This is a genomic window from Crocosphaera sp. (assembly GCF_030064895.1).
In the GTDB taxonomy this organism is placed as follows: domain Bacteria; phylum Cyanobacteriota; class Cyanobacteriia; order Cyanobacteriales; family Microcystaceae; genus Crocosphaera.
The window spans coordinates 1-45,571 of sequence record NZ_JASJEB010000018.1; the positions used below are offsets into that span (position 1 = coordinate 1).

Here is a 45,571-nt window from a genome sequence, read left to right on the forward strand (position 1 = left end):
TATAATCTTAAATAGCCAATTATGAGCAATTTAAAAGCTAAATAATCTTATTTTTCAACTTTTTTCTCCCCTCCTGCCTCCTGCCCCCTGCCTTCTGCCTCTACTTATTAAGTATTCTTGTTCTAATGCAAGATGTGAGTTATATCCAACTCAGGTTATAAGAAATTTTAGCCTAATATCAAAAGATAATTTTTAACTTGTTCAGCGAGTAATAATCCAGATTCTTGATTAAACAAATTACCAAAAAAACCAGGAATAGTTGTAATTTCAATTTCTTCCTTAGTAACTTTCTGCCAACCCAGAGGAAAACCAAAGTGCCAGTCTAATGTTTGAACTTCTGCCCGAAAAAGTTTGACTTTCCCTGAATATTGTTGAGGGAAATATGAATTTGCAGCAATTTCATTGGCCGCTTGAGCAAGGGCATATCGATTTTCATAAGGTATCATTGGTTTAGTGGTTTGATCAACATTAGGGGAATTTTGCGGAATTTCAGGAACGATATTTTTCTCTGTCTCTTCATTATTAATGATTGGGAAAGATTGTGCTTGTTTTGCTAATTTTTGCCAAACTTTATTGGGTAAAAGTTTAATTTTATCCCAACCACCATGATAATAATAGTTTTTCCTGAACCAAAAGAGTCCCAGTTGCAGTTTGGTTTGAACTTCACTGAGAACATTGATAGAGAAAGAATTAGGACAATAAGCATCAATCAAAATCAGACTTGCAATGTCTTCTCCTTGAGATTGAAGTTGTTGAACGATCTCAAATGCAACTGCACCCCCAAAACAATGTCCTCCTATCAAGTAAGGTCCTTTGGGTTGTATCATTCGTATTTCCTTAACACAAGTTTCTGCCAGGGTTTCAACTGTATCGTTGCAAATCTCTCCACTATTGAGATCAGGACGTTGTAACGCATAAAAAGGTTGATCTGAACCTAACAAATTAGAAAATCTAGCCCATGTTAGAGCATCGGCTGAACCACCATGAAAAAAGAATGGTAATTTAGAGCCATTGACTTGAATGGGTACAACACTTGTCCAGGACGAAATCGGTTGCTCCTGATTAAGTAATTGAGCAAATTTGCGAACATTGGGTGCTTGAAATAAAGTAGCTAGAGGTAGTGTACAGTTAAGTTGTTGCTGCATTTGGTTAAATAACTGTACTGCCATTAGAGAATTTCCACCTAAGTCAAAAAAACTGGCTTCAACACTTAGGGGACTAACCCCTAAAATAGATTCCCATATTTGAGTGAGTTTAAGTTCTGTGGGATTTTCTGGAGCTAAAAAATTACCTTCTAGTTGTTCTCTACTAAGGTTTTGGTAAGGGGTGGAAGGGGATGTAATTTTTGAAGATTGGTTTTCTTTAATTACTAATTCAGGTAATGGCAAAATATCTGCGATCGCTTTTGACTGATTTTGAAGAATATTGGTTAAAATTTCTGCAAATTGCTTTAACAAAGTTTGAATAATTTGAGGAGTGAAATAGTTTACTTTGTAAGATAAAGTAACAGTAAGCTCATTTTTTTGTATCACTATTAAGGTTAAATTATAGGTGCTAATAATACCTGATTTAAAATTATCTACTTGTAAACTTTTGCTTGAGCCACCTATTTTCATGGGATAATTTTCAATGACTAATAGACTATCAAATAATGAACCCGATAGTTGAGTCCAAGTTTGAATCTGAATTAAAGAGGCATAGGCATATTTACTAGCTATAGTTTGTTTAGTTTGTAAATTTTCTAACCAAGAAATTATATTTTCTTCTGGCGTAATTTGTAAGCGAACAGGCAGAACATTGTTCAATAAACCAACAATATTTTCAATTCCCACTAAATCAGCTTGTCTCCCTGATACTGTTGCTCCAAATAACACATCAGTTTTGCCACTATAAAGATAGAGTAATAAAGCCCAGCTCCCTTGGACTAAAGTATTAACTGTTAGTTGATGCGATCGCAAAAATAGTTCTAGTTCTTGGGTGGTTTTTTCTGAAATAGTGATTGAGAGGTTTTCAGTTTCAGAGGGATTATTATTTTCTGTTTGAGAAATGGGTAGAGGGGTAGTATTTGTAAAACCTTCAAGGTTTTTCTGCCAGAAATTAGCGGCGGCGGTTTCGTCTTGTTCTTTGAGCCAACGAATATAAGTTTGATAAGTTTGTGGTTTTAAGATTGAAGGAGAGTCTCCCTTGAGTAATATTTCATAGCTATAAAATACTTGATTTAGTACCACTGCACTAGACCAACCATCTAACATCAAATGGTGACAACTCCAGAGCAATTTATAGTTTAAATCAGTCAGTTGAATTAGAGAAATACGACTTATAGGAGCTTGGGTAAAATCGAAACTTTTAGGACGATCTTCTAGAAGAAACTCTGCTAGAATCAAATCTTGATTTTCTTTTCCTTGCCAGTCCAGTTGAACCCAAGGTAATGTTATCTGACGACTAACAACTTGAAGCGGTTGTTTACTTGATTGCCAATGAACGGAAGTGCGTAATGCTGGATGAAGACTGAAGACAAATTCCCACGCTTGCTTTAACAAAAGTGGGTTTAGTTCTCCATAAATATCACAACTGACGTGCAGTAATCCTTCTTGAGAAGAAGTTTGCAGACTATGCCATAAAAATGCTTGTTGTAAAGAAGTTAGAGTATATATAGCTTCGATGTTTTGTTTATCCATATCAAATTTTATGTAATGTTATTAGACTGAGTTCGGTGTTAGGTGTTCGGAGTTGGGAGTTGAGGATTTTTAAAAGAAAAATAAGTGTTTTATACCTCTTATTTTGACAATTTATCTATAAATTTCCTTATATAGAACTCAGGTTATCGATAAATTCATCTAGTTCAGTTTGAGTAAGTTCCGCATCAGGAAAATCAGAGGGACTAAAACCAATTTCATCCCTAGTTAGACAATGTAAAATAATGGCTTTGAGTGTACTGAGATAGTTATTTGCTATTGTACTAATGGTATTTGATTGATATATGTGTTTATCATAGAGCCAATCAAGTTGAAGTTGTTTATCAGCAATCCAAGCATTAATTTCTAACAAGTAGCTACAACTATTATTTATATCTCTTAGCTGACCCAGAGAAATATCTTGAATGATTGGAATATGTGTGTGTTTATTTGTGGTATTTTGTTGACCTAAATAATTAAATAATACTTCTGATCTCGGTGCTTTAGCTAATCGTTGACTTATGGTTTTATCACCTAAATAACGTAAAATTCCATAGTCAATAGCACGATCGCCAATTTGTCGAATTTGTTCTTTCACAGATTTGATCATTATTCCATAGTCATCACTATGAGTGAATTCTAGCTTCAAGGGATAAACCATCGTAAACCAACCTACGGTTCTCGATAAATCGATGTCAGATACAATCTGTTCACGGCCATGGGTTTCGAGATCAATACGAATATTTCCTGCTTTTAGCGTACTCCATTGAAGCAATGTTTGTGCTAATGCACTCAACAATATATCGTTAATTTGTGTGTTGTAAATAGCTGGTACTGATTGCAGCAAAGCTTGAGTATCCTGGGAATTAAGATGAACATTAACTGTTTCTACAGTCCCCTCAGTTGATAGTGGTGTATCGGAATAATCTCGTGGTAAACGAATGAAGGGTGACTCAACTTGCTTAAACCAAAAATCAGCTTGAGACTGTCGCTGAGATGCTTGAGACGTAAGAATTTCAGCCCAAGTTTTAAAGGAAGTTGTTTTTGTTGGTAGTGATGTTGGGTAATTATTTTGGTTTAATAATTTCTCTAAATCGTTATGTAAAATTTGCCAAGAAACTGTATCTACAATTAAATGATGTAAGCTGATGAGAAACCAATTAGATAGATTTCCACCTCGGATAAAATGGGCAACTCCCATCAGTTTACCCTCAGCTAAATTCATGGCACTATGGATATCTGTACCGTATTGAGCAACTGCTTTGATTTGGTCTGTTTGACTCATACGGGAAATGTCTATTTCAACTAAGGATGGTGGGTTTCCTACATCTGTATTGGTTTGTTGCCAACCCGTTGAATGATAGCTAAAACTGAGTCTTAAAGCGTCATGATGAGTCCACAAGGTTGCGATCGCTTCTTGAATTTTAGATAAACTCACCCCAAGGGGAATTTCTAGTAACATGGCTTGATGCCAATGATTTGCTGCAATCATCTCCTGTTCAAAAAACCAGTGTTGAATAGGAGTGAGTGGTAGTGAACCGGTCACTGGTGTTTGAGTAGCAATCACTTCAGGAGTAACATTAACAACAGTCGCTAACTCAGCAATAGTCGGTTGCTCAAGAAGCTGGTTAGGAGAGAATCTTAGTCCGGCTTCTCTTGCTTTGGAGGTAATCTGAATACTGAGGATAGAATCCCCTCCTAGCTCAAAAAAGTTGTCATGAATACCAATTGTATCAAGTGCTAAAACTTCGCTCCAAATCTCAGCTAGTGTCTTTTCTATGGACGTTTCTGGGGGAGTTGATTGATGGGAGTTAAAATTTGCTGATTGCAGTTCGGGTAGTGCTTTCGCGTCAATCTTCCCATTAGCAGTACGGGGTAATGCTTCTAAGAATATAATTCCGGCTGGAACCATATAATTAGGTAGTTTTGTTTTCAGATAGTCCCGTAAGATCGAAGTATCTACATCAGTAACAGAAGGTTGAGGAACAACATAAGCTATTAATCTTTGATGAGATACTGATTGTGACTTTTGCGCTTTAAGCTGACGAATTTGCTGTAATAGCTCTAATCGCTGACTTGGGGAGAGAAGTTTAACTCTTTGATATAATTCTTTTTTTGGTAACATTATATAACGTTGTTTATTTTTAACTCCTAATAGATTTTAAATTATTTCTTAGTTTTCGTAAATTAACAATTAGAAATAGTCGCCAAGATTGCCATGTACTGAGTTTCTTAGTAATAGGTTGATATCCTTGTTTGCTCATTTCATTTCTAGTTAAATGTTCTACGACAGCAATTTGATAGGAGGATAATTTTTCCCGCCACTTTTCTAAGGCCATTTTATGGACGGGGGCTAAGACTTCTTGAACAGACGGATCGATATTATGGTTTAACCCAAAAATACTCGGAGATTTATGATTCTCTGAAATAATTAGGGGACTATACTGTTCTTGTAAAAAATAACAAATACGAGACATTTCTTGCTCAGGTTCTCGTACTAAGGATTCATATTTAACTAAGATAATATGCTCATCTTTTGACCATTTTTTTCTAAAATTTTCCACACTTTCACACCATTTACGAGCATGAACATCGATATAAGAACTCGCCCATTTTTTAGTTATTAAAGAAGAACTTACTGCTCGGGGATCTCGCAACATCCAAATGACCTGTGCATGAGGATACCATCTGAATAAAATATCTAGATATTGATAATGATCTGGTGTTTTTTCTCCCCATCTTAATTTTTCCATTTTCGTAGCATAAGATTCAAGGAGAACGGTTAAAACAGTTTTATGGTTTATATTTCCATCGACTAAAAGATTTGTCTGGATTTTTTCAGCATTTAATCCAAAAGATTCAAACATTTTACTACGACAAAGCGTTTGCCAAAAAGTCTCAAATTGTTCTGGTTGATTCAAATCTAAATGTTGATAGGGTTTGAACCAATTTTTACAAAAGTGAGTTTCTGGTGCGATGGCAATATTAGGATGTGCTGATAATAAAGAACGCATTAAAGTTGTGCCTGATCTTGGCATTCCTACAATAAAAATGGGATTTTGATTTTTACAACGTTTTTCCATATTTATCTGAATTTGATGTTGGCTTTAAAAGAAAGCAGAAGGTGAAAGGCAGGAGGCAGGAGGCAGGAGGCAGGGGGCAGGAGTTAGGTGTACCTCATGAGTCCGAGAAAAGGTATAGATGGGGATTTTAAATTAAATGAATGACTTTATTGGTCAACATTGAATTTTCATTTTTTTTACTTTTCCTATCTTTTATAATTATTTTTTTCCTATTATATAGATAGATTCTTTTCGATATATTTCTAAATCACTTTCTCCTAAAATATCTGAACCGAAATCAACTTGTTTTACCTCAGAAAAACCAACTTCTTCTAACAATATTTTCAATAAATCTGGAGCAAACATAAAACAATGACCCCATCCATAAATCAACTTATTTTTAGCTAAGATCGGATTGGTTGATTCTTGACATTGAGGTAAATCAAAGGAATTATTGTAAGCTTCTAGATAAGGAACAACAACCCGTATATACCCTCCTATTTTTAGATAATCAAAACAATTTTTCAAAGTAATTAGAGTATATTGAGGATGGATGTGTTCTAAAACATGAGAAAGAATAATAAAATCAGCAATTTCTAATAAATCAATATCTCGAACAGTTAAGTCCAAAAACAAATCATACTTAGTCTTATCCCTATTCCCAAATAAAAACCGTCTAATACTAGCAAAACCCCAATCACCGAAGACACGAAATACATCGGCGTTAATATATTCTTCTTTTTCATTTCCTGCACAGCCAATATTTAAAATAAGAGGTGAATTTTGAGAAAAATTTGCTATTTTACGGCGATTAAATCCAGTTTTGATCATTAATTGGGTAAAATGAAAGCTTAACCATAATCTAAAAATATTTTTGATATTATGCAAGCTGGTAACTGGATATCCCACAGATTTTGCAACTGTGCTAAATTCCTCTAAAAGAATTTCTTTTTCTTTTTGTTGATTGTTCATAATTTTGTTTAAAAATCTTCTAGTTTTCTAGACTAATATATAGCACTTCTCATACTTGTGAGGTACAGAGTTTTCTAGTTTTAGGAGTTCGGAGTTCGGAGTTCGGAGTTCGGAGTTCGGTATTAGGTGTACCTCATGAGTCCGAGAAAGGCTATATCTTTTTTCTACTTATGTTCATTTAATAAATCTTTCACGACTTGAACCGCAACACTCTTATGCTTATAGTGATCAAAACAATCACGCATACGATTAACTCGTATCCTATAGGACTGATTATTTAAAATATTATCAATATCTTGTCTAATTTTAGTAGGTTTATCTTGTTGAATATCACCAGTAATACCAAGGCCATGATAAGCGATGCGGGCTGCATTTCCATTTTGATCATAACGTCGCAGAGAATAAACTAACATAGGCACACCAAAGTAAAGACACTCATTTATACTATTAATCCCAGCATTAATAATCCCACAGTCTGCGTGTTTAAGTATTTGAATTTGAGGGGTCCAATTAAAAGCATATACATTAGAAGGAAGAGAACCTAATTGATTCAAGTCTAGCTGATTACCAACTCCTATTACTAAATCCCATTGTAAACAATTTGATACTGCTTCTATAAGTTTTTTTAAAAATCTTTGATTCCCTCTATTAAAGCTACTACAACCACAATAAATTAGTGAACTCCCAGTTAATTGACGTTTTTCAAAGAGTTGCTCTAGACTTTTATAAGTGCTGGGTTCAACGTTTGATTCATGACGATTTTCGTAAACCATTGGTCCAATATAGTGCATTGAAGGATGCGGAACGTGGGGATAATCTAACTCTAAAGCGTTGAAACAGAGAACAGGAATGGCCTTATGGGGATAAGGGACAAGAGACTGCTTAAACCCGAATCTTTCTCTGAAGGGATAGCCTATTTTCTTAGCATAACAACGCAAGACAGAAATTCGATCAACTCCCATCTTTTGCCAACGTTCGGACTGATATTCTCGCCATTTTGTCCAACCATAGCGGAACCAAGTCCATTCAATGCCAAACCATTGTCCTCGCAACCCTTTACCTGGAATAATATTAGTGTGAATAGGAGGTAAATGAGGTCGCTTCCAAATTGATAAAAACTGACATAAAAGTGCGACTGGTAGCTTGTTAGCAACCGCAGTCATAATATGGGGGTGCATTTCCATATCAATGAGCAGTAGATCGGGTTTTAATTCCTTAATTGTTTCTACAAAATTCTCGACACCCAATGCTTTTATTCCTTGATTTCTTCGTTCTCTGAGTTGCCGAAATTTTTGCCAGCGACTCAGAGGGGGTTCTTGCCAATCAAATATCCAAGGATCAAGTTGAACAAAGGGTATATTATATTGATTCGTTAGATCAGACCAGTCTTTAGGACTAGCGTAGGTAACATGATGACCTGCTTGTTCCAAGTGCTTAACCAATGCAATACTCGCGTTAAATATTCCTGTCAGTCCACCAGTGATGCAAACAATATGAGCCATTTTTAATCATTTTCCTCGATATTAATCAGCAATTGCTTTACTTGATCTTCATGCAATGTTAACAATTGTGTGACCAAACTCTCTACACTATCAGAGTCAGAAGACGGTTGAATGGACTGAGTTACTAATACTGCTTCTTGAACCGTTTCATGTTCTTTGAGTATATCTTCAATTTCCCCTAACTCAATCCGATAACCCCTAATTTTTACTTGGCGATCGACTCGTCCCAAAAATTCTATATTTCCGTCTGGAAGATAACGCGCAAGATCACCGGTTCGGTACAAATAATCTCCTTCCACTTGACTAAAGGGGTTAGGAATAAATTGCTGATTCGTTTTTTCTGGTTGATTTAAGTATCCTTGAACAACTCCTGAACCACCAATAAAGATTTCTCCTGGAACACCTATAGGAACTAACTGTTGAAGATTATTGAGTAAATAAATTTGTGTATTGGCAATGGGTTTACCAATGGGAATAGTTGAACTTTCCATAGTTTTTGGTACTTGATAGACACTACTCCAAACTGTTGCTTCTGTGGGACCATATTCGTTATATAAAGAGGTATCTGGAAGTTTTTCATGGTGTAGTGTAGCAAGCGATTGCCAACTCCCTTCTCCTGCAACAATGACGACTTTTAGAGATTCAAGTTCTGTATTTTTCGTATAGGTTAATAATAAGTTATAAAGAGATGGCAAACAGAGGGTATGAGTAATTTGCTCACGGGAAATTAGGGTTGCTAATGCTTGTATATCTTGTTCTAATTTTTGTTTTGGTAAAACGAGAGTTCCTCCTTGACATACTGTCCAAAAAATTCCGGCAACTGAACTATCAAAAGCAAAGGAAGAGAGTAACAAAAAGTTACCAACGGATTGATTATAATACTGAATTCGGGCTGTTGTAGAATGAACAAGATTACTGTGCGTTACTAAGACTCCTTTGGGTTTACCTGTAGAACCTGATGTATAAATGATGTAAGCAAGAGAGTCATTTGATTTTAGGTTAATTAGTGAAGATTTTAAATCCTCATTGTCTTCTATTTTTTGCCAATCTGTATCTAAACAAAAAGTGGGTATATTAAACCCCGTCGTTAAAGACGGGGTCTTGGGCAACAAATTGAGCAGTTTTTGCTGAGTTAAAATTATAGCAGTTTCAGTATCTTGCAAAATATAAATCAATCTTTCTTGAGGATAGTCTGGATCTAAAGGAACATAAGCACCACCAGCAATAAGAATACCAAGAATTGCTATCACCATTTCTAAAGAACGTTCTAAAAAAATGCCGACACAAACATCAGACCCAACACCTAAAGATTGTAAATAATGAGCTAGACAATTAGCTTTTTGGTTTAGTTCTTGATACGTTAGAGATTGATTCTCAAAGGTAACAGCAACAGCATGGGGATTTTGCTTGACTTGTTCTTTAAATAAATCATAAATATAAACATCTTTTCCTATTTTTGTTTGAGGTTTATTCCACTCTAAAAGGAGTTGATTTTTTTCTGCTTCGGTTAATATAGGTAAGTCAATAAGATTACTATTAGGATGTTCAAAAAATCCTTGTAATAAAGTTTCTAGAGAAGCTAACATTCGAGTTATTATCCCAGAATCAAAACGATTTCCATCATAGATTAAAATTAATTTTAATGATACTTTCGGAACTACCAGTAAAGCGAGAGGATAATTACTTTGTTCTCGGTAATTAATTTCATCTATTGTTAAGTCAATATCTTCTGTTTGAGGAGGTTCAGGATAGTTTTCAAAGACAACCAAACTATCAAATAAAGACTTTCCTTGGGGGACTTCACTCCATTGTTGAATATTGACCAAAGGAGTATATTCAAAATCACGAATTTTGAGCAGTTGTAACTGTATTTCTTGCAACCAAGGAATCAGTTGTTGTTGAGGAGAAATATTGACTCTGACGGGCAAACTATTGATAAAAATTCCTACCATTTCTTCAACTCCTGAGAAGGTTGTAGGACGACCAGAAACTGTTGTTCCATAAACAATTTCTTGTTCACCACTATATCGACTCAAAAGCAAAGACCAAGCACCATTAATAACTGTATTTAGGGTAAGTCTATTCTGTTTCGCCCAAGTATTTAAAGATTCTGAGAGTTTAGGATTTAATGAAATTTGTTTTTGTTGATAGTTAGAAGTGGATTTAAAAGAGTTGCTAATAGGAAGTGGAGTTGGTTCTGTAAATCCTTTAAAAACTTGTTGCCAAAAGATTTTAGCTTTGTTTAAATCCTGTTGTTGTAGCCAAGCAATATAATCTTTATAGGGAGGAGAAGATGGGAGACTAATTTCTTTTTTTTGACAGAGAGAAGCATATAAAGCAAATACTTCTTTTAAGATAATCAGAGTTGACCAACCGTCACTAATTAGATGATGAAATGTCCAAATTAACTGATAATTTTTATCTTGAAGATAAATAATTTTTAGACGCATTAATGGTGCTTTTTCTAACTGAAATCCTAAAAAGCGATCTTGTTCAAGAAGGTCATCTAATTGTTCTTTTTGTTTTGTAGAGTCTAGTTTACACCAGTCTTCAAATGTCCATAAAATTTCTACCTTTTGACGAACAATTTGTAAAGGTTCATCTAAACCTTCCCAAACAAAAGCAGTTCTTAAAGTTTCATGACGTTCTATAACTTTTTCCCAAGCTAACTTAAAAAATTTTTCTTGTAATTCACCTTTAATTTTACAGGTATATTGTTCTATGTAAACACCTGAATTTGGTGCAGTTAAGGTATGAAAAAGCATTCCTTGCTGAACAGGAGAGAGGGGATATATATCGGCAACATTTTCTAGCTTCATTGGAAACAATTGTGTATTTTCAGTGAACTAATAAGATTATAGAATACTTGTAACATATTGATGTTTTGTGACTTATATAGCATTTCTCATACTTGTGAGGTACAGGGTTTTCTAGTTTTAGGAGTTCGGAGTTCGGAGTTCGGAGTTCGGAGTTCAGAGTGAGATATTAGATGTACCTCATGAGTCCGAGAAACGCTATATCTAACTTAGGTTAACCCAGTAACTTAGCTATTTTATTGATTTTGTCTTCAGTTAAATTAGCTAAAGGAAAGTCATTAGGTGTAGAATCTTCTGCTTGAGACTGACTACAATGAGTAATAAGCGATCGCAATTTTTTCGAGAAATTATCGATCATCTGTTTAACGATTTTTTCTTGATTAAAATTACCACTATAACGCCAATCAATTGTCAGTTTCTCTTCAATTATAAAAGCATTAATTTCGAGAATATACTGTCTTTTTTCTTGATCACTTCGAGATAATGTGAGTTCACGACACAGTTTAAAGGGAGAGTTTTCTGCTAATAGTTGTTCCATAATCCCAAGATAATTAAAAAGAATTTTTGATGGCGATATTGCTTCTAATATCTCATCCGAACGGAGATAATGTAATATTCCATAACTAATTCCTCGGTTGGGAATATTACTTAATTCTTCTTTAATAGATGTTAGAGATAATTCTAAATTCTTATTATTTTCTATCTTGAAGATAACGGGAAAAATAGAGGTAAACCAACCTATTGTACGGACTAAATTTGCCCCTTTTACGATTTCTTGTTCTCTACCATGACCTTCCAAGTCTATCTGAATTAATGGGTTTTGAGTTATTTCTGTAATTGACAATGTTAGCGCAGTAATTAATATCTCATTGATGTGGGTATGATGAATTTTTGGAATGTCTTGTAACAGTAAGTTAGTTTCCTCAGCAGTGAGAGAAACAGTAATATTCTTAGCAGTTGCTTCTGTATTTTCCGTACTATCATAATCTAACGATAAAGATGGTAATTCAGTCCCAGATAATGATTGCCAATACTCAATTTCTGTTTGCAAATTATTATCTAAGTTAGCTAATTCAACTAATTTTTCAGACCACTGTTTAAATGAGGTTGTTTTCAAAGGAAGTTGGCAAGGTTGTCCATTTTTTAGTTGTTGGTAAAGGGTTTGTAAATCTTTTAATAAAATTGACCAAGATACCCCATCAATGGCTAAATGATGGATAATAATGAGTAAATGATTCTTTTGATTATTGCCTAAATTCAACAAGGCAATTTTGATAAGTTCTCCCTGAGCAAGATTGATACTTTTTTGTAGATTCTCTTCTATTTTAGCAGTAGAATCATCTTGTTCTGAAACAGTTTTATGGGATAAATCAACGGATGTTACTGTTACATTGGGAATCGATTCGGGGATAAATTGCTGCCAAGAAAATGATTCTTTTTTAAACTGTGAGCGAAGGGAATCATGATGAATTAGTAACTGTTGGAGTGCTTTTTCTAACAAATTATTATCTAATTTTTCATCTATTTCAAGCAAAAGACTTTGATTCCAATGGTTCGGTTCTTGCACATTTTGAGCAAAGAAACGATGTTGAATAGGAGTAAGGGGAACAGATCCGGTAACCAGTCCTTGTTCAGATAAAATGATTGATAAAGTGTCAATATTATCAGCTAATTCCTTGATGGTTGGATGTTGAAATAACTGATTAGGACTCAATTGTAACCCAAATTCATTGGCCTTAATTGCAATTTGAATCGCCATAATTGAATCGCCACCAAGATCAAAGAAGTTATCATAAATTCCTATTTGATTGACTTTTAAAACTGTTGTCCAAATTTGACTTAAAGTCTTTTCAAGGGGTTGACTGGGAATAACAAAAGTTGTATCTAGTTCAGGTCGAGTATTTTCTGGACTGGGTAAACAAGTGCGATCAAGTTTGCCATTATTTGTTAGGGGAATTTTATCAAGGGGAATAAAATAAGAAGGAATGGTATTCCGGGGAAGTTTTTGACTAAGATAAGTTCTTAAATCAGCAGAACTTAAATGGGTAGAACTGACATAATAAGCAACCAGTTTATTGTCTTCATTTTCAACTTCTTCATAACCAATTTCTTGTAAAATTCTTTCAACATCTTCAACATTTATATTATCATTCAGTTCTTCTAATGCTGTATCTCTTTCTTTGTGACCCAAACGAACATCCCAACTATAAGGTAAAGCATAATTGTGATACCCTTGCTGTTGAGTATGGACATAAATACCAGCATTGTTGATTAAACAGTTAGTAGAACGTCCTGTATCTGAAGGTCTGATCCAAGGTGCATTTTCTTTGAGAAACCGTAACATTTCCTCTAGTTCTACATCGCAATAGCGGTAGAAATCAACAATTTTAACTCTGTTAAAAATCTCATCATCACTAAAAGCAGTTACATCTAATTCCCGATAGATTGCATCATCAACTCGATGATATGCTTTTCTTGCTTCTAACACCATTTTATCAATTTCATTGACATCAAAATTAGGTTGGGTAAATAGTTCCACTGTTAATCGTGTCTCAAAAAATTGTCCCCTAGATAACCCCGTGATGATAACAGGAATACCTTTTTCATCAGCAAGTTGCATACTCAAGGTATAAATGGTTTTAAAACAACCATTACACACATTACAATGACGTTGCAGACTATCAACAAATATCTTATTCATCGCTGGAGTATTACCAAAGATATGATCCACATTCAAAGACTCAACCACTCTTTGAATATTCCCTTTTGCTTGTTCGGAAATATAACCATTATCTAAGGTGAAAGTTAATACTTTTAAACCCATTCCTACCAGTTGATACAAAACATAAGTGCTGTCTTTTCCACCACTAAGTAACATTAAACAATCGTATTCTCCTCTCTTGTTTGTTTTTGCTTCATTTAAAATTTTTTTGAGTTCATCAAAGGGTTTAAAATATTGTTGAATTCTGTGCTGGTAATTTTCATACGCATTACACAGATTACAAACTCCATTTTCATCTAAGGTAATATTAGGATAATTAGAAGGAATTCCACATTGAGAACAGTGAATTATGGAAGATTTACTATCTAATGAAGCTTTTTTTTGGACAATATCTACAACACAATCAGTAATTTTAGGGTGAGATAATAAGACTGTTTCTACTTCTCCTAATTCAATTCTGGTTCCTCTTATTTTTACTTGGCGATCGCTACGTCCTAAATATTGTAATTGTCCATTGTTTTTCCACCGTCCTAAATCTCCTGTTTTATATAATCTTTCTCCAGGTTTAAAAGGATTAGAAATAAAACGTTCTCTGGACAATTCAGGACGATTAAGATAACCTTTTGCTAACCCTGGACTAGCAATATAAATTTCTCCTACGACTCCTTGAGGAACGAGATTAAGATACTTATCTAAGACATAAATTTGTGATCCAGCAGATGGTTTACCGATGGGAACGGATACTCCTTGATCTTGTTGATAATCGAACTTATAAATCATACAACCAACGGTTGCTTCACTCGGTCCATATTCATTATAAATGTCAATATTGTTATCAAACGCTTCTGTAATTTTTCTCGCTAGGGACGTTTTTAAATCTTCACCACCCAGAATCATTTTTTTGATCTGAGACTGACTCAAATCCAAATCTTTGATAATAGATAGATGAGAAGGAGTCAACTTAATAATATTGACTGCATTATCTTCAATAATACGAGCAATCGACAAATCGATTTCCTCTGTATTTTCTTCATAAATTATAATTTCTCCACCACTAATAAGTGGGACCATAATAGACGTTACAGTTAAGTCAAAAGAAAGGGGAGAGAAGAGAGGAAATTTAGCTTTAAAATTAGGATCATTGTTGTTTATATATTCTTGTTTTGCCCAAGATACATAGTTAATTAATCCTCGATGTTCAATCATAACCCCTTTAGGTTGACCCGTCGAACCAGAGGTATAAATAATATAAGCTAAATCTCCTGGTTGAATCTTCTTATCAAGATTTTCTGACGACTCATCCTTGATTTTTATCCAGTCTTTATCAAGATCAATAATATCTAAATTACTATCAACCGATATTTCTTCCCCTAAAGAACCTTCTGTTAATATCAAAGAAACTTGAGTGTCTTTTACAATAAAATTGATTCTCTCAGAAGGATAATTAGGGTCGAGAGGAACATAAGTCCCACCTGCTTTAATAATAGCCCAAATAGCGATCAACATTTCTAGTGATCGCCTCATAAAAATCCCAACAGTAATTTCTTGCCCAATCCCCTTTTTCTGTAAATAACGGGCTAATTGATTAACCTTTTTATTAAACTCATCGTAAGTAATCTGTTGTTGATTGTAGCTAATCGCAGGACTGTTAGGGGTTTGATTAACTTGTTCTTCAAAAATATCAATAACGTTTTTTTCTAATTTTGAATCATCAAAATTTGATTGGATATCAGAAAAATGATTAATTATATCTTTCTCTTCTTCTGCTGTTACTAAATTAACCTTGTCTATGGGTTGGTTTCTATCTTCAATAAATCCTTTCAGAAGACTAATAAAATGAGCGATCGCTCTCTGCTGTAATGCTTCATCAAAGAGGTCATTATTAAAATCAAAATGTAACAAAAAATTACCACTTTTGTCTAAATCATGTACCTGAATTCTTAGATGATGACGACTATCACCATAACCAGCATGAACCCAATCAGATTGCATTTCTAAACCATTAAAATCAGGAAAAGAAGCATTAATATAATTTAAGATAACATTAATTTCTCTGTTCAAAGCAAATCTACTCGTACCTGGTTGAGCATAACGTAAAAAACCATTAGATTCTTGTTGTACTTTTTTCAATAAAGATAAGAAAGTTTCTCCTTCTTCAATACAAATCTGAAAAGGAAATACCTCAATAAAAACACCAATTGTTTCTTTAAAATTCTTAGTGGGACGATTATGAGCGGGGGTACCAATAGCTAATGATTCTTGACCACTAATACGGTAAAGATAGGCAAAAATAACAGTAGCAAAAATATTAAAAAGAGACAGATGAACTGTAAGAGAACGAATCTCTTTTTCTGTGGTTATTGCTCTTAAATTTTGAGATAGTCCATCTTTATCTAAATAATAAGATACCCTTTTAGTCCGAGATTGTGTATTCGTTATATTGTTACCGTAAAAAATAATTTGTTTAGATAATTTATCTTGTTTTTTCTGCCAATAATCAACGGCTTTTTTATAAATAGAAAAATCACGAGAGTTATTTTCATAATTAATATATTCAGCATAACTTGGTAATGCAGACAAATCTATCAAAGTGTCTTCCACTGCTTGTCGATAAAAATCACTCATATAGCGATAAATAAGGCTAACAGACCAAATATCAGTAATTAAATGATGTTGATTAAGATACCAAATAAATCTTTCTGAATCTATTTTTATTAAAGCAGAATCAAACAATCTTTCCTGTAAATTAAAAGGCTGTTGACATTTCTCTTGAATCCATTTTTTTGCAGTAATTTCAGGATTATTTTCAGCAGTAAAATCTAATAAAGGTAAAGTATAATTTAATGTAGATTGTACTTTTTGCTGTGGAATATTGTTTACTTCTTCAATCACAGTCCGCAAAATATCACTTTTATTGATCAGTATTTGAAAGACTTTTTGAAATAATAAAGAGTTTATTTCGCCATTAATTGTAAAAGCCAATACCATATTATATATGGGGGCTGTTGGAGCCAACTTTTGTCCCAACCACAACATAAATTGACTCGTCGTTAAATTCGATTTTTCGGCAATATCACTCATAGTTTCTCCCTCAAGAACTAATGTTCAGTAATTTATGTTTAAACTTTTTGCTCACAGTTTAGTTACATTTTATTTATATAAGCATCAATAGTTTGGACTGTGCGAAAATTGTGGATCGTTACGTCTTCTAAAGGAACTTTAATTCCGAATTTTTCTTCGATGAAAGCAATGAGCCACATAATACCCATTGAATCTAGTAAGTTTTCTCCGAGTAAGTCATCTTCTGCTTTAATTACCAAGCGTCCGTTGAGTAGGTCTTCGCTAATATAGGTTATGAGTGTTTTTTGAGTATCCATTTATTTATTTTTTTATAGGTTATTTTAATTCTAATGATATTTTTTCATAAAGTTAACCATCAAGCATTAATTCATGTTTCTGACGGCCTCTTGTTGTAAAGCTCGACGGTCGATTTTACCCGATGTTGTCCTTGGTAATTCCTCCCTAATAGAAATCTTAAGAGGAACTGCATATCTGGGTAAAATATTAGAACCATAGCGTATTAACTCAGTGGGGGTAATTTTTTCTTGTCCTTTTAAAGTAACAGCTGCTTCTATATGCTGACTACCTGAGTCGTTTTCAACACCAAAAACTCCTGCTTCCTCTACTAAAGGATGGGAAACTAGAGCGGTTTCTATTTCATCCAGTTCTACTCGATAACCTCGTGTTTTAATTTGTCGGTCTTTGCGTCCCAAAAAACGGTAATTACCATCGGGTTCTAACCGTACTAGATCCCCTGTCCGAAAAAAAACCTCTTGATGATTTCCTATTGTATTACGATAAAAAAACGCTTTTTTGTTTAAATCAGGATTCTGCCAATATCCTTGCATCATGGTAGGAGTTCGGACCAATAATTCTCCTATTTCTCCTTCCGTTACCCTTTTATCTTCTTCATCAACCACCAATTCCTCTGCATTGTCCCAAATTTTACCAAGGGGGACTGGTTCATTTAGAATCGATTCTAAGGGAGGAATATGATAGTAGCTACACTGATTAATTTCAGCCGGACCATAAACATTACAAAAACGTGCTTGAGGAAGTAATTTCATTAATTCGTATAAATATTTGGGAGGGAAAGGCTCTCCTCCAAATAGTATCCAACGTAAAGAACTCAAGTCATGATTAGGCAGAAGTCCACGATGAAGTAATTGAATTAGGGCAAAGGGAACAGAATACCAAATAGTGATTTTTTCTGTTTCAATTAGTTGGCCAAGACTAGCAGGAATTTTAGTATAAGCTTCCGGAATAATAACCGTTGTTGCACCCACCAAAGGACCTGTAAAATAGTCCAGGGTTGACATATCAAAATGTAATGGGGAGTGGTTTCCCAAGCGATCACCCTCATTTAAGTTATAGGTATGAGCCGACATTTTGGCATAACTTAAACCACTTTTATGGGTGTGCATAATTCCCTTTGGTTCTCCTGTTGAACCAGAGGTGTACATGATATAAGCTAAGTCTTGTTCAATTATTTTTATTTTGGGTGAGGACTTGGCAGAGATATCTGTTACTATTTTCCAATCAAAAATACGGATAGGTAGTTCGCTATTTCCAGGAAGTCCCACCACATATTCTAAAGGGGTTGTTTCCTGCAAAATTTCTTTGATATATGGTTGTTTTTGGGGTTGAGTTATGATACCCCGAATCTGACAATTTTTAAGGATAAATCTAATTCGGGTTGCTGGTGCAGAGGGATCTAGGGGGACATAAGCCCCTCCTGCTTTCATGATGCCATAGATAGCGATCGCTGATTCTAGGCTTTTATTACAATAAACCCCAATGCGATCGCCTTTTTTCAACCCTTGGTCTATAAGAAGATGTGCCAGAGTATTGGCCTGTTCTACCAACTCTTGATATGTCAGACTTTTATTTTCAAACCGAAAGGCTTCCTGGTGGGGAAATTTCTCAGCAGAATAATCTATACTATGGGGAAGAAGATAAATCATAATCCTAATAAACTAGCAATAATGTTGCGTTGAATATCCGATGTCCCCGCATAAATAACGCCACCAATGGCATCTCTAAGATTCCTTTCAACTCCATACTCAGTCAAATAACCGTTTCCTCCATGAATGCGTATGGCATCCAAACCTGAAGCAACAAAACATTCACTTAAATGGAGCTTAAGTAAAGCCGCTTCTAACATAGCAGGTTTTCCTTGATCTTTGAGCCAAGCGACTTTATAAAGTAGTAATCTAGCTGTTTCTAGTCGCAACTTCATCTCAGCAACTCGATTAGAAACAGATTGAAACTTGCCGATCGCTTGTCCATATTGTTCTCTAGACTTAGCATAAGCAATGGTTTCTTCCAACTGCTTTTCCATGGCACCCAGTTCACTAGCAAGATTAAAACAGCGATCGTATTCTAGGGAGTTGTGGGAAAAGCTAAAACCTGCACCCTCAGGACCGAGTCTATTTTCTTCGGGAACGAAACAATCTTCAAAGATAATCTCCCCAAAAGGAGCAGTCCGTAAGCCCATTTTTTCTTTAACCGCACTGGTAGAAAAACCAGGTGATGAACGTTCTACCAGAAACGTAGTTATACCCCACTTCCCTAAACTGGGATCAAGAGTGGCAAAAACAATCGCTAGGTCACAGATAGGGGCGCAAGTGACAAACTTTTTAAGGCCATTAAGAATATAGCCCCCTTCGCACTTTTTAGCTGTCGTCTTGAGACTGTAAACATCTGACCCAGAATTGGGTTCAGACAAAGCATGAACCCCTATCCAGTCACCATTACAAAGAAGAGGAAGATAACGTTGTTTTTGTGCTTGGGTGCCAAACTGCAACAGTAAAATCTGTACTGTCCACATCTGAGCATTGAGAGCTAAGGTGAGTCCATTATCTTCACAACCATAACCTAATCCCTCCATCCCTAGAACGGCAGTCATAATGTCCAATGCAGGAGAACCACTATAGGCTTCCGGGATACACATTCCTTGAATACCAAATTCAGCGCACTTTCTCCAGTTCTCCTGAGAAAACATTCCTTGATAGTCCCGTTCAATAATGTCCCCATTTAGGTTCTCTTGGGCAAACTTAATTACCCGTTGCTTAAAAGCTATTTGTTCTTCTGACCAAGCAAAATCCATAATCAATATAAATATCTAAAGTAGATTGAAAGAAAAAAGTTGTTAAAAGAAGGCAGGAGTTGAAAGGCAGGAGGCAGGAGGCCGGTATAGATGGGGATTTTAACCCGCATCTAACCGGAGACCACCAAATCGCAGATTTTGCTGGGGGACGCGGGACCCAGTTGGGCGAAGCAAAAAGGCTTGACTTTAACTAAAAATCTTCCCTCCTGCCTCCTGCCCCCTGCCTTCTGCCTCGCCCGAAGGGCTGTTATAGCAGTCGCCAAAGCTATTAGGACATTTTTCTGTTCCCTGTTCCCTGTTCCCTGTTCCCTTAAAATATAATTTATGTGTCCTAACTAGCCTGTCTATTGCTATAAATTGAATTTACGGAAAGGTCTATTTTAGAAACACCTTTGTTAATTGCTGATGGAATCGAAAAATCATAGGGGTTTCTCGTATCAGCAGAGATACTTTCCAATTGGACTAAAGTTCCTGCCCCTAGTTCTTTAGCGTAATCAAAAAATATATTCATGACAACTTGATCTTCTAAGGCCCATCCTGTTGAATCAAAAACTGTTTTCTCATAGCGAATATATCTATACTGCTCTTCTTGTTTGATCAATTGGTAGAGTTCCAGTTGAATATCTTGAGGTTCGAGTTGCTGGCATTCCCCTTCTTTCAATGCTTGAGTACGGAAATCAGGGCAAACAAAACTACTTTGAAGAACGGATTTGGGGATCTCTATTTTTCCAGAGAAGTCAGAGCCAATGGCATTGATATGTATCCAAGGTTTGAGGGATTTATCTTGAAAAACAGGGCCTTCTCCAACTTTAACCGAAGTCGCAGTACAAAGCACATCGGCTAAGGCTACCAGTGGAGCCAATGGAGTTACCTGAATTTCTACATTTTTAAGATTAAGGCAAGCAACCCTTTGTGCAAAAGAATTGCTGATCATGGGATCAGTGTCATAAATTAGAACCTGCTCGAAATCGAAAATTCGAGTAAGGGCGTGCAACTGAGTAACTGCCTGTGCGCCACAACCGATAATTCCTAGAATTTTGCTATGGGGTTTAGCCATTAATTGACTGGCGACGGCTGATGCTGCACCGGTTCTTAGGGCGGTTAAAAAAGTTGCGTCCATCAATCCCATCAAGTGGCCTGAGGTTGCATCATAAGCTGATACGGTGGAAAGAATTGTCGGTAGTTGACGATTCTGGGGATTATTAGGATGATAGCCAACAACTTTGATAATTACTCGCTCTTGTTGATGAAGCAAGGGCATCCATTCGATCAAACCTGTATGAGAATTTTCATAGCTAAAACCTTCACGGGGGGGAATAGTGGTTTTGTTGTGATCAAATTGCTGAAATGTTTTGCTCAGGCGAGCTATGGTTTGGTCCATCAACATATCTAAGCCAACTTTCTGCACAATTTTGCGGATATCATTGACTGAGAGAATTAAGGTTTCCACTATTTTCCTCCATATAATCTAGATTTTATTGTTTTTTCGCTATAGTTTAGCTTCTTTGCCGGCAGATGCTCTTCAAAAATACTCTTCATATCTTAGAAAATTTGTTTAACAAAACCGAAAAGATGAAGATCAACATCAAAAGCACGTTCTATAAACCAATAAATGCCCACTATAAACATAAAAGCGGCTCCAGATTGAACAAAAAATCTACTATAAATTTTTGGTTGCCGACAGAGATAAAGAAGGGGAAAAATGATAGCAATGATAGCAATTTGACCAAGTTCAATCCCTAAATTAAATCCAAATAAGGAGAGAAATGCGTGGTCTCGAGCTATCCCTAACTCTGCTAGAATATTAGCAAAACCAAATCCATGAAATAATCCAAAACCAAAGATAATTAACCAAATTCTTTTTCCAAAAATAGGATAAACAATATCTACAGCAGCTATGGCAATGGACAGAGCAATTATGGATTCAACTATGCGAGAAGGAATTTCAATAATTTGCAGTGTGGCCAAAGCTAAGGTGACGCTATGGGCAATAGTAAAAGCAGTGGCAATTTTAATTACATGAAAAAAAGCGGGGCGAAAATTTTTCACTGGTTCCCAGCCTAAATTTTCTCGGCGTAAGACAGAGGGGAGAATTAAAGCAATTAAGAACAAAATATGATCAGTACCTTCCCAAATATGTAAAAAACCTAGTTTGACCACAGAAGTAAACCCTCTCCATAAGGAAGAAGAGGATAAATCTAAAGTTTGTGGGGAGCTATTAGGAGTGAAAGTTAAGGAGATAGAAGATTCATTGGCAAATGTGCCTGTCTTCCAATTATGCTCAATCATAACGAAGTTTTTATGTTTAGGTTTAATATCTAACAGCACTCGGTAATCAACATCAAGAGTTTCAGGAATTTCTTCTAAATTGTCAAGACGGTAATCAAAAGTTAAATAGTGAGCAAATCCTGTTTTAAACTGCCCATATCCTTGATATATTAAAGGATATTCTTGTTGGTTATTACTAATAGTCAAATTTTCCTCTAGATAATCCCTAATTTCTGAAAGGTGAGGCTCTATATCTTGTTTTTGAACCTTCTTATTAGTTGGTAAATTCAAGTTTAAGGCTTTATTGAGGTCTTTAACTGTAATTTCTGCGCGGGTTTCAATGGCTTGGTCATATACTTGAAAATAAAGATAACTTTGCTCAGGTGCATGGGCGGTTACATTAAGTATAGGCAGCAAGCAAAATAAAATCGCCATACTTAGCTGCAAAATAATTGATTTTAGTCCCTTATTTTGAGTTATTTTATCCCAAATACTGTGTTTGGTCTTATTATTAAAATATAAAAGGGGTACAGATAAATTACTTTGGTTCTTCCTGCTCTGTTGTTGAAACAGTTTTTTGACAAACATGACTTGGCTCAAAATACTTTACTATGGATGAATTTTATCATTTTGTCTGCGATTAAGTCTCGTTCTAACGGATTTTGCTATCCCTATACCTTGATTCTGTTTTGTTACAGAATATCACTTTTTTGCTTTCTCGTAGAGAAAATAACTGACAATGGATAGTGGATTATGGATGTTGAATAGAATGACACAAAATCAACAAGACCAAGTCTTTGGCAAATATCGAGGCAAAGTAACCCAAACGGAAGATCCGTTGAACCTGGGTCGTATTCAAGTTAAAGTCGCTGCCATCACCGATAATAAGAGTGTTTGGGCCATGCCCTGTACCCCTTATGCCGGTAAAGATATCGGCTTTTTTACCATTCCGCCAGTGGATACCAATGTCTGGGTAGAATTTGAAGGAGGAGATGTGCGTTATCCCATCTGGAGTGGCTGTTTTTGGGGAGAGAACGAACTGCCCCAAAAAGCACAGGTGAGAAAACCAGAGCAAGTGCAAGTCTTTAAAACTGATGGGGCAACCTTGACCATTAGTAACCAAGATAATAATAAAAATTTAACAATTGAAGTGGAAAACCCGCTTGTAGAGAAACCCCTAAAAATGGTATTCAATTCAGAAGGGATTGAAATAAACAACAATAACAAAACCACTGTTAACCTTAAGGCGGAAACCATTGAAATCAAAAATGGGACAAATTCCACCATCATTATTGCCAAGGACAAGATACACCTCAAAGAAAGCAATATTGCCATTAACCTAACCAATCAAAGTATCGAACTCCAAAGCAGCCCAGCCACCCTAACCCTCAAGACCTCATCTGGGATCGAACTGAAAAACAATCCCGCCATCGCCAAATTAACAACATCGGGAATTGAACTGAGTAGCACTCCAGCAACGGTGGAAATCGCCGCCACGGGGATCGAACTCAGCAATCCCATCGGTAATATTAAACTGTCGCCAGCCGGAGTCAACATCAATAATGGGGCTTTACAAGTCACCTAAACATCCCTTTAGAAAGATTTCGAGGTAAATTATGCCAGGTTTTTTACTCAATGCCGGTTCTACTGTTATCTGCGCCCACGGAGGACAAGCCAAAGCCACCGTTCCGAATCCTCGCGTCAAAGTTATGGGACTACCCGTCACCACTCAAGGCCCTCCCTATGTGATCACGGGTTGTGTTAATCCACCCCCTCCCGCCAACGTCGGACCTTGTCTCATCGGTAACTGGATTTTCGCTTCTTTAAGAGTGAAAGTGATGGGAATGCCGGTGCTTCTGATGGACAGTAAAGCCATTTGCGTTCCCACCGGAACTCCTCTCAACATCCTAGTGACCCAAACGCGGGTTAAGGGGATGTAATCATGGAAGAGATCAACTATCCCTTTCGCATCGATGGCAGAGGAAGAGTAGCCCGCACTGAAAATCAAGATACCCATATTCGTCAATTGATTGAGCAATTATTGTTCACCGAATCAGGTGAACGGGTCAACCGTCCCGACTTTGGCAGTGGGTTATACCAACTCATCTTTGCCCCCAATAGTGGAGAGTTGGCCACCACGACTCAATTTCTAGTCCAAGGGGCGTTAGAACAATGGTTAGGAGAACTGATTCAAGTCGAAGCCGTTGACGTGCAGAACGTAGAATCGAGGCTAGAAGTGACCATTCGTTACATCGTACGACGGAGCCAAGAAGAAAAAGTGGCAGCATTTGTCAGAGAGGTGTCGTCTTGAGAGATCAAACCCAACAACGAAAAGTCGCCCTCAAAAACAAGCGAGATGCACAAGGTGTTCCCTTGTTAAATGGGATAGACTATGTAGAAATAGGAGAAGATGGGCAAACCCTTTTCGTTCACTTTATCCACAATTTAAGCCAACCCAACCCCAAAGAAAAAAGACCCACTACCGCAGACCTTCTGAAGCAACAAAATCTAGTTATTACCAACGTTAAGACCTTAGAAACCGTTAGGATCTCATCGATCCACACCTTGGCCAATCTTCTCATTATTCGAGTCAAAAATATTAGCAGTCTAGGGACTTATCGCCTTCGGTTAGTCAATAATACCGCCTCAACCTTACCCCCCCAAGGGTTTGATCCCCAACTGTCTCAAATTGAGTTTTCCTTGAGAAGGAAAGCAACTAGCGAGTTTGACTGTCAAGACGTTCCTCCCATTGCCGAAAAACAACCTCCACCCCCCACCATTGATTACTTAGCCAAAGATTATCAGAGCTTTCGCACCTTGATGCTCGATCGCCTGGCCGTAACCATCCCTCAATGGCAAGAACGCAACCCAGCGGATCTAGGGATCATGTTAGTGGAACTCTTCGCCTATATTGGCGATCGCCTAAGTTATTATCAAGATGCAGTGGCCACAGAAGCCTATCTAGGGACTGCAAGAAAGCGCATCTCTATCCGTCGTCACAGTCGCCTTCTAGACTATTTCATACACGAAGGGTGCAACGCGAGAGCTTGGGTGATCATTGAATTAAACGAAAATTCCCAAGACGAGATCAAGTTATTAGGTCCTTCAGTGCAGGAAAATCGTCCAGGGGTTAAATTTTTAACCCAAACCTCTTTTCCGCAGGGGAACTTAAAAGAGCAAGACTTGCAAACAGCTTTAAATGAAGGGGCGCAGGTATTTGAAGCCATGCACGATATCACCCTCTATCATTCATTGAACACCATTGAGTTTTATACCTGGGGAAACGAAGATTATTCATTACCCAAAGGTGCAACAACCGCCACATTAAAAGATGAACAGAGAACCTTATATAAAGACCTCCGAGAAGGAAGCGTTTTAGTCATAGAAAACCAGTTAAATCCAGTGCTTAATCAAACCCATCTGGTACGCTTAACACAAGTAACACACAGTTATGACCCTCTGTTTGACACCGCATTGGTTACCATAGAATGGGATGAACAAGAAGCGTTACCCTTCGACGTACCTATCTCCCGTCGCAACGATCAAGGAAAATTAGAAGAAAAAATATACATTGCCAGAGGAAACGTCGTTTTAGTCGATGCAGGACGCACCCTATCTCAACCAGAACCTCTATGGAAGAATCCAGGTTGGGACTCACAACAACGACCTCGGTTACAAGAAGAACCCCTAACCCATCAAGGCCGCGTGTATTTAAGCGATCGCCAACGATGGGGATTATTTGATGCCAAAGCACCCGCAAAAAACGCCATGGAGTGGGAATTAAGAGATGCTAGACCCGCCATCTATTTAGTGGAAACCAAAGACCAAAGAGCGAATAGAGCCAACCTTCCGAAATGGTCTCCTCAACCCGACTTGCTCAACAGCGATCGCTTTGCCAGAGAGTTTGTCGTAGAAACAGAAGAAGATAGACGAACTTATCTACGCTTTGGAGATGGGATGTTAGGAAAGAAACCCCAACAGAACGATCGTCTAGAAGCAGTGTATCGTATTGGTAACGGTATTCAAGGCAATGTGGGGGCCGAAGCCATAAAAAACATAATCTTACCCAAAGAATTAGAAAAAATAAAATTAGAAGTGCGTAACCCTCTACCGGCTCAAGGAGGGCAAGAACCGGAACCCATAGAAGAAGTGAGATTATACGCCCCCCAAGCCTTTCGAGAGCAAAAACGAGCCGTAACCGAAAAAGATTACGAGAAGATCACCGAAACCTACCCAGGGGTACAAAAAGCTTTGGCAACCCGTCATTGGACTGGTAGCTGGCACACCATTTTTATCAGCGTAGACCGTCAAGGAGGACGAAGAATTGACGAAGCCTTTGAACAGGGTTTATTGGCCTTCCTCGAACCCTTTCGACTTGCTGGCCAAAATCTCGAAATTGAACAACCTTTATTAGTATCCCTCGATATTGCCATGACTGTCACTATTGAACCAGACTATTTTCAGGACTCCGTGAAAGAAGCGTTATTAGATACCTTCAGCAATAGCATTTTGGAAGATGGAGTATTAGGCTTTTTTCATCCCGATCGCTTCACCTTCGGACAACCGGTTTACCTCAGTCAACTCATTGCTAGAGCAATGGAAGTTACCGGCGTTCGCTCAGTAAAAGTAACCCGTTTTCAACGTCAAGACCAACCCTCAATCCTTCCTCTAGAAACCGGCAACATTCAATTTGAGCGTCTGGAAATAGCGCAATTAGACAATAATCCCAATGTTCCTGAAAATGGCACCCTACAGTTTAACCTAGAGGGGGGACTATGAAAGACAATAATCCAACTCCCAAACTATCAAGGAACCGACCCGGTTTATCCCAAATAAACTATCGCATTAGTGATTATAATCGATTTTTCGAGCGTTTACTCTCTCGATTATCTCAAGGGGAGGATGACGTAACCCGGCCGTTATTACAGTTCACAACTCGTTCAAGAGATGACGCAGCCATCGCCTTATTAGATGCTTGGGCAATCATGGCTGATGTCTTGACCTTTTATCAAGAACGCATCGTCAATGAAGGTTATGTGCGTACCGCAATAGAACGGCGATCGCTGTTAGAATTGGCCAGGGCGATCGGCTATGAACTTAATCCAGGGGTCGTTGCAAGCACCTATTTATCTTTTACCGTCGAAGAAGCACCTGATTCCCCAACTGTCACTCAGATAGCCAAGGGAACAGCAGTGAGTAGTGTTCCCGAAGGAGAAGAGTTACCCCAAATCTTTGAAACCACCGAAGATTTTACCGCATATGTGCAATGGAATGTCATCACCCCCAGAGATACTCGGCCCCAAACCATCGCCCCTGAAACAACGCAACTATACCTAACGGGTATCGATACTCAACTCGAAGCAGGAGATTATTTATTATTACTAGATAAGCAAGAGAAGGAGAGGGTTTATCTGCTGAAACTGAGCAGTGTGGAAAGCAATAGTGATAAAAACTATACTTTAGTAACCTTTCCGAAACTTGATAACCTGACGCAACCTTTGCGTCAACCTCAAGTCTTTGCTTTTCGCGGAGAAGCTTCTTTTTTTGGGAGTAATGCACCGCAATGGGATACCCTTAGTACAGAAGATAAACGCAGTGCTATTGAAGCAGATCAGGATCAAGATGAAATTGAAGTCAATGGAGTCAAGATTGATGGGGGTGTGATAACCATTAATCAGAATAATAATCAGTGGAAATCTAATTTAGTGGGTCAAGGATTGCCCAATTTAGATATTAGTGATCTGGTGATTAATCAAGAGGGTGATGTCTTTGTTGCTATACCCAGTCGAGGAATTTTTCGTCTCTTTTCCGAAAGCGATCGCTGGGTAGAAATTAATGATGGTTTGAGCAATATAAATATTCAAACTTTATATGTTAATGAGCGAGGACATCTCTTTGCTGGAGGATCGAATGGGACTGCCGGTGGAGGTGCATTTCGCTCGAAAGATAATGGCAATAGTTGGACAGAAATTGCCACAGGAACTATCGGAGTTGAACCAGTTCCTAACAGTGGTGGTGAATTTAGAGCGGTGAATACCAGTATTTTTAATACGGTTGTGCGCTCATTTTTAACTTACGAAGAGAATGGAGTTATTTATATTTTTGTAGGGACAGATAATGGAGTTTATCGTTCAATTGATGGAGGAAAAAATTGGTATTCTTTTAATAACAATTTATTATCAAATGAAACTGCTATTCGGTCTCTTGTTTTCTACGGCAAGAATTTTGAAAATAGTGAATTTTCAATTTATAACAAACAAGAAGAAACCGTGAGATTTTCTGTAGATGCTCAAGATAAGATAATCATTAACCTAGAAACCAATGAACAGGATAATATTAAAAAAGCCCATTTTTCCATATTAGCTTTTTTAAAAGGTTCTGAAAACCTTGGTTTGTTATTACTTTGGGTGATGCTTTTACAACAATGGTATACTCTCCAAAAAGGAGATATTATTGAAGTAGAAAAACAATTTAGAATAGTTGAAGAAGTGATTAACAATAACACGATCAGAATAGATTATCCTTTGTTAAAGAATGTCGAAGAGAGTGAATTGATTATTTATAAAAAAGATTTAAAAAGAAGGCCAAAATATGTAGTTTTTCAGTTCAGATTTTTGCTTTTTTTGATAGAAACTAACCGAATTAATTTATTCTTAGTTTTGGTCATACTTTTATCAACCTTTGATTTTGCAAAAGTTTCTCTAGATAATCAAGATAAAAAGAAAGTTAACGGAGATGTTAATACAAAGTTTGAAGAAGAGATAGAATCGGGAGATATTATTGAAGTAGCAGGTCATTTTAGAATTGTTGAAAATATTGAGAATGATAATGAATTAAAGGTTTCCAGTCTTTTTGTGTCAATCATTGCCGGAACAGATAATGGTGTGTTTGAGCTTAAAAATATCACCAATAATAGTCCTAATTGGAGTGAGAAAAATACAGGAATCGATTCAGATAACTTGGATGACCGAGATATTTCAATTTTAATTGACGATAATAAAAATGAACTTTATTTGGGAACCAAGAACAGAAAAATATACAGATTTCCTCAAATTGATGACACAGACTCTTGGGAAAAAATTGGACAAATAAATTCTGATAAACCTCAAAAAATTACTGCTTTAGCTATCAATTCAGAAACAAAAAAATTAGTAGTAGGAACAGCAAAGCAAGGTCTTTATTATCAAAATAATGAGAATAGGTTCGAGAAAATTGAATCTGGTGATAATCAGCAAAAATTTCCTACAGCAATTACTGCTTTGCAATTCGATCAAAACCAAAATAAGTTTTTTGTCGGAACTAGATTTAGTGGGTTTTTCCAAGAAGAATGGCCAAACTTTGAAATTGAACCTGAAAAGATACAATTAGATACCCTATATCCTCAGATTTTAAATGATAGTTTGATTGTTATATTGAATGATGATTATTTTGAAGAACATAAAGTTAATAAAATTTCTCAACCTTTTGAAAATCGTTTCAATTTAAGTCTAGAAATTACTGAAATAGAAAGCAATAAACCTATTGAAAATCCTGAAAAATTTAATCGACGTAATAGCAAAATTTTAATCGAAAGTGAACCATTAGAATTAGCACCCGAAAAATTAACCATTGTTGCAAGAGGAGAAGACATTTTCCTTGATCCGATTCAACAAGAAACCTTTTTAGAACCAGTTAAACAGGAATTTACTCAAACAAAAAATATATTTTTGAGTGAATTTATAGAAAATTTAAACAGAGATCAAACTATCATTATTAGTGGTCAATATATGACTGCTGAAATTCAAGATATTGGGGGGATATTTTGTTCCCAAAATCAGCAAAGAACTGACGAAGAACTCATTTCCTGGGAACCAAGTAATGTTGGGTTAACCAACTCTCAAGTAACGTCCTTAGTCATCAATTCACAAGAAAGTAAAAAAGAACTATTAGTAGGAACCACTCAAGGAATTTTTCATTCTTTAGATGATGGTAATCGTTGGGAACCTATTGATAGCTGGAAAAAAATTGAGAATAAATTAGAAAATAAAGAAATTCAAGCATTATTGGTAAATAATAATAACATAATTTTCGTAGGAACAGCAGAAGGACTATTTAAGTCAGAAGATCAAGGAAATAGTTGGCAACAAATAAAAGAAGAGACAGGACTAATCTATAATAATATTCTTGTCCTAAACGAAACTAAAAATGAGAAAGAGAATATACTATTAGTAGGTACTCTTGAAGGAGGTTTATTCCAATTCAAAGATAAGGAACAGACATGGACTTCTTTAGGACTATACGACACCGATGTAACAGCTATTGCTATTCAAAAACAACAAGCTGACAACTATCATTTATTTGTAGGCACAACTCAACAAGGAATATTTCGTTCCTTAGATCAGGGAAATAGTTGGGAAAAAATAATTGAAACAAGGGAAGGAAAAGGAAGACTATCAAGTGAAAATAATCAAGTGACTTGGAGGGGAAGTAATTTTAATCAACACATTAAACCAGGAGATACCATAAATGCAGCCGGACAAACTAGAACCATTACTAATGTTTTTACTATAGATAATAGTGAAGCAACTTTATCAATTGATAATCCCTTTCAACCTGATTTAATTAATCAAAACTTTACAATTGATACAGGATTAGCCAATAGGAGTATTACAGCAATTGCCCTAGGTTCAAGAGAAATTAAAGCAAAAATATCTATAGATAACAACACAATTACAGACACAGAGAATCAATTTACCAATCTCTTAAAAGTGCGTGACACCCTTACCCTTCACGTCAATGGGAAAATACAAACTCAAACGATTACTCAAATCTCTGAAAAAAGCGTAACCGTTGAACAACCTTTTGAGTTAGATGAAAATCAACCTATTAATAACCAAACAAAGACGATTATTATTAATCAAAATCTCATCTTTGCAGGAACATCAGGGAGTGGAGTATTTCGATCGCAAGATAACGGCGATTATTGGGAAGCCATTAACGTTAACTTAACCGATCTCGAAATACGTTGCTTGACGGTGGATACTCAAGGCAACATTTGGGTAGGAACAGCTAAAGATGGCGTTTTTCAGTCCAATAATAACGGAGATATCTGGATACCCTTTAACAACAACTTAGACAATATAGATGTCCAAACCATCGTAATCGAAAATAACACAATTTTCGTCGGCGGAATCGGTATTTTAATCGCCGCAGATCGCTTACAAACCACCCCCATACAACGTCACGACACAGTGGAAATTCTTACCCCCCCCCTTCCCATGGTCAACCAGGAAGAAAAACGCTCATATCAACGCTGGACAGTCAGAAATAAAGACGGGTTTGAAGGCCATTTAACCACAGAATTACCCAGCCAACCCTTAACCCTCAACCAGATAACCCTATTACCCGCCCCCGAAGACAGCGAAAGGGTCAGCGAAATAGCCACCATTGCCATTCCTCCCCAAGACGAACAACTGCCTATCTTAATCTTAAAAGACCCCCTCAAGAACGCTTATGACCCCCAAACAGTCACCATTTATGGTAACGTAGTCCCAGCCACTCATGGGGAAACCGTAGAAGAAATACTAGGGAGTGGAGACGGAAACGCCACCAACCAAACCTTTACGCTGCAAGAACCCCCCTTAACCTATATTTCCGCCCCCACGCCCAGTGGCAGAGAAAGTAGCCTAGAAGTGAGAATAAACGGGGTTCTCTGGCAAGAAGTCCCCTCCCTCTATCCCCTCAAACCCCATGATCAAAATTACATCATTCGTATCCAAGACGACGGAACCACGAACGTTACCTTTGGAGATGGTAAAAAAGGATCTCGCTTACCCACCGGCGTTGAAAATATTACCGCAACCTATCGCCAAGGGATCGGGTCAGATGGGAACGTTGGGGCTAACAGTCTCAGTATTCTCAATAATACCCCTCCTTCGGTTGGCGACGTGATCAACCCCTTAAAAGCAACAGGAGGAACCGATCCCGAAACCCTCTCCCAAATTCGTCAAAATGCCCCATCAACCGTACGTATTTTAGATCGCATCGTCTCCTTAGAAGACTTTGAAGACTTCGCCCGCAGTTTTACTGGTATTGGTAAAGCGATCGCCACACCCATCTGGCAACAGGGAAGAGAGATCGTTCACCTGACCATCGCCACCGACACTGGAGAAACCGTACCCGAAACCTCCAGACTGTACAGTAGTTTAGTGACCGCCATTGACCAAGCCAAAGATCCCCGTCAACCGGTGATGATTGATAGTTATCAAGCCATCAGATTTAATGTTGAAGCGCAATTAACCCTTGATCCCAAATATGAACCAGAACAAGTTATCTCAAAAGTCAGAGACGCTTTAATCAAAACCTTTGACTTCCCTGTGAGAAACTTCGGTCAACCTGTCACCACAGCCGAAGCCATTGCATCTATGCAGAAAGTCGAAGGGGTGATCGCTGTGGATCTCAATGCCCTCTATCAAAGCGATCGCAGTAAAGTCCTAAATCAATCTTTATCTGCTTCCCTCGCTTATTATGACCCCCGAACCAACCAAACAAAACCAGCCCAACTTTTATTAATTAATCCCTCTGGTATCCGATTAATTTGACCGAGGCTTCTGCCTCGAAAGGCAGGGGGCAGGAGGCAGGAGGCAGGAGAGTTTTTCTTCATCCCTTCCCCCTCTGGGTACAAGCCTCCCCTTTCAAGGGGAAAAGGGTTTGGTGGGAGTACAAGCTTCCTCCAAACAAGAAATCTCCTGCCTTCTGCCTTTCAACTACTGCCTCCTTTTGACGGCGTTTTAAGCTAATTTTGACTCCTGCTTATGGTTTCTGTGAAAATTTGATTTTTACTTAAGTTTTTATTAGAATGAGGGGAACAATAAGTGATAAGTTATAACCAAGAGAAAAAAACAGAATTGTTAATGAAGGCCGCTAGTATCCTTGTATAGTTTAATAGAGGTATAGGAAAGTGCGTCAAAGATTACATCCTGAACAAAAATCTTCTCGCAGTGAAGACCACCCCAGTAAAGGATGGTTACAGCGAAAATCAATTTATCAAAAGTCTGAAACTGACAATGAAATGGATAGCCCTGCCGTCTATAAAGGACCCGGGTTAAGTAGGAATTTAGGGGATAAATCAGAGGGAAGTGCGAAATTACCTTTTACAGATTATTCCCACGTCAAACATGATCCTACAGCCCTGATCAGAGAAAGGATACAGCAACGACTATCAACACAACAGATACAGGGTAAGTCAAACATTGGGGGAACAGATCATAAGGAACCGACGTTAAGTAGAAATTTAGGGGATAAATCAGAGGGGAGTGGGAAATTACCTTTTGCAGACTATTCCCATATTACACAGGATCTCTCTGCCCACAGACGAGACAGGGTGAAGCAACGACTGTCAATGGCAACGATCCAGGCCAAGTCAAACATTGGGGGAACAGATAATAAGGAACCAACGTTAAATAGGAATTTAGGGGATAAATCAGAGGGGAGTATGAAATTACCTTTTGCGGATTATTCCCACGTCAAACATGATCCTACAGCCCTGATCAGAGAAAGGATACAGCAACGACTCTCAACACCGCCTATACAGGCTAAGAATAGTAATGGGGAAACGAATAATAACTCAGAACGAGAAACAGGAATTATTCAACAAAAGAGAGAAAATGCAGACAGTATCGAGACACAGAAAGAAATATCTCCCAACCGAACAGGATTACCCGATAATCTCAAAACCGGAGTAGAAAATTTATCGGGATATTCTTTGGATGATGTCAAGGTTCATTATAATTCACCGAAACCAGCACAGTTACAAGCTCATGCTTATACTCAAGGCACAGATATTCATGTGGCATCTGGGCAAGAGAAACATTTACCCCATGAAACTTGGCACGTTGTTCAGCAGATGCAGGGAAGGGTAAAACCGACGATGCAGGCCAAAGGCGTGGCTATAAATGATAACCCTGCTTTGGAACGGGAGGCGGATATGATGGGGGCAAAAGCAGCCTCAGTGGAGAAGCCGAAAGAAAATAAAAGTAGAGCGGTTGCTAACTTAGTTGCTCAGAAGAAAATTAAAACAAAACAAGACTTTGGGTTTATTGATAATCGTCTCACAACTGTCATTCAACGGCAGGTTTCCAAAGAGATAATGGAGCTTTGGAAGAGGGAACATGATCAAACTATCCCTTTAGACAGCGGTGACGAAAACATGAATGTATCCACAGTTGATATTAAAAATGGTGATATCAAGGTTCATATATCAGAACATGCTAATAACCATTTTGTTAACCGACATACTTATAAAGAATTTTCTTTTAAAGATGAAAACATAAAAAAAGTCAACTCTTTTTGGCCTAAAGGCACAAAACAATCAGATGTAAATAGTAATGCACAGAAGGTAATATTAGGTCTTGAGGATGACATTAAAAACGTAGTGACAGAAGAAGGTGGCGGCGCTGTGTTCAGTAAGAATAACACTGTTGCAGGTATGACTGTAGGGTATAATATTACACTTGAAGCAGATGACGATGAAACAGAATTTGATCCAGAGAACAATACTGTGACTTATGAAAAAGGGAGTGGAAACATGAATATGTTCTATCCCGAGGGTGATGACTATACTTATTACTCCAGTGAAGAGCTACATGAAATAAAAGAAAATCTGCAAAAAGATCCTGATAAGAAAACCCTACAACTTAGAAAAAAAGGTGAAGATCAAGTTTATCAAGCAAATAGCTCATTAGAATCAACCGTAGTCCAATGTGTCACAAAAGAAGAGGCAAAATCAAAACTTGAAAGTTTCTTTGGTGAACCTGTATTTAAAAATTTTATAACAGCACTCGAAAAACTTGAAATAGACCTAAACAATATTCCTGACAGTTTAATCAAAAAACTATCAGTATCTGATATTCCCCATTTTTACTTACCTAGTACCACCGAGATTTGGCAAGAATTTATTAAGAAAATTTTAAAATATCAAGAAAAAACACTCTCCTTTGGTGATATGCCTAAAGTAGACAAATCCGAATTAACAAAAGACGAAAAAGACGAAAAAGACAAAAAAGACGAACAAGTGAATGAAAAACGGAAAGAAATTCTTAAATCCTTCACAGATAAAAGCAAAACTACGACATCTTCAGATAATCTGAATCACCGGGAAAAGAAGCAGTACGATCAAATAAAACCCTTAGCTGAGAAAATTCTCCAAGCCAAATTAACCAACAACTTTGCTCTTGACACCTTATTTAAATACACTTCCCCCCAAATGTTAAATGCTTTTGAAATACTAGAACGATCCAATTATACCTCCCAAAACATAAAAGGAGAACTGAACAAGCAACGCATATCCAAGGAAAAGGAACTTTTCGGTTTAGCTGAGAATGTTGATTCGAGAGTACGGCCGAGATACGCAGCTCTTAATTTTCATGGATATAAATATGGCGCAGCAGCTCGAAATGACTATGGTCTCAGCCATATGATTTTTAAAGATGATGTAAAAAACAACGCTACATTTACATGCGGAGATACCTTTGAGACCGATAAGGCATATCCTTTATCTAGCTCAGGAGTAGAGGATTTAATTTGGACTTTAGCCAAAACTGAACAGTATATGTTTCCAGTAAAACTCAAACTACTTGAAGGTAAAGTGTATACACCTGCTGATACTTATTTTGACGTACAAATACATCAGGACATCGACTTACGAAAAGACGTCAGTAAGATAATTGTCAGTAGGGCAGAAATGAGATTGTTTAATATAGATATAGAATTGGTGAATAACCTAATATCTCAACTAGCTAAAGGACTGACTGTTGAGTTTATCTGAGTAGACCATAACAAAATCTCAACTGCATTAAAACGCAGTGCGGTCGCTTGTGGGTGAGTGTGATCGCCTGTAGGTTGGGTTGAGGAACGAAACCCAACAAATATAATGTGAATATAATCCTTTGAACTATTATGATTAATAGATATACTTTGATTTTAAAACCATGCGGGTAATTAGTAGGAGGAGTTTACGAGAATTTTGGGAAAGACATTCAAAAGCTAGAAATAGTTTATTATTATGGTATGAGAGAGTTACGAAAACATTCATTAAAAACTTTGCTCAACTGCGTCAGATGTTTTCCTCTGCTGATCAAGTCAGTAACTTTACTGTTTTTAATATTAGTGGAAATAATTATCGTTTAATTACTTATATTGATTACCAAGCACAAATAATCTTTATTCGTGCTGTTTTAACCCATGCAGATTATGATAAGGAGAACTGGAAAAATGACAACTGGTTTAACAATTAATAGCCCCTATTATCTTAAGTTAATCACAGAATTTGCACCTCGTCCTATCACCAATGAAGATGAATTAAATGCAACTCAACAAAGAATAAATAAACTATTAGATAAAAAAGATATTAATCAAGATGATCAAGATTATCTAAGAGTTCTAGGGCTTTTGGTTTATGATTATGAAGAGAAAAGTGAACAATTTCCTCAATTAACAGATGGAGAATTATTACAATCATTAATGGAAGACTATAATCTAACCATACAAGATTTTTTAGGAATATTTGACCAAGAACAAATCATTTTAGATATATTAAGTGGAAAACGTAATTTGACTTCTCAGGAAGCTTTTAAAGTGCGCTCTCTTTTGTAACGCACCAAATCAATTATTATATCCATAAATATGTAAATTTTCGATTATGATGTTGAATGGTCGGTGGGTTACGACAGAGTTATATTCCTGTGATAGCCTGAATTATAGCCGTCTAACCCACCCTACTGTGATGCTAAGGTAAACAGTGCGATCGCCTGTAGGTTGGGTTGAGGGGACGAAACCCAACAAATATAATCCTTAGCTCTTGTCGGCTGCGTTAATGAAATGTAAAGCACCAGAGTTATGATACAATAAAGTCAAACATTATCATGATTGATTATGATAAAAAATATTAATGTTGAAGGATTAAAACCAGAGCAAATAAAAGAGATACAAGCTATGGTAGAAGCGTTGAAAGTCAAAAACCAAACTAAGAAAAATGACCCTGAGATTGATATGATTGAATACTTATTAGAAAATCCGATTCATGTTGATAATTTAGAATTTATGAAACGGGAAGATATTTATGAAAGAAACCCATAATCATCTCTGTTTTGTTGATTCTAACATTTGGCTTTATGGTTTCTCAACAGATAAAAAAGAAGAAACAAAAAGATTATTAGCAAAACAATTAATAAAAGAGAAACACATCATTATTAGCACACAAGTCATCAATGAGGTTTGTCGTAATTTGCTAAGAAAGCATAAAATTGATGAACAAATGATCTTGAATTTAGTTGCTTCGTTTTATCGTAAATATCAAGTTATTGCATTCAATTTTAACATTCTGGAAACTGGATCAAATCTTCGCACTCAATATCATGTTTCATTTTGGGATAGTTTAATTGTCTCTTGTGCATTATCAGCGGGTGTCAATATTCTATATTCAGAAGATATGCAAGATGGCTTAATTGTTGATAAAAAACTTACTATTATTAATCCTTTTAAATAGTGCGATCGCCTGTAGGTTGGGTTGAGGAACGAAACCCAACAAATATAATCCTTAGCTCTTGTCGGCTGCGTTAATGAAATGTAACAAACGGAATTAATGGCTTCTTTTGCTGAAAATTTATCAAATTACCCCATAAAAACCCTTAATTGTATCTACATTACCCTGTTCCTAACACACCCTACTCAGCTAAAATTAAGGTATAGCAATAGACAGGCTAGTTAGGACACATAAATTATATTTTAAGGGAACAGGGAACAGGGAACAGGGAACAGAAAAATGTCCTAATAGCTTTGGCGACTGCTATAATAGGAATTTGAGCATCTCGCTCACTCGCTGCAAAAATAGCAAGCAGTGCGATCGCCTATAGGTTGGGTTGAGGAAAGAAACGCAACAAATATAATCCTTAACTATTGCAGAATCAGTTAACGAAATGTAATGTCCCAAATTCATTGTTATTGACCGTAACTTTCTGATTTTGGAGATTGATGTCAATGGTTTTAAAACCAAATTTTCGCTAAAATCCTCCATTTTAAGTAGTCAGACATAAGTAAACACCATTGCATTAACTTATGTAAACATGACTGTAGCCCTACTCCTGCCTCCTGCCTCCTGCCTCCTGCCTCTTCTCAACTGTAACCTTTATTTTTGTCGAGGTACTTACATTTATGACTACCCCCCGCGATCGCCTCTATAAACTTTTACCCGCTATTTACCGACTGCGAGATGCAGACGAAAAAGAACCCCTACGGGCTTTATTAGGGGTCATCGAAGCTGAATTAGACATTGTTGAGAACGATATTGGGCATCTTTACCAGAACTGGTTCATTGAAACTTGTGACGACTGGATTGTACCCTATATTGCCGATCTGCTGGATGTCAGAGAAGTCTACAACCAAACCCTCAATGATTTGGATCAAACAAGCTACGGACAACGAGAGTGGCGCGCTTTGGTGGCTAATACCCTCGCTTATAGAAGACGCAAAGGAACAATAGCGGTTCTCGAACAGTTAGCCAAAGACGTGACCGGATGGCGATCGCACGCTGTGGAGTTTGGTCGCTTAATATTGACCAGTCAAAACCTTAATCACGTCGTGACTCAGAATACCTTAGTTAATTTACGGGCCGATAACTATGTACAAACTATCGGCACCCCCTTTGAGTCTCAAGCTGCTTATTCCGTCGATATTCGTTCTCCCAGTAATGGCGGTCGTTATAACATTTCTCAGATTGGTTTATTCGTCTGGCGGTTACAAAGCTATCCCCTCAACAAAATTACCCCCCGAAAAATTACCCCAGATCGCTATACATTTAACCCCTTAGGTTACGACGATATTCCTCTGTTTAACCAACCGCAAACAGAAACCAATCTTGCTACCCTAACGCAAGAGATCAATGTACCTGATCCTTTATCCATTCTTCCTTTAGCCAAGGAACTGAGGCGACGACGACAGTTACTCTGGGAAGGAAAGTATCCCGAAGGAGTTCGTTATTTTGATAGTGATCCTATTCTAGAGATTTTTATTAACGGCCAAGTTGATCCCATTGCCCCAGAAACCATCTTGATCTGTTCTTTAGATAAGGAGAAAACCTGGGAAATGCCCAATCTTCAAAGAGATCGTCTTCCAGGAGATCCTCCGATTCCGACACCAGTGGTTGCAGTTGATCCGACTTTGGGCCGTATTAAATTTCTCGATCCCCCTTATCCCCAACAAGTGGAAGTCAGTTACTCCTATGGGTTTAGTGATGATCTCGGTGGGGGACCCTATCCTCGTCAAATCCCTGATGACGACCCGATCTTTGAAGTAGATCACGTTAATTCAGTGGACTCTAACCCTCTCGCTATGGCCATTGAAACCTGGAACCAAAAAGCACAGGTTTTGCCGGGAATAGAAAACAAGACCAATATTCCTATTGTTGATGTGACCATCAGGGGTATTAGTCAGCGTAACCATGAACGGGAAATGTTTTCCTCTGGTGTTATTAGAGGACTTTCTGTCATTAAGGATGGGGGTAACCAGCAAATCGTCGTAACTTCCGGTCAAGCGATCGATGGTTTGGGACGAATTATTACCCTCAGTGAAAATTTGACAATGACCTTAGAAACGCTGAGGGATACCATCGCTGATTATCCTGGAAACACGGGTTTTTTAGTCATTTTTTATCAATCTGAGCAACAAAAAATCTCCATTGAATTCGTTCGGGAAACGGCGATCGATGCTTTAAAACGTTATTGCATTCCTCTGGTCCAGTTGACCATTGACTCACGGTTTCAACAACTCCAAGAACTCGAAACGGTTGAGCGAGACTTTAACTTTACACCAGGAATTGTTTGGGGTTTAGAGGTCAAGATGATGGCTAATACACTCGAAGCAATGGTGACTCCAGGGTTAGCGATCGATAAAAAGGGTAGAAAAATGACCCTTAATCAGAGTTTGATTCTGAATTTTAAACCCTATTTAGAGAACAAGGAGAATCTCTCTCTCATCCTCTTACAAATCAATACCCTTCTCACCAGTCGATGGCAGATCGAATTAGTGACTCCAGATGAGATTGACGAGATTAAAAAAGATAATCGTCGCGATTATATTGAGTTAGCTCAATTTAACCCCATTGCTCCACTGGAAATTGAGGTTCACAAGCGGCAAAATTTAGAGCTAGTGACCATTGAAGGATTAGAAGTAACACGGATTCCATCTCCAGGGGCGATCGTTGAAATTAGTCCAGGAACAGTTACAATAAGTTCAGATAAACTGAGTGACGCTTCAGAAACCGAAGTTGAATCAGAAGTAAGAGAAATTAAATTAGAAAACCCTTGCCGACTGGACTTAAGTGAGTACCCAGGTCAAACCCTAACCTTATTTATTTCCTCAGAAAAAGAACAAGGTCTTCCCTTAAACTTTGTGAGTGAAACCTCTCCTAATATCGGTATTGTTCCCCAAATTATTGATAGCAATCACATATATAAAGACATTTATAAAGAGACAATTGTTATTAAAGATAGTCACACCTATGAAGGGGACTATGAGATTATTATTCCCAGGAAAAACCGACTGACCATTATTGCTGACAACGGCCAACGTCCTCATTTACAGGGTAAAATTTATATTCGAGGGACTGCTAAAGGAGAAGACCATCAAGCAGGAGAACTTTGTTTTGAGGGTCTTTTAATTGAAGGGAATATGATTGTGCGCTCGGGCAATTTAGGACGTTTACAGATTCGTCATTGCACTTTAGTTCCTGCTAATAGTCAGTTAAAGGTGCAATCCAGATTTCAATTATTTCAAGAACCCGAAGAAAATAAAATCGACCCCTTCAATCTCATCGGTTTAGTGATATCTTTTCTGACTTTTATTTATCAGTGGATTTCTCGTTATTTAGGACAAAATAATTATCATTCTCCCTATAGATTTTCAGAAATTTTCCAACTCTATTGTCAACAATTACAGTCCCTATTTACCCTCATAGAACAGACTTTTTTAGGAGAGAGCAGAACAAGAGACGATGAGCAACTAGAATTGGATGGGGGTGCATCAATGTTTCTACCGCTCGAACATGATAATATTCATTTGGAAATCATTATAGAACGGAGTATTTGTGGAGCTATTTTCTTAGCAGATACCGTACCAAAATTAACTATTCAAAATAGTATTATTGACTATAAAAATTTCAGGGATAAAAGTGAACCTGAAACCGGTGGAATTTGTCTTTTAGCTGAAGGAGTTCATAGTGATATTTATAATAGTACCCTATTAGGAAGCACTACAGTTAAAACCATAGAAGCAAGTAATAGTATTTTTAGTCAAACCTTAAGGGTTCTTAGAAAACAAACAGGATGTATTCGTTTTTCTTATGTTAGTGGAACCTCTGATACACCTCTACGTTATCGATGTCAACCGGATCTTACGTTTAAGGAACAATTAGACTCAGATAATTTAGCTCAAAAGATTACTTGTTTGGCAATTGGCAAAAAAATAGGCATCGGCACTATTTATAATGATCCTCAAAATAGTAATAAAATTATTGGCAGTGAGACGAGTTTTCAAAGAGAATTAAAAGAAGAATATGAAATCAATATCGTGAGAAAGAATCAAACTAACGAAAAAGAAATGAGAACAATTCGTAATATAGAAAGTGAAACCGGGTTAACCATTAATCAACCTCTTGTTCCTCCGATAGATGAAGAAAATGCAGCTATATTTGAAATTCCTTTTATCTTCGCTGGAACTTTAGGAAATGGATTGTTTAATTCTTTTAATCAAGGCAAACAATGGAATAATATTAGTGAAAATCTTCCTGATTTTTATATCACAGCAATAACTTCCTATACTCAAGAAGAAACAACAACGCTATTGATTGGAACCATAGAAGGTAAAATATACCAGTCTCAACTCAATAATAATATAGACTGGACAGAAAATAATTTAGAAGGAAATAATACCCCTATTTCTGCCCTATTAACTTATCAGAACAATATTTGGGCTGCTACTACTGGTCAAGGAGTTTGGACATATACTAAAGATCAACAGAATAACCAGACTCTAGGGAAAAAATGGCAATCCATAACAGAAGGATTAGACGATCTCAATGTTACCAGTTTAGCCATTAATGCTCAAGGACAACTGTTAGCAGGGACTCAAGAAAAGGGAGTATTTATCTATATTGACGAAGAAAACAACAAAACCTGGAGTCCATTTAATACAGGATTACTAGACTTACACATTACCGTTTTAATTGTTAATTCTCAAAAGCAACTATTGGCTGGGACTCAAAAAGGAGGTGTATTTTACTACAATGATAATCAAAATAAGTGGGTAGAAATGAATGAAAACTTAACCCATCTAAACATTACAGCAATGGTCTCATCTCAAATAAAAAGTCGAATTTCCATTCAAGAGAACATTGTGACTGGACAGAATACATTTTTTAAACAAGAAGGACTGAAACCAGGGGCTAAATTCTTTCAAGATGGAGAAGACTTAGGTATTATTACTCAAATTAAATCTGACACAAAACTTATTCTACAAACAGTAATTCAAGAGGATATAATAAACCAAGAATATAAAAATTATGAGTTAATTTTTGCTGCAACTGATGACGGCAAACTCTTTAGATACCTTCAAGGTGGAACTGCTTGGGAAAAACTAAATTTGGATCTCAAAGGAATCGCCATTACTGTTTTAAACAAAGTTGATGAAACCGGAGGAAACTTATTTTTAGGAACAGCAGCTGGCGATATTATGTACTCTCAAGAGAATGGCCAAAATTGGTTTTCTATGAATCAGGGACTGACCAACGTAGAGCAAAAACTGACAATAATGGCCAGTTTACAACCTAATTTCACCTCTTCATTTTATGGTGATCCTGGTTATGCTCAACTTAGTCAAAACTGTGCGATAGAAATCCGAAACGGTGGAGAAGATGGGGCGGAAATGGGGGCATTTTACTCCCTGAAACAACCCCAAAAAGAACAAAATTTGCAAGCTACTCTTAAAGAATATTTACCTTTTGGCTTACAAGTAGGAACCTTCTATATTACTTAACATACCAGCAATGAAAGGCGACATCACCCGATTAACATTTGACCCCAAAAAGCACTATACCAGCGTTCGTATGCAGCAGGGACGCTTACAATTGGATGCTGATTGGAATGAACAAGTTGACATTGACAACCATCTACGACGCGCACAAATCTTAGCATCTTTGGGTTCTGAGAATGGAGTTCCTAGTTATAACCCAGAAACACAAGAACGTAAATCCAATAGCTTTAAATTAACTATTATTGACCAAGGAAAAGATATACAAATTAGACCCGGTCATCTTTATATTAGAGGAACACTGTGTGAACTGGAATTAGGAACACTTTTCCCCGCGACAATAAAAGAAAGTCAACCAGAAACAGAAAAACTCCAACTGGAAGTCTCCAGTTTGGTCATTGATGGAAGGGACATTGAGGAAAAACAATGGTTAGAAGATGAGGAAGGAAAACGTTATCAAATCGAAACTGTTGACAGAGCAAAACGGACATTAACATTAAAAACTAATGAGGGAATTGCTAAAAAAATAATTAAACTACGTCGTTTATCTACTTATAAAACCCAACCCGATTATTTCAATCCTCATCCTCCTTCTAACTTATCATCAGGACTTTACTTCGCTTATATTGATGTTTGGGAACGTCATATTACCACCATTGAAGATAATTCCCTGCGTGAAATTGCTTTAAGTCTTCCTGATACCACCACTCGCAGCAAAACGGTTTGGCAATTAAAACTGCTAAATATTCATGAAGCAGCAAAAAAACAGTTATTAAATTTTGTCAATCAAATACAAGTAACAGAAGATAAAAAAGAAGCTAAAAAGAAACTTGTTGATGAGTTAACAGAATTAACAGAGTCAACAGAGTCACAGGAAAAAATAACAGAAGCAGATTTTAAAAATAAGTTTAATGAGTTGACAAAGACTGATAAACAGAGGGAATTTGAAAAATTATTGACTCAGTATAACAGTAATGTTAGCCAAGAAGGAGCGAAAAATCTTAGAGATTTTATTGATGAATTAAAATTAACAAAAGATAAAAAAGGAGCTAAAAATAAGCTTGTTGATAAGTTAACAGAATTAACGGAGTCACAGAAAAAAGTAACAGAAGAAAAACTTTCATCTTTGAAGAATAAGTTCAATGAGTTAATAAATAGTGATGAACAGAGAAAATTTGCAGATTTGTTGACTCAGTATAACAGTAATGTTGGCCAGGAAAGAGATGAATTAGAAGAAAATAGTGACAAAATTTGGAAAGAATTTGTTAGCAATAATCACAGTCGATTTACTGAAGCAAAAATGAATGCTTGTGCCTTACTTTGCGATAATGCTAGAACAGGGTATCAACGGTTAGAAAATCAATTATATCGCGTCGAAATCCATCAATCTGGAACGATAGGAGATGAGACATCACCAACCTTTAAATGGTCACGAGAAAACGGTAGTATTGCTAGTTCAATTGTAGGAAAAATTGAAGGAAATACTATTGATATTAAACCATCTAGTGACGATACTTGGAGTTCTTCTCAACCTGGACAACAGTGGATTGAAATGACTAACGAAGAACAAGAGTTAAAGGGAATTCCAGGGGTATTAGCCCTGATAAATAGAGTGATTTCAGGGACAAAAATTGAGTTTAGTAATCCAACTCCTACGATTAGTAAAAATTTGACGAAGGTGAGACGTTGGGATAGTAATGAGATAGAGATTAAATCTCAAGAATGGATAGATTTAGAAGGAGGAATTAAAGTAAAATTTTCTTCAGATTTAGCTTATAAAACGGGAGACTATTGGTTAATTCCAGCCAGAACAGCAACGAATGATATTGAATGGCCGAATGACAACGGAGAACCAGCTAGACCCATATCTCAGTCACCGCGCGGTATTACACATAATTATGCACTTTTAGGGTTAGTAACAATCAATCAAAAAGGTAGTTTTGAGGGACCTAAACAAAAAAATAAAATCTTAGATAAACGGATGAAATTTCCTTCTCTACAAAATAGCTTTGATAAGGAAAATGGCGGGAAAATAAATGGGAAGGTTACCATTAACGCCAAACTAGAAGTAACAGAAAACGTCACCATTGCAGATACCTTAGCAGTAGATAAAAGTACCAACTTAGCCATTAAGGAAGGTAATGTAGCTATTGGAAGTGACTCCCATGAAGCCGAACTAGGGGTCACAGGAAACGTCACCATTACAGACACCTTAGCAGTAGATAAAAGTACCAACTTAGCCATTAAGGAAGGTAATGTAGCTATTGGAAGTGACTCCCATGAAGCCGAACTAGGGGTCACAGGAAACGTCACCATTACAGACACCTT

At 36.9% G+C, this 45,571-nt stretch carries 24 protein-coding genes; 12 read left to right on the forward strand and 12 right to left on the reverse strand.

Features of this window, described 5'->3' with window-relative positions; genetic code table 11:
- Positions 1-167: 167 nt before the first annotated feature.
- From QNJ66_RS06970 to QNJ66_RS07025, 12 genes are all read right to left on the reverse strand, one after another.
- Entirely contained in the window at positions 168-2,678 is a 2,511-nt protein-coding gene (locus tag QNJ66_RS06970; protein WP_300504449.1) for an alpha/beta fold hydrolase, read from the reverse strand.
- A gap of 127 nt (positions 2,679-2,805) precedes the next feature.
- Positions 2,806-4,800 carry a condensation domain-containing protein gene (locus QNJ66_RS06975; protein ID WP_300504452.1) on the reverse strand — a complete coding sequence of 665 codons (1,995 nt, stop codon included), beginning with the start codon at positions 4,798-4,800 and terminating at the stop codon, positions 2,806-2,808.
- 19 nt (positions 4,801-4,819) lie between these two features.
- Positions 4,820-5,758 carry a sulfotransferase gene (locus tag QNJ66_RS06980; RefSeq protein ID WP_300504454.1) on the reverse strand — a complete coding sequence of 313 codons (939 nt, stop codon included), beginning with the start codon at positions 5,756-5,758 and terminating at the stop codon, positions 4,820-4,822.
- A gap of 198 nt (positions 5,759-5,956) precedes the next feature.
- A complete protein-coding gene (locus QNJ66_RS06985) occupies positions 5,957-6,709 on the reverse strand; it encodes a hypothetical protein (protein ID WP_300504455.1) in 753 nt (250 codons plus the stop codon).
- Between the two features lie 164 nt (positions 6,710-6,873).
- Positions 6,874-8,211: a nucleotide disphospho-sugar-binding domain-containing protein gene (locus QNJ66_RS06990; RefSeq protein WP_300504458.1), complete on the reverse strand. Its 1,338-nt coding sequence runs from the start codon at positions 8,209-8,211 to the stop codon at positions 6,874-6,876.
- A 2-nt stretch (positions 8,212-8,213) separates the two neighbouring features.
- A complete protein-coding gene (locus QNJ66_RS06995) occupies positions 8,214-11,030 on the reverse strand; it encodes an amino acid adenylation domain-containing protein (RefSeq protein ID WP_300504461.1) in 2,817 nt (938 codons plus the stop codon).
- 211 nt (positions 11,031-11,241) lie between these two features.
- A complete protein-coding gene (locus tag QNJ66_RS07000) occupies positions 11,242-16,830 on the reverse strand; it encodes a non-ribosomal peptide synthetase (protein ID WP_300504464.1) in 5,589 nt (1,862 codons plus the stop codon).
- Between the two features lie 62 nt (positions 16,831-16,892).
- Positions 16,893-17,126, reverse strand: coding sequence for an acyl carrier protein (locus QNJ66_RS07005; RefSeq protein ID WP_300504467.1), 234 nt, complete (start codon positions 17,124-17,126; stop codon positions 16,893-16,895).
- 66 nt (positions 17,127-17,192) lie between these two features.
- Positions 17,193-18,773, reverse strand: a complete 1,581-nt coding sequence (locus QNJ66_RS07010) for an amino acid adenylation domain-containing protein (RefSeq protein ID WP_300504470.1) — start codon at positions 18,771-18,773, stop codon at positions 17,193-17,195.
- Positions 18,770-19,918 (reverse strand): acyl-CoA dehydrogenase family protein, encoded by a 1,149-nt coding sequence (locus QNJ66_RS07015; RefSeq protein WP_300504473.1) that lies wholly within the window; start codon positions 19,916-19,918, stop codon positions 18,770-18,772. Before QNJ66_RS07015 ends, QNJ66_RS07010 begins: the two co-directional genes overlap by 4 nt.
- Before the next feature lie 331 nt (positions 19,919-20,249).
- Positions 20,250-21,368: an ornithine cyclodeaminase family protein gene (locus QNJ66_RS07020; RefSeq protein ID WP_300504476.1), complete on the reverse strand. Its 1,119-nt coding sequence runs from the start codon at positions 21,366-21,368 to the stop codon at positions 20,250-20,252.
- A 92-nt stretch (positions 21,369-21,460) separates the two neighbouring features.
- Positions 21,461-22,621 carry a DUF6702 family protein gene (locus tag QNJ66_RS07025; RefSeq protein WP_300504479.1) on the reverse strand — a complete coding sequence of 387 codons (1,161 nt, stop codon included), beginning with the start codon at positions 22,619-22,621 and terminating at the stop codon, positions 21,461-21,463.
- A 304-nt stretch (positions 22,622-22,925) separates the two neighbouring features.
- Between QNJ66_RS07025 and QNJ66_RS07030 the strand changes: the two genes are divergently transcribed.
- The 12 genes from QNJ66_RS07030 to QNJ66_RS07085 form a co-directional block, all read left to right on the forward strand.
- Positions 22,926-23,771, forward strand: a complete 846-nt coding sequence (locus tag QNJ66_RS07030; protein WP_300504482.1) for a phage baseplate assembly protein V — start codon at positions 22,926-22,928, stop codon at positions 23,769-23,771.
- A 31-nt stretch (positions 23,772-23,802) separates the two neighbouring features.
- The gene (locus tag QNJ66_RS07035) at positions 23,803-24,126 is read left to right on the forward strand and encodes a hypothetical protein (protein WP_300504485.1); all 324 of its coding nucleotides are present in this window, start codon (positions 23,803-23,805) and stop codon (positions 24,124-24,126) included.
- A gap of 2 nt (positions 24,127-24,128) precedes the next feature.
- Complete coding sequence (locus tag QNJ66_RS07040) at positions 24,129-24,497, forward strand: GPW/gp25 family protein (RefSeq protein WP_300504488.1); 369 nt, start codon at positions 24,129-24,131, stop codon at positions 24,495-24,497.
- Complete coding sequence (locus tag QNJ66_RS07045; protein WP_300504491.1) at positions 24,494-26,965, forward strand: putative baseplate assembly protein; 2,472 nt, start codon at positions 24,494-24,496, stop codon at positions 26,963-26,965. The genes QNJ66_RS07040 and QNJ66_RS07045 overlap by 4 nt, the downstream gene beginning before the upstream one ends.
- On the forward strand, positions 26,962-32,766 hold the full coding sequence (locus tag QNJ66_RS07050) for a putative baseplate assembly protein (RefSeq protein WP_300504494.1): 5,805 nt from the start codon (positions 26,962-26,964) through the stop codon (positions 32,764-32,766). The genes QNJ66_RS07045 and QNJ66_RS07050 overlap by 4 nt, the downstream gene beginning before the upstream one ends.
- A gap of 359 nt (positions 32,767-33,125) precedes the next feature.
- Positions 33,126-35,990, forward strand: a complete 2,865-nt coding sequence (locus QNJ66_RS07055) for a DUF4157 domain-containing protein (RefSeq protein ID WP_300504496.1) — start codon at positions 33,126-33,128, stop codon at positions 35,988-35,990.
- 163 nt (positions 35,991-36,153) lie between these two features.
- Positions 36,154-36,459 (forward strand): type II toxin-antitoxin system HigB family toxin, encoded by a 306-nt coding sequence (locus tag QNJ66_RS07060; RefSeq protein WP_300504499.1) that lies wholly within the window; start codon positions 36,154-36,156, stop codon positions 36,457-36,459.
- Positions 36,437-36,817 (forward strand): transcriptional regulator, encoded by a 381-nt coding sequence (locus QNJ66_RS07065; protein WP_300504502.1) that lies wholly within the window; start codon positions 36,437-36,439, stop codon positions 36,815-36,817. Before QNJ66_RS07060 ends, QNJ66_RS07065 begins: the two co-directional genes overlap by 23 nt.
- Before the next feature lie 279 nt (positions 36,818-37,096).
- Positions 37,097-37,300 carry a hypothetical protein gene (locus QNJ66_RS07070; protein ID WP_300504504.1) on the forward strand — a complete coding sequence of 68 codons (204 nt, stop codon included), beginning with the start codon at positions 37,097-37,099 and terminating at the stop codon, positions 37,298-37,300.
- Positions 37,284-37,709 (forward strand): PIN domain-containing protein, encoded by a 426-nt coding sequence (locus QNJ66_RS07075; protein WP_300504507.1) that lies wholly within the window; start codon positions 37,284-37,286, stop codon positions 37,707-37,709. Before QNJ66_RS07070 ends, QNJ66_RS07075 begins: the two co-directional genes overlap by 17 nt.
- 665 nt (positions 37,710-38,374) lie before the next feature.
- Positions 38,375-43,249, forward strand: coding sequence for a hypothetical protein (locus tag QNJ66_RS07080; protein ID WP_300504510.1), 4,875 nt, complete (start codon positions 38,375-38,377; stop codon positions 43,247-43,249).
- 10 nt (positions 43,250-43,259) lie between these two features.
- On the forward strand, positions 43,260-45,571 hold a 2,312-nt coding region (locus tag QNJ66_RS07085; protein WP_300504513.1), incomplete at its 3' end, for a DUF6519 domain-containing protein.

What these genes read in the sequence shown, in the direction of transcription:
- QNJ66_RS06970 (WP_300504449.1), bottom strand. Translation starts at nt 2,678, where the DNA reads ATGGATAAACAAAACATCGAAGCTATATATACTCTAACTTCTTTACAA.
- QNJ66_RS06975 (WP_300504452.1), bottom strand. Translation starts at nt 4,800, where the DNA reads ATGTTACCAAAAAAAGAATTATATCAAAGAGTTAAACTTCTCTCCCCA.
- QNJ66_RS06980 (WP_300504454.1), bottom strand. Translation starts at nt 5,758, where the DNA reads ATGGAAAAACGTTGTAAAAATCAAAATCCCATTTTTATTGTAGGAATG.
- QNJ66_RS06985 (WP_300504455.1), bottom strand. Translation starts at nt 6,709, where the DNA reads ATGAACAATCAACAAAAAGAAAAAGAAATTCTTTTAGAGGAATTTAGC.
- QNJ66_RS06990 (WP_300504458.1), bottom strand. Translation starts at nt 8,211, where the DNA reads ATGGCTCATATTGTTTGCATCACTGGTGGACTGACAGGAATATTTAAC.
- QNJ66_RS06995 (WP_300504461.1), bottom strand. Translation starts at nt 11,030, where the DNA reads ATGAAGCTAGAAAATGTTGCCGATATATATCCCCTCTCTCCTGTTCAG.
- QNJ66_RS07000 (WP_300504464.1), bottom strand. Translation starts at nt 16,830, where the DNA reads ATGAGTGATATTGCCGAAAAATCGAATTTAACGACGAGTCAATTTATG.
- QNJ66_RS07005 (WP_300504467.1), bottom strand. Translation starts at nt 17,126, where the DNA reads ATGGATACTCAAAAAACACTCATAACCTATATTAGCGAAGACCTACTC.
- QNJ66_RS07010 (WP_300504470.1), bottom strand. Translation starts at nt 18,773, where the DNA reads ATGATTTATCTTCTTCCCCATAGTATAGATTATTCTGCTGAGAAATTT.
- QNJ66_RS07015 (WP_300504473.1), bottom strand. Translation starts at nt 19,918, where the DNA reads ATGGATTTTGCTTGGTCAGAAGAACAAATAGCTTTTAAGCAACGGGTA.
- QNJ66_RS07025 (WP_300504479.1), bottom strand. Translation starts at nt 22,621, where the DNA reads ATGGCGATTTTATTTTGCTTGCTGCCTATACTTAATGTAACCGCCCAT.
- QNJ66_RS07030 (WP_300504482.1), top strand. Translation starts at nt 22,926, where the DNA reads ATGGATAGTGGATTATGGATGTTGAATAGAATGACACAAAATCAACAA.
- QNJ66_RS07035 (WP_300504485.1), top strand. Translation starts at nt 23,803, where the DNA reads ATGCCAGGTTTTTTACTCAATGCCGGTTCTACTGTTATCTGCGCCCAC.
- QNJ66_RS07040 (WP_300504488.1), top strand. Translation starts at nt 24,129, where the DNA reads ATGGAAGAGATCAACTATCCCTTTCGCATCGATGGCAGAGGAAGAGTA.
- QNJ66_RS07050 (WP_300504494.1), top strand. Translation starts at nt 26,962, where the DNA reads ATGAAAGACAATAATCCAACTCCCAAACTATCAAGGAACCGACCCGGT.
- QNJ66_RS07060 (WP_300504499.1), top strand. Translation starts at nt 36,154, where the DNA reads ATGCGGGTAATTAGTAGGAGGAGTTTACGAGAATTTTGGGAAAGACAT.
- QNJ66_RS07065 (WP_300504502.1), top strand. Translation starts at nt 36,437, where the DNA reads ATGACAACTGGTTTAACAATTAATAGCCCCTATTATCTTAAGTTAATC.
- QNJ66_RS07070 (WP_300504504.1), top strand. Translation starts at nt 37,097, where the DNA reads ATGATAAAAAATATTAATGTTGAAGGATTAAAACCAGAGCAAATAAAA.
- QNJ66_RS07075 (WP_300504507.1), top strand. Translation starts at nt 37,284, where the DNA reads ATGAAAGAAACCCATAATCATCTCTGTTTTGTTGATTCTAACATTTGG.
- QNJ66_RS07080 (WP_300504510.1), top strand. Translation starts at nt 38,375, where the DNA reads ATGACTACCCCCCGCGATCGCCTCTATAAACTTTTACCCGCTATTTAC.